This window comes from Curtobacterium oceanosedimentum (genome assembly GCF_020297365.1).
GTDB lineage: Bacteria > Actinomycetota > Actinomycetes > Actinomycetales > Microbacteriaceae > Curtobacterium.
Window position 1 is genome coordinate 55,584 of the sequence record NZ_JAIXIG010000010.1, and the last position, 45,250, is coordinate 100,833.

The 45,250-nt window shown below is 72.5% G+C and carries 44 protein-coding genes (1 of these 44 running past the window's edge); 24 read left to right on the forward strand and 20 right to left on the reverse strand.

All coding sequences use genetic code 11. From position 1 onward, the window contains the following. Positions 1-448: the 3' portion of a DUF6328 family protein gene (locus tag LEL83_RS06450; protein WP_225558185.1), read on the forward strand. The gene continues 62 nt to the left of window position 1, outside the view; the window shows 448 of its 510 coding nt (coding positions 63-510); the start codon falls outside the window, past its left edge; it ends in the stop codon at positions 446-448. 21 nt (positions 449-469) lie between these two features. On the opposite strand, the gene ku is transcribed toward LEL83_RS06450, so the two are convergent. Beyond that, a complete protein-coding gene (gene ku / locus LEL83_RS06455; RefSeq protein WP_225558186.1) occupies positions 470-1,477 on the reverse strand; it encodes a non-homologous end joining protein Ku in 1,008 nt (335 codons plus the stop codon). An 87-nt stretch (positions 1,478-1,564) separates the two neighbouring features. On the opposite strand from ku, the gene LEL83_RS06460 reads away from it, so the two are divergent. From LEL83_RS06460 to LEL83_RS06475, 4 genes are all read left to right on the forward strand, one after another. Then, on the forward strand, positions 1,565-3,043 hold the full coding sequence (locus LEL83_RS06460; RefSeq protein ID WP_225558187.1) for a hypothetical protein: 1,479 nt from the start codon (positions 1,565-1,567) through the stop codon (positions 3,041-3,043). After that, complete coding sequence (locus tag LEL83_RS06465; RefSeq protein ID WP_198657460.1) at positions 3,040-3,930, forward strand: SDR family oxidoreductase; 891 nt, start codon at positions 3,040-3,042, stop codon at positions 3,928-3,930. Before LEL83_RS06460 ends, LEL83_RS06465 begins: the two co-directional genes overlap by 4 nt. Next, positions 3,927-6,464, forward strand: a complete 2,538-nt coding sequence (locus LEL83_RS06470; protein ID WP_225558188.1) for an ATP-dependent DNA ligase — start codon at positions 3,927-3,929, stop codon at positions 6,462-6,464. The genes LEL83_RS06465 and LEL83_RS06470 overlap by 4 nt, the downstream gene beginning before the upstream one ends. A 150-nt stretch (positions 6,465-6,614) precedes the next feature. Beyond that, positions 6,615-6,824 (forward strand): hypothetical protein, encoded by a 210-nt coding sequence (locus LEL83_RS06475; RefSeq protein ID WP_198657462.1) that lies wholly within the window; start codon positions 6,615-6,617, stop codon positions 6,822-6,824. Between the two features lie 152 nt (positions 6,825-6,976). Here LEL83_RS06475 and LEL83_RS06480 read toward each other — a convergent pair whose 3' ends face one another. The 6 genes from LEL83_RS06480 to LEL83_RS06505 all read right to left on the reverse strand — a co-directional run bounded on the left by LEL83_RS06480 (position 6,977) and on the right by LEL83_RS06505 (position 14,122). Further along, a complete protein-coding gene (locus LEL83_RS06480) occupies positions 6,977-7,153 on the reverse strand; it encodes a hypothetical protein (protein ID WP_198657463.1) in 177 nt (58 codons plus the stop codon). A 10-nt stretch (positions 7,154-7,163) separates the two neighbouring features. After that, positions 7,164-8,159 (reverse strand): sugar phosphate isomerase/epimerase family protein, encoded by a 996-nt coding sequence (locus tag LEL83_RS06485; protein ID WP_225558189.1) that lies wholly within the window; start codon positions 8,157-8,159, stop codon positions 7,164-7,166. Positions 8,160-8,318: 159 nt separating this feature from the next. After that, positions 8,319-9,002 (reverse strand): fumarylacetoacetate hydrolase family protein, encoded by a 684-nt coding sequence (locus LEL83_RS06490; RefSeq protein WP_225558190.1) that lies wholly within the window; start codon positions 9,000-9,002, stop codon positions 8,319-8,321. A gap of 112 nt (positions 9,003-9,114) precedes the next feature. Further along, a complete protein-coding gene (locus tag LEL83_RS06495; RefSeq protein WP_225558191.1) occupies positions 9,115-11,571 on the reverse strand; it encodes a phosphoketolase family protein in 2,457 nt (818 codons plus the stop codon). A 90-nt stretch (positions 11,572-11,661) separates the two neighbouring features. Continuing rightward, positions 11,662-12,255: a DnaJ family domain-containing protein gene (locus LEL83_RS06500; RefSeq protein WP_225558192.1), complete on the reverse strand. Its 594-nt coding sequence runs from the start codon at positions 12,253-12,255 to the stop codon at positions 11,662-11,664. Positions 12,256-12,301: 46 nt separating this feature from the next. After that, the gene (locus tag LEL83_RS06505; protein ID WP_225558193.1) at positions 12,302-14,122 is read right to left on the reverse strand and encodes a glycoside hydrolase family 15 protein; all 1,821 of its coding nucleotides are present in this window, start codon (positions 14,120-14,122) and stop codon (positions 12,302-12,304) included. Between the two features lie 481 nt (positions 14,123-14,603). Here LEL83_RS06505 and LEL83_RS06510 point away from each other — a divergent pair, with 481 nt between their 5' ends. From LEL83_RS06510 to LEL83_RS06525, 4 genes are all read left to right on the forward strand, one after another. Next, on the forward strand, positions 14,604-15,770 hold the full coding sequence (locus tag LEL83_RS06510) for an RtcB family protein (RefSeq protein WP_198657469.1): 1,167 nt from the start codon (positions 14,604-14,606) through the stop codon (positions 15,768-15,770). A 124-nt stretch (positions 15,771-15,894) separates the two neighbouring features. Continuing rightward, positions 15,895-16,728 (forward strand): DUF1206 domain-containing protein, encoded by an 834-nt coding sequence (locus tag LEL83_RS06515; protein WP_198657470.1) that lies wholly within the window; start codon positions 15,895-15,897, stop codon positions 16,726-16,728. Positions 16,729-16,906: 178 nt separating this feature from the next. Next, the gene (locus LEL83_RS06520; RefSeq protein ID WP_225558194.1) at positions 16,907-17,782 is read left to right on the forward strand and encodes an SMP-30/gluconolactonase/LRE family protein; all 876 of its coding nucleotides are present in this window, start codon (positions 16,907-16,909) and stop codon (positions 17,780-17,782) included. A gap of 70 nt (positions 17,783-17,852) precedes the next feature. Next, positions 17,853-18,938 carry an alpha/beta fold hydrolase gene (locus LEL83_RS06525; protein WP_225558195.1) on the forward strand — a complete coding sequence of 362 codons (1,086 nt, stop codon included), beginning with the start codon at positions 17,853-17,855 and terminating at the stop codon, positions 18,936-18,938. Between the two features lie 57 nt (positions 18,939-18,995). Here LEL83_RS06525 and LEL83_RS06530 read toward each other — a convergent pair whose 3' ends face one another. The 5 genes from LEL83_RS06530 to LEL83_RS06550 all read right to left on the reverse strand — a co-directional run bounded on the left by LEL83_RS06530 (position 18,996) and on the right by LEL83_RS06550 (position 22,847). Continuing rightward, positions 18,996-20,189: an NAD(P)/FAD-dependent oxidoreductase gene (locus tag LEL83_RS06530; protein WP_225558196.1), complete on the reverse strand. Its 1,194-nt coding sequence runs from the start codon at positions 20,187-20,189 to the stop codon at positions 18,996-18,998. A 7-nt stretch (positions 20,190-20,196) separates the two neighbouring features. Continuing rightward, positions 20,197-20,997 carry an SDR family NAD(P)-dependent oxidoreductase gene (locus LEL83_RS06535; RefSeq protein ID WP_225558197.1) on the reverse strand — a complete coding sequence of 267 codons (801 nt, stop codon included), beginning with the start codon at positions 20,995-20,997 and terminating at the stop codon, positions 20,197-20,199. An 8-nt stretch (positions 20,998-21,005) separates the two neighbouring features. Next, a complete protein-coding gene (locus tag LEL83_RS06540) occupies positions 21,006-21,512 on the reverse strand; it encodes a Dps family protein (RefSeq protein ID WP_198657475.1) in 507 nt (168 codons plus the stop codon). 96 nt (positions 21,513-21,608) lie between these two features. Continuing rightward, complete coding sequence (locus LEL83_RS06545) at positions 21,609-22,121, reverse strand: MarR family winged helix-turn-helix transcriptional regulator (RefSeq protein WP_198657476.1); 513 nt, start codon at positions 22,119-22,121, stop codon at positions 21,609-21,611. 159 nt (positions 22,122-22,280) lie between these two features. Further along, on the reverse strand, positions 22,281-22,847 hold the full coding sequence (locus LEL83_RS06550; protein ID WP_198657477.1) for an NADPH-dependent FMN reductase: 567 nt from the start codon (positions 22,845-22,847) through the stop codon (positions 22,281-22,283). 99 nt (positions 22,848-22,946) lie between these two features. On the opposite strand from LEL83_RS06550, the gene LEL83_RS06555 reads away from it, so the two are divergent. From LEL83_RS06555 to LEL83_RS06580, 6 genes are all read left to right on the forward strand, one after another. Then, positions 22,947-24,593, forward strand: coding sequence for a glycoside hydrolase family 13 protein (locus tag LEL83_RS06555; protein ID WP_225558198.1), 1,647 nt, complete (start codon positions 22,947-22,949; stop codon positions 24,591-24,593). A 137-nt stretch (positions 24,594-24,730) separates the two neighbouring features. Further along, positions 24,731-26,656 (forward strand): lectin-like domain-containing protein, encoded by a 1,926-nt coding sequence (locus tag LEL83_RS06560; protein ID WP_225558199.1) that lies wholly within the window; start codon positions 24,731-24,733, stop codon positions 26,654-26,656. Between the two features lie 144 nt (positions 26,657-26,800). Further along, complete coding sequence (locus tag LEL83_RS06565; RefSeq protein WP_225558200.1) at positions 26,801-27,454, forward strand: DUF308 domain-containing protein; 654 nt, start codon at positions 26,801-26,803, stop codon at positions 27,452-27,454. Next, on the forward strand, positions 27,451-27,714 hold the full coding sequence (locus tag LEL83_RS06570; protein ID WP_225558201.1) for a hypothetical protein: 264 nt from the start codon (positions 27,451-27,453) through the stop codon (positions 27,712-27,714). The genes LEL83_RS06565 and LEL83_RS06570 overlap by 4 nt, the downstream gene beginning before the upstream one ends. 141 nt (positions 27,715-27,855) lie before the next feature. After that, on the forward strand, positions 27,856-28,395 hold the full coding sequence (locus tag LEL83_RS06575) for an RNA polymerase sigma factor (RefSeq protein ID WP_225558202.1): 540 nt from the start codon (positions 27,856-27,858) through the stop codon (positions 28,393-28,395). Then, positions 28,385-29,149: a hypothetical protein gene (locus LEL83_RS06580; protein WP_225558203.1), complete on the forward strand. Its 765-nt coding sequence runs from the start codon at positions 28,385-28,387 to the stop codon at positions 29,147-29,149. Before LEL83_RS06575 ends, LEL83_RS06580 begins: the two co-directional genes overlap by 11 nt. Before the next feature lie 63 nt (positions 29,150-29,212). On the opposite strand, the gene LEL83_RS06585 is transcribed toward LEL83_RS06580, so the two are convergent. After that, positions 29,213-30,091 (reverse strand): LysR family transcriptional regulator, encoded by an 879-nt coding sequence (locus LEL83_RS06585; protein WP_225558204.1) that lies wholly within the window; start codon positions 30,089-30,091, stop codon positions 29,213-29,215. An 81-nt stretch (positions 30,092-30,172) separates the two neighbouring features. Here LEL83_RS06585 and LEL83_RS06590 point away from each other — a divergent pair, with 81 nt between their 5' ends. Continuing rightward, positions 30,173-31,462, forward strand: coding sequence for an MFS transporter (locus LEL83_RS06590; protein WP_225558205.1), 1,290 nt, complete (start codon positions 30,173-30,175; stop codon positions 31,460-31,462). A 71-nt stretch (positions 31,463-31,533) separates the two neighbouring features. After that, positions 31,534-32,139, forward strand: coding sequence for a hypothetical protein (locus tag LEL83_RS06595; RefSeq protein ID WP_225558206.1), 606 nt, complete (start codon positions 31,534-31,536; stop codon positions 32,137-32,139). A gap of 185 nt (positions 32,140-32,324) precedes the next feature. On the opposite strand, the gene LEL83_RS06600 is transcribed toward LEL83_RS06595, so the two are convergent. Then, positions 32,325-33,239 (reverse strand): cation diffusion facilitator family transporter, encoded by a 915-nt coding sequence (locus tag LEL83_RS06600; RefSeq protein WP_198657487.1) that lies wholly within the window; start codon positions 33,237-33,239, stop codon positions 32,325-32,327. A gap of 48 nt (positions 33,240-33,287) precedes the next feature. On the opposite strand from LEL83_RS06600, the gene LEL83_RS06605 reads away from it, so the two are divergent. Next, positions 33,288-33,965, forward strand: coding sequence for a DUF4166 domain-containing protein (locus tag LEL83_RS06605; protein ID WP_225558207.1), 678 nt, complete (start codon positions 33,288-33,290; stop codon positions 33,963-33,965). After that, positions 33,965-34,942, forward strand: coding sequence for an epimerase (locus LEL83_RS06610; RefSeq protein ID WP_225558208.1), 978 nt, complete (start codon positions 33,965-33,967; stop codon positions 34,940-34,942). The genes LEL83_RS06605 and LEL83_RS06610 overlap by 1 nt, the downstream gene beginning before the upstream one ends. On the opposite strand, the gene LEL83_RS06615 is transcribed toward LEL83_RS06610, so the two are convergent. Beyond that, positions 34,911-35,870 carry an EamA family transporter gene (locus LEL83_RS06615; RefSeq protein ID WP_225558209.1) on the reverse strand — a complete coding sequence of 320 codons (960 nt, stop codon included), beginning with the start codon at positions 35,868-35,870 and terminating at the stop codon, positions 34,911-34,913. The two genes, LEL83_RS06610 and LEL83_RS06615, sit on opposite strands and share 32 nt — an antisense overlap. A gap of 71 nt (positions 35,871-35,941) precedes the next feature. Here LEL83_RS06615 and LEL83_RS06620 point away from each other — a divergent pair, with 71 nt between their 5' ends. Further along, on the forward strand, positions 35,942-36,856 hold the full coding sequence (locus LEL83_RS06620) for a LysR family transcriptional regulator (protein ID WP_225558210.1): 915 nt from the start codon (positions 35,942-35,944) through the stop codon (positions 36,854-36,856). A gap of 99 nt (positions 36,857-36,955) precedes the next feature. On the opposite strand, the gene LEL83_RS06625 is transcribed toward LEL83_RS06620, so the two are convergent. From LEL83_RS06625 to LEL83_RS06645, 5 genes are all read right to left on the reverse strand, one after another. Then, the gene (locus LEL83_RS06625; protein ID WP_225558211.1) at positions 36,956-37,759 is read right to left on the reverse strand and encodes a L,D-transpeptidase family protein; all 804 of its coding nucleotides are present in this window, start codon (positions 37,757-37,759) and stop codon (positions 36,956-36,958) included. A gap of 2 nt (positions 37,760-37,761) precedes the next feature. Further along, a complete protein-coding gene (locus LEL83_RS06630; protein WP_225558212.1) occupies positions 37,762-38,988 on the reverse strand; it encodes a hypothetical protein in 1,227 nt (408 codons plus the stop codon). A 183-nt stretch (positions 38,989-39,171) separates the two neighbouring features. Continuing rightward, positions 39,172-40,557: an adenylosuccinate lyase gene (gene purB / locus LEL83_RS06635; protein WP_225558213.1), complete on the reverse strand. Its 1,386-nt coding sequence runs from the start codon at positions 40,555-40,557 to the stop codon at positions 39,172-39,174. Further along, positions 40,554-41,066 carry a low molecular weight protein-tyrosine-phosphatase gene (locus LEL83_RS06640; protein ID WP_111110721.1) on the reverse strand — a complete coding sequence of 171 codons (513 nt, stop codon included), beginning with the start codon at positions 41,064-41,066 and terminating at the stop codon, positions 40,554-40,556. The genes purB and LEL83_RS06640 overlap by 4 nt, the downstream gene beginning before the upstream one ends. Positions 41,067-41,113: 47 nt before the next feature. Further along, a complete protein-coding gene (locus LEL83_RS06645) occupies positions 41,114-41,512 on the reverse strand; it encodes a phage holin family protein (RefSeq protein ID WP_198657494.1) in 399 nt (132 codons plus the stop codon). Between the two features lie 49 nt (positions 41,513-41,561). On the opposite strand from LEL83_RS06645, the gene LEL83_RS06650 reads away from it, so the two are divergent. From LEL83_RS06650 to LEL83_RS06665, 4 genes are all read left to right on the forward strand, one after another. Then, entirely contained in the window at positions 41,562-42,641 is a 1,080-nt protein-coding gene (locus LEL83_RS06650; RefSeq protein WP_198657495.1) for a histidinol-phosphate transaminase, read from the forward strand. Between the two features lie 23 nt (positions 42,642-42,664). Continuing rightward, complete coding sequence (locus LEL83_RS06655; protein WP_225558214.1) at positions 42,665-43,801, forward strand: thiamine pyrophosphate-dependent enzyme; 1,137 nt, start codon at positions 42,665-42,667, stop codon at positions 43,799-43,801. A gap of 86 nt (positions 43,802-43,887) precedes the next feature. Further along, the gene (locus LEL83_RS06660; RefSeq protein WP_225558219.1) at positions 43,888-44,847 is read left to right on the forward strand and encodes an alpha-ketoacid dehydrogenase subunit beta; all 960 of its coding nucleotides are present in this window, start codon (positions 43,888-43,890) and stop codon (positions 44,845-44,847) included. A gap of 31 nt (positions 44,848-44,878) precedes the next feature. Then, the coding region (locus LEL83_RS06665) for a biotin/lipoyl-containing protein (protein WP_308009880.1) at positions 44,879-45,250 on the forward strand (372 nt) is incomplete at its 3' end.

Here is a 45,250-nt window from a genome sequence, read left to right on the forward strand (position 1 = left end):
CGACATCCAGCAGCAGCTCCGGATCGTGCAGACCGGGACGCAGATCCTTGCCGGGTTCCTGCTGACCCTGCCGTTCCAGCAGCGCTTCACCGACCTGTCCGACCGGCAGGAGACGGTGTACCTCGTGCTCGTCGTCCTGGCGGTCGTGGTGACCGTGGTGGCGCTGTCGGCAGTCGCGACGCACCGGCTGGTGTTCCGGCAACGCCAGAAGCACGACCTGGTCCGTGCGGGCAACGGCATCCTGCTCGCCTCGCTCATCGCGAGCGCGCTGCTCTTCGCGGGGACGGTCTCGTTCGTCTTCGACGTGGTGCTCGGCGGCACGGGAGGCGTGATCAGTGGGGTGGCGGTCTTCGTGGGGACGGCGGCGCTGTGGACCGCCGTGCCCTTCGGCCTGCGCCGGACCGAGCGCGACGTCGACCCGGAGCGCGAGAGTTCGTCGGACGGCTGAACGCTCGCCGCGGCGGTGGGGTCAGCTCGCCTGCTTCTTCGCCGCGGGCTTCTTCGCGGGAGCCTTCTTGGCGGCGGGCTTCTTCGCGGAAGCCTTCTTGGCGGGCGTCTCCTTCGGCGCGGCATCGTCCGCCGCCTTCTTCGCCGGGGCCTTCCGGCCGGACCCGGACGAGCCGGACCCGGACGAGCCGGAACCGGACGACGATCGTGAGCTCGACGACGAACGCGACCCCGTGCCTCCCGACCGCTTCTTGTCGACGGACGCGCGCAGCGCGGCCATCAGGTCGAGCACGTCACCGCCCGCGTCGTCGTCCTCGTCGTCCTGCTCGCCGAACGTCTTCTCGGTGTCGATGTCGTCGCCCGCCTCGAGCTTGGCGTCGATGAGCTGCTGCAGTTCCTCCTGGTAGGAGTCGGTGTAGCGGTCGGGGTCGAAGTCGGTCGACATGCTCTCGACGAGCGACGACGACATCTTCAGCTCGTTGGCGCTGACCTTGACCGAGGTGTCGAGGGCCGGGAACTCCGCCGCGCGGACCTCGTCGCCCCAGAGCAGCCCCTGCAGCAGGATGACCTCGTCGTGCACGCGGAGCACCCCGAGCCGGGTCTTCTGCCGCAGCGTGAACTGCACGATCGCCAGTCGGTCGGTCTTCGCCAGCGTCTCGCGCAGCAGCACGTAGGCCTTCGGCGAGCGCGAGTCGGGCTCGAGGTAGTACGTCTTCTCGAACATCATCGGGTCGACCTGCTCGACGGGCACGAACTCCAGGACCTCGACCTCGTGCGACTGCTCTTCGGGGAGCTGCTTGAAGTCGTCGGCGGTGAGCACGACCGTCTTCTCGCCGTCGTCGTAGGCGCGCTGGATGTCGGCGTACTCGACCTCGTGGCCGAACTCGCACACGCGCTTGTAGCGGATGCGGCCCTTGTCCTCGTCGTGGACCTGGTGCAGGGACACGTCGTGGGTCTCGGTGGCCGCGTACACCTTGATGGGCACGTTGACGAGCCCGAACGCGATGGAGCCCTTCCAGATCGACCTCATGGGCACATGATGCCCGCCTCCACGTGAGAGTGCCCGACGTTCCTCGGCTTCCGGCAGCGTGTCCGTGGTCGCTGGTACCCATGGCACATGTTCGAGGGGATCATGCGGACGGTGCAGTCGCTGGCCGGAGCCGGGGTCGTGGTGGCGGTCGGGATGCTGTTCGCGATCGTGCGCGGGGCGCTCAGACCAGCCGATCTGCAGCAACGGGTCGACGATGTGACCGCCCGGTGGCTGAAGCCCTTCCTGCGCTCGGGCGGTGCGGTCTCGCAGGTGCAACAACAGCAGATCGCCGCGCTCCTGCCGGTTCGTGACGAGCGGACGCTGACCGGGACTGCTGCCCTCGTCGTCCTCGGACCGTGGCTCCGCGAACCGGCCAGGACCGGTGCAGAACTCGTCGTACGGTCCAGGGCTCACGCCGTGCGACGGCTCGAGGCGCACGACGATGCCCTGCAGGGTGCACAGACGCTGCGGGCGGCGCTCTGGAGAGCACGACTCGCGGCGTCCGCCGACGAGCTCCGGGTGCTCGTCGACACCGCGGTGTGGTCGGTCCGTGCCGCCACCGATCGACGACAGCTCCGTCTGTCCGGGCGTCTGGCTGCGTGGGTCGGTGGCGGCGGTGCGTTGCTGAGCGCCGTCGTGGTTGCTGGCGGAACGTCGGCGAGTACGGCGGACGCCGCCGGAGAGATCGGCACGTTCGCAGCGGTCCTCGCGCTCCTCGCCGCGCTCGTCGGTCCGGCGCGACACCGGCTCCGCGCCGCCGTGGAGGACCTGCGTGGCCTCCCGCCGCGGTTCCGCTTCCTGATGGCCCTCTGCGCGATCGTGATCCTCCTGCTCGCGGTGCTCTGGCAGACCGGGACGATCCGTGTCCTGTGGACCTGGACGGCGCAGATCGCCGACGACGTGCCGACGTCCTGGTCGGTACCGCTCGGCGGAGCGGTCTGCGGGCTCATGTCCCTGGCGGTCATCGTCCGCGGGGTGCGGTCCGCAGTCTCGCGCGGCGTGCCACTGCACGAGCGTCTGATGACCACCGGGGCAGTCGTCCTCGTCGGCGGCGCTGCCGTCCTCGGTGCCGTCGCGCTCATCCCCGCCTCGGCGCCGTTCCTCAGTGTCGCGACGGTTACGTGGTGCACCGCGGTCGTCGGAATCAGCGCGGCCGCTGGCGTCGTTCGGATCGCCGACGACCACCGCCTGGCGAGACAGCTCGCAGCTGCTGGGCGTCCCGTCCCGGTCGGGAGCTGGCCGTACGCGACCGCGTCGGTCGTGGTGGCGTCCACTGCGGCCACGCTCCTGACGAGCGTGGCCGGCACGACGATGACAGCGGTGACAGCGCAGCTCGGCGGGCTGGTCATCGGGCTCGCCATCGTGCCGCTGTCCGTCTGGGTTGCCGTTGCGCTCTGGGCCGTCGACCGCCGGATCCGTCGGGCGGACGAAGGGTGGCGACTCGACGGTGCGCCCGGTCACACCCCTCCCAGTGCGGACGGTGGCATCGCTGCCCGCGACGAATCGCGCCCGGGTGCGGACCAGCTGGAACGTCGCGAGGCCGGCACGAGCACGATGGGCCCATGAGCCAGCTCGACAAGCAGGACCCCCGCGATCAGTTCCCCCGTCCGCCGTTCCCCGCGCAGACGCAGCAGGGGTCGGGACTCGCGAGTGCGATGGACCCGGCACCCGACCACGGCGAGACGAGCTACGTCGGGACCGGACGGATGCGCGGACACCGGGTCCTGGTGACCGGGGCCGACTCGGGCATCGGGCGAGCGGCGGCGATCGCGATGGCGAAGGAGGGCGCCGATGTCGCCCTGAACGCCCTGCCCGAAGAGCGCGAGGACCTCGAGCAGGTCCGTGACGTCATCGGTGACCTCGGTCGCAAGGCGGTGCTGCTGCCCGGTGACCTGACGGACGAAGCCTTCTGCGACGTGCTCGTGCAGGACGCCGTCAGCGAGCTCGGCGGACTCGACGCCCTGGTGCTCGTCGCCGGCCACCAGCAGGTGCACGAGGACGTCACCCAGCAGTCCACCGACGACTTCGACCGCACGATGAAGGTCAACCTGTACTCGCTGTTCTGGCTCGTCCGCGCTGCCGTCCCGCACATGGCGCCGGGCAGCTCGATCGTCACGACGAGCTCGGTGTCGGCGTACCAGCCGCAGGACCGCATGATCGACTACGCCGCGACGAAGGCCGGCATCATCACGTACACGAACGGCCTCGCCCGTCAGCTCGCCGCGAAGGGCATCCGGGCGAACACGGTGGTCCCCGGTCCGGTGTGGACGCCCCTGCAGCCGATCAGCTACCCGGGCGACGAGATCGCCGCCTACGGCCAGGACACCCCCTTCGGCCGTCCCGCGCAGCCCGTCGAGCTCGGCAGCGCCTACGTCTACCTGGCCGGACCCGAGTCGTCGTACACGTCCGGCACGACCCTGACCGTGGCGGGAGCGACCGGGGTCGCGCTGTGAGCCCCGCCTCGCGCAGGACCGTCGTCCTGGTCGGGGACCGTCGGCTCGCCCTGACGAACACCGACAAGGTGCTCTACCCCGCGACGGGCACGACCAAGGGGCGGGTGATCGAGTACTACGAGCGGGTCGCGCCGTGGATGATCCCGCACGTCAAGGACCGGCCGGTCACCCGCAAGCGCTGGGCGAACGGTGTCGAGGGGAAGGTCTTCTTCGAGAAGAACCTGCCCGACTCCGCGCCCGACTGGGTCCGGCACCACACGATCCACCACTCGGAACACGACAACGAGTACCCGATCGTCGACGACCTGCCGACGCTGGTGTGGATGGCGCAGCAGGCCGCACTCGAACTCCACGTGCCGCAGTGGCGCTTCGGGCCCCGTGGGGCGCAGCAGAACCCGGACCGGCTCGTGCTCGACCTGGACCCCGGCGAGGGCGTCGGCCTGCCCGAGTGCGTCGAGGTGGCGGTCGCCGCGCGCGAGGTCCTGCACGGCATGGGCCTCGATCCGCACCCGGTGACGTCCGGGTCGAAGGGCATCCACCTGTACGCCGCCCTGGACGGGAAGGCGACGACGGCGCAGGTCTCCGACGTGGCGCACGAGCTCGCCAAGGCGCTGGAGGCCGACATGCCCGACCTCGTGCTGTCGTCGATGAGCCGTGCGGAGCGGACGGGCAAGGTGTTCGTCGACTGGTCGCAGAACAACGGCAACAAGACCACCATCGCGCCGTACTCCCTGCGTGGGCGGGACCACCCGACGGTGGCGGCGCCCCGGACGTGGCAGGAACTCGAGGAGCGCGGCCTCGCGCAGCTCACCCTGGACGAGGTCCTCGAACGCCTGGAGGCTCGTGGGGACTTCCTGCACCCGGTCGCGTCCGCCTCGCTGGCGGTCGGCAGGGCCGACCACGGGCACTGGGACAGCGACCGCACCGAGCAGGCGAACGCCGCCGAACCGCCGGCGCGCGACCGACTGGCCGAGTACCGCGCGAAGCGGGACGCGTCGAAGACCCCGGAGCCCGTGCCCGAGGGAGCGCCGACGGTGCGGAAGGACGGCACGCCCACCTTCGTCATCCAGGAACACCACGCCACGCGTGACCACTACGACTTCCGGCTCGAGCACGACGGCGTGCTGGTGAGCTGGGCCCTGCCGAAGGGTGAACCGAACGACCCGGGGAAGAACCACCTGGCGGTGCAGACCGAGGACCACCCGCTCGAGTACGGCTCGTTCGAGGGCACGATCCCGAAGGACGAGTACGGCGGGGGGACCGTCACGATCTGGGACGACGGCACCTACGAGCTCGAGAAGTGGCGGGAGGGCAAGGAGGTCATCGTCACGCTGCACGGGCGGGCGGGTGGCGCTCGCCGCCTCGCGCTCCTGCACACCCGCGGACGCGGTGGCGGCGACGAGAAGAACTGGCTCATCCACCGCACCAAGGAGCAACCCGAGCGGCTCGCCGACGGCGCGGGCGGGTCCGGGACGGGCCGCGTCTCCCGGTCGGCGGACGCGCACCGGGACGGACACCAGGACGGGCAGGGCGACGGGCGGCGGCGCATCACCGGAGCGCAGCCCGCCGACACCCCGCCGTCGGAGCGCCGCACGATGCAGGCGACCCTGGCCGAGGGCGAGCCCCGGCTCGACCCGGCCGACTGGGCGTTCGAGATGAAGTGGGACGGCGTGCGGGCACTGGCGACCGTCCGGGACGGCGCGGTGACGCTGCGGAGCCGGAACGACAACGACCTGACCCCGCAGTACCCCGAGTTGCAGGAACTCGCCGACAGCGCCGGGGTCGACGGCGTGTTCGACGGTGAGATCGTGGCGCTCGACGACCGCGGCCGTCCGAGCTTCCAGCTGCTGCAGAACCGGATGGGCGTGACGAGACCGCGCGAGGTCCGGGCCGCGCAGCAGGCGACACCGGTGCGGTTCCTGGTGTTCGACGTGCTCGAAGCGGACGGACACGAACTCACGCGCCTGGGGTACGACGCGCGCCGCCAGGCGCTCGAGACCGTCGTCGAACCCGGTGGTGCGATCGACGTCCCGCCGGCGGCGCAGGGCGACCTCGAGGCGGTGCTGGCCGAGTCCCGGCACCAGGGGTTGGAGGGCGTCGTCGCGAAGAAGCGGTCGTCCCGCTACGCCGAGGGGCGCCGGTCCGAGGCCTGGTTGAAGCTCAAGCACCACGCGACGCAGGAGGTCGTGGTCGGCGGGTGGAAGCCGGGCACCGGTCGGCGCGCCGGTGGGATCGGCTCCCTGCTGCTCGGCGTGCCCGGGCCGGACGGGTTGGAGTACGTCGGCAAGGTCGGCACGGGGTTCCGCGACCGGGACCTCGACGAGATCGCCGCCGCGCTCCGACCGCTCGAACGGAAGACGTCGCCGTTCGTCGACGTCCCGCGGGTCGACGCTCGCGATGCGCACTGGGTGACGCCGAAGCGCGTCGGCGAGGTCGAGTTCGCCGAGTGGACGGGCGATCGTCGTCTGCGGCACCCGTCGTGGCGCGGGTGGCGCAGCGACAAGGACCCGACGGACGTCGTGCGCGAGGACTGAGCCCGCGGCGGGCTGCCGATGCGTCCGCATGGGGTCCGCCCGTGGCGAACTTCCGTCCCCCGTGGGCGGTCCCCGCGGGGGACGTTCCGGCCGCGACGACCACCGGGCCGCGCACGACTGTTACGGTCGCCGGGACGAAGGGGGCCGCAGATGAGCTCGAGCAAGTACCTGCCGCCGCTGACCCCGGCGGAGCGCGGGGCCGCCGCGGCGGCGGACGGAACGCTGCAGACCGGCCTGCTCGGCACGACGGGCGACGAGCCGGACGGGACCGCGGACGAGGTCCGGTACGCCGACTTCCTCGTGGACGAGGACGACGAGGACGACGAGGACGACGACCCCGCGGTCGATCGGATCGGCTGACCGTACCGGGGCACGGACGGCCCGCACGCCGGATCAGGGGACGCACGGGCCGCCGCCACTCATGAGACGTGGCCACGACCCGGATCGTCACACCCGATCGAAGAATCTTCTGCGGCAGCCCCGGCCCTGCGGTCGGATCCACCCCACCGAGGTCAGGCCGCGGGCGCCGGCCCGTCCGTCGGCTCGGTGCGTCCGGCCACCGGAGCGTCCTCGTCGATGAGGGTCTCCTCCTCGGGCTCGGACACCTCGGCCGCCGCGGCCTTGGCCTCGTCGATGGACTCCTGGGAACGGCGGAGCAGGTCGTCGTCGTGTGCTGCCTGATCGGTCATGCCGAGCAGGTTACGCGGGCGTCCCTGTGTCGGCGTCGCGTCGGCGGTGGCCGTCCGTCCGACTGCCGTCCGCACGGCCGCCGTCGGCACGGCCGCGGTGGAACGGCTCGTAGTCGACGGCCGACGTCGGCGCCGGCGTGGAGGGCATGGCCGGTGCCGCGGGAGCACCGAAGGCGTCGGCCGCGTCGAGCACCGCCCGCGTCGCGGCAGCCGCCGTGCGCAGGGCGTCACCGATCGGCATCGCGCGGTGCGCGGGCGTCCGCACCTCGACGCCCCAGGGCTCGTCGAACCCGAGCTCGCGGACGGTCCGGACGAAGCCGGGCAGGTCCCACGCCCCGGCGCCGGGCAGGTGTCGTGCCACCCGCGACTCCTCGGCGAGCGTCATGCCGCTCGGCGTGTGCAGCAGCCCGTCGCTCAGCTCCACCGCCGCCAGGGTCCCCGGCGCGACCCCCTGGCGGATCGACGCCAGGGTCGAGCCGCCGCGCAACGCGTGCATCGCGTCGACCAGGAGTCCGCCGTTCGGGTGGCCGGCGGCTGCGACGAACCGGCTCGCGCGTTCCACGGTCGGCAGGTTCGACCACGGTTCGGGTTCGAGCACGAGCTGGGCACCCACCGCCTCCGCCTGGTCGGCGAGGACGGTCCAGTCGTCCGCCGTCGCTCCGGGCGAGGCCCCGGGCAGCGTCGTGTCGGCCCGCGCGACCACCTGCCACGCCCGCAGGGTCGCGGCGGCCTCGAGCACCACGCCGCGGTCGGCGTCGTCGTCCGGCGCCCGGTCGGCACACGTCCACCACCGGTCGAGCGGGCCGAGCTGGACCCAGACGATGCCGGCGCCGTCGAGCATCCGACGCAGCTCGGCCAGGCCGATGGTCGCGCGGACCTCGTGCAGGTCGTCCAGCGAGAGCGACAGGCCGGCGAACCCGGCGGCCCCGACGGCGTGCACGCGCTCTCGGACGTCCTCGTCGCCCGCCCACGTCCACGACGTGGCGAGCAGATCGTGTTCCAGCACGGCCCTACCTCCGTTGTCCCGAGGTGTCCGCCGTCGCCCCGTCGCGATTCGCTGCCCCGTGTCCGCCGCGGCCCCACCCGTGGCGTGGACTCAGGGGTACGCCGTCAGTCTGCGAGCGCTCCCAGTTCCGCCGTGCACGGGCGCACGGACGACACGCCCTCAGACGATCCGCGTGCGGACCGACCCGACCCCGGCGATCGTGCCGACGACCTCGGCACCGCGGGCGAGCACGCCGACGCCGTCGGGTGTGCCGGTCATGAGCAGGTCGCCGGGCGCGAGGGCGACGGACCGGGAGAGCGCCGCGATCGTCTCGGCGACGGACCAGATCTGGTCGGCCAGGTCACCCGACTGCCGGAGCTCGCCGTCGACGGTCAGGGTGATCGCGCCCGTCGCCGGATCGGCACCCGCAGCCGGCCGGATCGCCCCGATCGGAGCGGACGCGTCGAAGCCCTTCGCGGTGTCCCACGGTCGCCCCAGTCGCTTCGCCTCGGCCTGCAGGTCGCGACGTGTGAGGTCGATGCCGACGGCGTAGCCCCACACGTGGGCGAGGGCGTCCTCGACGGTGATGTCCGTGCCGCCGGTCCCGATCGCGACGACGAGCTCGACCTCGTGCTCGAGCTGCTGCGTCAGCGGCGGGTACGGGGTGTCGGCGTCGTCCGCCACGACGGCGTCGGCCGGCTTGGTGAAGAAGAACGGCGGTTCACGGTCGGGGTCGTGGCCCATCTCGCGGGCGTGCGCCGCGTAGTTGCGGCCGACGCAGAACACGCGGCGGACGGGGAAGCGCCCGCCGGTCGTGGTCGGGACGGTCGGGAGGCTCGGGGCCGGGACGACGAGGTCGATCACGTCCCCAGCGTGGCAGGCCCGCAGGGCCCCGGTCCACAGGACCCGGCACGTCGGTGCCGTGCCGGGTCCTGTGGAGGGTGATCCGGGCCTCCCTGCCGGTGAGGCGCGAGTTTCAGTTGCCCGGTGCGGCAGCCTCGGTCTCGCCGGCGCCCGGGTCGCCACCGGTGCCGCCGGTGGCGGGCTCGTCCTGCGGCCAGCCCGCGAACTCCCAGCCCGCGAGCGACGGGTGGTCCTCGCCCTTCGTGTACGCGTGGGTCCGGGCGGCGTCACGCGCCTCCGTCAGCTTCGCGAGCAGGTCGGCGTGGGCCTCGGCGTCGACGCGTGTCAGGGCGTCGTGGGCGAGCGCGAAGCGGTCCATCTCGTTCCGCATGAGCATGTCGAACGGCGAGGTCGTCGTGCCCTGTTCGAGGAACCCGTGCACGTGCAGGTCGTCGTGCCCGTTCCGACGGTAGGTGAGCTGGTGCACGAGCGTCGGGTAGCCGTGGAACGCGAACACCGTGGGCGTGCCGGGCAGGAACAGCTCGTCGTACTGCTCGTCCGGGATCGGGTGCTCGTGCTTGCGCGGGTCGCCGAGCGCGAGCAGGTCGACGACGTTGAGGACGCGCACGCCGACGCCCGGCGCGTGCCGCCGGATGATGTCCGCTGCGGCGATCGCCTCGACGGTCGGGACGTCACCGGCACAGGCCAGGACGACGTCCGCGCGGCCGACCGACTGCTCGGTGCCGGCCCAGTCCCAGACGCCGAGTCCGGCCGCGGCGTGCGCGACCGCGTCGTCGAGGGACAGGAACACCGGCTCCGGGTGCTTGCCGGCGACGATCACCTCGATGCGGTCCGTGGTCTCCATGGCGTGCGCCGCGACCGCGAGCAGGGTGTTCGCGTCGGCGGGCAGCTTGATGCGGACCAGGTCCTGCTGCTTCGACGCGACGACGTCGAGGAACCCGGGGTCCTGGTGCGAGAACCCGTTGTGGTCCTGTCGCCACACGTGCGACGAGAGCAGGATCGACAGGTTCGACACCGGGACGCGCCAGTCGATGTCGGTCGACGACTCGAGCCACTTCGCGTACTGACCGACCATCGAGTCGATGATGTGGGCGAACGCCTCGTAGGTGTTGAGGATGCCGTGCCGGCCGGTGAGCACGTAGCCCTCGAGCATGCCCTCGAGCAGGTGCTCCGACAGCACCTCGGTGACGCGGCCACGTGCGGAGAGGTGCTCGTCGCCGGCTGCGCGACGAGCTCGCCAGACGCGGGAGGTGACGTCGAACACCGCGTCGAGCTTGTTCGAGATCGTCTCGTCGGGGCCGAACAGCCGGAAGGTCGAGGCGTTGCGTTCGATGAGCGCCGCGAGCCACGGCCCGAGGGTCCCGGTGGCGGACGCCGTGGAGCCGGCCTCGACGCCGTACGGCTCGAGCGGCGGCCGGTCGAGCGCGGTCCGCAGCCGACCGCCGTTGCCGTGCGGGGTGGCGCTCATCCGCGCGTCGCCGCTCGGCCGGATCCCGGTCATGATGCCGACGGGGTGCCCGTCCTCGTCGAAGAGCTCCTCCGGGCGGTAGGAGCGCATCCACTCCTCGAGCTGCGCGCGGTGTCCCTCGTCCTCGCGCACCGCGGGGAGCGGCACCTGGTGGGCTCGGAAGGTCCCCTCGACCTGCTCGCCGTCGACCTCCTTCGGGCCGGTCCAGCCCTTCGGGGTGCGCAGGACGATCATCGGCCAGCGCGGTCGCAGTGCTGCGGCACCCGCGGGCTGCCCGGCGGCGGCGCGTTCGGCCTGTGCTCGAGCGGCGGCCTGGATGTCGTCGATCGCCGCGAGGGCCCTGCGGAGCGCACCGTCGAACAGGGCGTGCACCGCGTACGGGTCGTCGTCGACGCGACGGGAGTCGACCACGATCGGGTCGTACCCGAGACCGCGGAAGTAGGCGGTGAGGTCCTCGTCGGGGATGCGGGCCAGCACGGTGGGGTTCGCGATCTTCCACCCGTTCAGGTTGAGGATCGGCAGCACGGCCCCGTCGGACACCGGGTCGAGGAAGGTGTGCGCTTGCCACGAACCGGACAGCGGACCGGTCTCGGCCTCGCCGTCGCCGACCACGCACGCGACCACCAGGTCGGGGTTGTCCAGGGCGGCGCCGTACGCGTGCGACAGCGAGTACCCGAGCTCGCCGCCCTCGTTGATCGAGCCGGGGGTCTCCGGGGCCGCGTGCGAGGGGATGCCGCCGGGGAACGAGAACTGCCGGAAGAACTGCTGCAGGTCGACGTCCTGGTACAGCTCGTTCCACGTGCCCTCGAGCCAGGCGTTCGCGTTCATCGCCGGGCCGCCGTGCCCCGGGCCGCACACGTACAGGAACTCGCGGCCGGTCTCCGCGATCAGGGCGTTGCAGTGCGCGTAGACCAGGTTGAGCGCGGGCGACGTGCCCCAGTGTCCGAGGAGCCGGGGCTTGACGTCGTCAGGCTCGATGGGCCGCGTGAGCAGGGGGTTGTCCAGCAGGTAGATCTGCCCGACCGTCAGGTAGTTGGCGGCGCGCCACCAGGCGTCGACCGCCCGGAGCCGGTCGGTGGTGGGGAGGTGTCCAGGGGCCATGGGACCACGGTACGAAACGGAAGGCCGTCGGACCTCAGGAAACTCCGCGCGTCCGGGCGCGCCCGGCCCACTCGCGTCGGTCCGTCGCGGTCAGCGCCGCCGCCACCACCGTCGCGGGCGTGCTTCCAGCTGCGCCTGCTCGGCGGCCCGGGCGGCGGACGCCATCCGGGCTTCCCGCCGCTCCCGCCACGCCTCGACCTCGGCGTCGACCTCGCGCAGCGGCGTCACCACGGGCGGTCCGCCGAGCAGCTGCCGACGGGCCTCCTTGACGCGGGCGTTGAAGTCGACCAGCACGTCGCGCACGTCGGACTCCACCGACAGGGCGTCGAGGGCGTCGTCGAGCTCGGCGTCCTCGGTGCGCAGCGCCAGCGCGGGCGGCGCGATGCCGCGGATGTCCTCGCGCTCGATCTTCGACTTGATCCACCAGTCGGGGTCGTGCTGCCCGTCGTTCCCGGGCAGGGGCTTGCCGTGGTACGGGTTGCCCTCGAAGACCCCGCGGCGCTCGGCCTCCTCAATCCGGGCACGGGCGTTCGCAGCGACGTCGGCGGCCCGGAGCTGGCGGCGTTCCTCGCGCACCTCGTCGGGGTCCAGCGAGCCGCGCTCGATCTCACTGTCGACGAGCTGCTGGTAGCGGTAGCGAGCGGCCCTCCGGAGCCGGTCCATCCGTGCATCGACGTCGTTCATCGTGCGACCATGATGCCCCCGACCCCCGACGGCGTGTCCAGCCCGCTCAGGAGTCCTTCGAGACCTCTTCGATGGTCAGTGCCGCCTGGATGAGCGCCAGGTGCGACAGGCCCTGGGGGATGTTCCCCATGAAGTCCCCGTCCACGGCGCTGAGCATCTCGCTGAACAGGCCGACGTCGTTCGCCTGGTCGACCATCGCGTCCATCAGCTGCTGTGCGTCGTCGATCCGCCCGACGCACGCCAGTGCTGCGGCGAGCCAGAACGAGCACGCGACGAACGGCGACTCCTCGTCCTCCATGCCGGAGTACCGGTAGACCAGCGGCCCGTGCTGCAGCTGCTCCTCGATGGCCCGGATCGTCGACTCCATGCGCGGCCCGCGGTCGAACGCAGACATCGCGTGCAGCAGGATCGAGCAGTCGAGGGCATCGGTGCCCGGGTACATGACGTAGTGGCCGAGCTCCTCGTTCCACCCGTGCTCGGCGACCCAGTCCTCGATGAGCTCGCGGTTCTCGATCCACTTCTCACGCGGGCCGTCGATCATCCCGGCGTCGTGCAGCTCCACCGCGGCGTCGAGCGCCTGCCAGCAGCCGATCTTGCTCGTCGTGTAGTGCTGCGTGTCCTGCAGCTCCCACATGCCGGAGTCGGGCTCCTCCCAGCGGTGGCAGGCGTCGTCGGCCAGCTCCTGCAGCACGGCCGCGGTGCTGCGGTCGAGCACGTTGCCGGCCCGCACGTACTGGCGCATGATCTCGAAGACGTCGCCCCAGACGCCGAGCTGCAGCTGGTCACCGGCGCGGTTGCCCACCGTGACCGGCCCGATCCCGTTCCAGCCGGGCACGTCGCGCTCCTCGACGTCGTCGGTCTTCGATCCGTCCAGTCCGTAGAAGATCGGCATGGTCTCGTCGTGCTCGGCGATGGTGCGCATCATCCAGGACACGGCGGCGTGGGTCTCCTCGCGCAGGCCGAAGCGGGTGAGCGCGTGCACCGTGTACGCGAGGTCGCGCACCCAGGCGAAGCGGTAGTCCCAGTTCTTGCCGCCGGTGCGGTCCTCGGGCAGGCTCGTGGTCGGCGCCGCGGCGATCGCGCCGGTCGGCGAGAAGATGAGGAGCTTGAGCGCCAGGGCGCTCCGCTGCACCGCCTCGGACCACGGCCCGTCGTAGTTGAACTCCTTCGACCAGGTCGCCCAGTTGTCGATGGTGCGGTCGACTCCTTCGAGGGAGCGTTCCGGGTCGGGCAGGAAGATCGGCTCGTCGTGGGTGCCGACGATGGTCAGGATCGACTTCGACCCCTCCGTCGTCGTGAACCGGCCGGAGAACCGCGGGCCGTCGTCGTGCACCGGCTCGAAGCCGCGCTCGACGATCGCGATGGTCACCCCGTCGATGCCGATCACGGTGCCGTTCGCGGTGTCGAGGCGGCGGGGCTCCGCGGTGTTGAGGATGGTCCCGGGGACGACCGCCCACTCCATCTCGACGGATCCCTCGACGCCCTGCGCACAGCGACCGATCTCCGCCCAGGGCAGGCGTCCCGCGACGCCGGTGACCATGGCGTCGGTCACGGTGGCCCGGCCGGTGGGGGTCGTCCACGTCGTCACCAGGACGTTGGTGCCGGGCAGGTACTCGCGCGAGACCTGTGCGTCGCCGTCGGCGGGCCGCAGTGCGACGTGGCCGCCGTGCTCGGCGTCGAGGATGCTCGCGAAGACCGGCGGCGAGTCCATCGACGGGATCGGCAGCCAGTCGATCCGACCGTCGAGGGCGATGAGCGCGACGGTCCGACCGTCGCCGATCGCACCGTACGAGCGCAGCGGGACGTACCCGTCGGTGCGCTCCTCGTTGTCGGTCGCGTCGGGGGTGTCTCGCGTGCGCTCGGTCATGCGTCCAGCCTGCCCCGGCGGTGGCCGCGACCATCAGGCGGACGTACCCCTCGTGGAGGACGGACGCCGGGCCTCCAGGCTGTGGAGGACCGCGCGCGGACCGCTCGCGGATGCCGGGGGCACGGCCGACACGCCAGCGCGACTTGCGCACCCCGGGCGTGTCGCACTAGCGTCGTGCTCCTGCCGATCGGCAGACCGCCCGTCCCGGGCACACCGGAAGGACCGCGCATGCGCGCCGTGCAGCACAACCAGGAACGCGTCGAGCTCCAGCTCGACGCGACCGCCGTGCTGTCCGAGCAGCAGTGGTCCCTCAGCTATCCCGCGTAGGCACGCGACGTCCCACGACGCCCCGTGCCCACCCGGCCCGGGGCGTTCGTCATCTCCGCCTCCTCCCGTCCGCCACGACCGGCGACGACCAGGAGGCCCGGCGTACGACCGTCTCGGACCGTCACCTCGACCGTCACGAAAGCGAGACGACTCCATGAAGAAGATCAACGACCGATTGCTCAGCTGGGCCTCGATGCTCGAGGACACCACCGAGCAGCAGGCCCGCACGACCGCGCGCATGCCGTTCGTGTTCCCGCACCTGGCCCTCATGCCCGACGCGCACCTCGGCCTCGGGGCCACCGTCGGGTCCGTCATCCCCACCCTCGGCGCGATCATGCCGGCGGCCGTCGGCGTGGACATCGGCTGCGGCATGATCGCGGTCCGGACGCAGTTCACCGCGAGCGACCTGCCCGCCGACCTGCAGGGGCTGCGCGAGCAGATCGAGCGCGCGATCCCGCTGTCGGCAGGAGCGTCGAACCGGAAGATCGTCGCGACCGCCGCACCGCGCATCGCGGAGCTCGAGGCGATGGCCGAGACCGCCGGCTTCGACCCGGACGGCGTGCACGGCGGCTGGCGCAACCAGCTCGGCACGCTCGGGTCCGGCAACCACTTCATTGAGGTCTCCCTCGACGAGCAGGACCGGGTCTGGCTCTTCCTGCACTCCGGGTCGCGGGGCGTCGGCAACAAGATCGCGCAGCGCCACATCGCCGTCGCCAAGAAGGCCGTGCAGCGGTGGTGGATCGAGCTGGCGGACCCCGACCTGGCCTACCTGGTCGAGGGCACCCCGGAATTCGACCGGTACATCGCCGAGCTGCGGTGGGCCCAGCACTTCGCGCTGCTCAACCGCGAGGAGATGATGGACCGCGTCGTCCGGCAGCTGTCCGAGGCCGTCGGGACGCCCGTCGACGAGCGCGAGCGCATCAACTGCCACCACAACTTCACGCAGCGCGAGACGCACTGGGGCAAGTCCGTGTGGGTCTCGCGGAAGGGCGCGATCCAGGCGAAGGCCGGGCAGCCCGGGCTGATCCCGGGGTCGATGGGCACGGCGTCGTACGTGGTCGAGGGCCTCGGCAACAAGCCGTCGCTCGAGTCCTCGCCGCACGGGGCCGGACGGCTGTTCTCGCGGAGCGCGGCCCGGCGGACCTTCACCCACGAGCAGCTGCGCGAGGCGATGGCCGGCATCGAGTACCGCGACACCGACGCGTTCCTCGACGAGATCCCGGCGGCGTACAAGCCGATCGACCAGGTGATGGCCGACGCGTCGGACCTGGTGTCCATCCGGCACACGCTGCGGCAGGTCGTCAACGTGAAGGGCGACTGAGCCGCTTCCACCGACCGACGGGAGGCCCGTGGCCGCGCGCCACAGGCCTCCCGTCCGGTGCGGGGCGGCACCACAGCCGGGTGTGGTCCGGACAGGACGGCTCGCGTCGGGCACGCTTGACGGGATGAGCGACACGGCGGAGCACGCAGCACGGGAGACCGGACGACAGGTCCGGCGAGCGGCCGACAGCCGGTGGTTCGAGGTCACGGCACGCGCCGGGTTCGTCGGCAGCGGCATCGTCCACCTGCTGATCGGGTACCTGGCGATCCTGCTCGGCATCGGCAACGCGTCCTCCGGTGGTGAGACGGACCAGTCCGGCGCGCTGCAGCAGATCGCAGCGGTGCCCGGTGGGGTGTTCCTGCTGTGGCTGATCGCCGTCGGTACCGCGGCGCTCACGGTGCGCCTGGTCGTCGAGGCGATCGTCGGCGGCCGCTCCGACACCACCCGGGGCTGGCTCGCCCGGCTCAAGGACGTCGCGAAGGCCGTGGTCTACGGCGTGATCGCGTACTCGGCGGCCTCGTACGCGCTCGGTGCCGGGTCGAGCTCCAGCAGCTCGTCGCAGAGTGCCGCGGCGAAGACCCTGGCGACGCCGGGCGGGGTGTTCGTGCTGCTGCTCGCCGGGGCGATCGCGGTGGCGGTCGGCATCGGACTCGTCGTCATCGGCTGCCGCCGGTCCTTCCGCAAGCACATCACCCGGGCCCCGGGCCAGCTCGACCGTGCGGTCACCGTGCTCGGTGTCGTCGGCTACGTCGGCAAGGGCATCGCCGTGGTCGTCGTGGGCGTGCTCATCGCCGTCGCCGGGCTGCAGAGCGACCCCGACCAGGCCACCGGCCTCGACGCCGCGTTCGAGGCCGTCCGGAGGATGCCGGGCGGGGTGGTCCTCCTCGTGGCGATCGGCATCGGGTTCGTGGCCTTCGGCGTCTACAGCTTCTTCCGCGCGCGGTACGCCCGCCTCTGACCCGCGGACGCCGCCACGGCCGTGCCGGGGCGGACGTTCGCGCTGTGCGACACCTCACGGGCGCCAGCGGGCGTGAGGTGTCGCTGAGCCCGTGGACTCGCCGCCGCCGCCCTCGCCGCCGCCGCGCGCGCACCCACGCCTGAGCGAGCACGGACCGGCGGCGTTGTAGACGGGGTCGATGAGCACCGACGCCGCCACCGGACCCGCGACCGTCTTCTCCGACGCCCGGGCGGTGTTGGCCGAGAGCATCGTCTGGGACCCCGCAGCGCAGCTGCTGCGGTGGACCGACATCACCCTCGGCACCCTGAACACCGCACGGGCCGACGGCACGGTGATGTCGAGCGTGCCGCTGCCGCCCCCGCTCGCCAGCTTCCAACCCCGGGCGTCGGGCGGGTTCGTCGCGGCCCTCGGGGACACCGTCGTCCTGACCGACGAGCACGGCACGATCGAGCGGGAGATCGCGCGCGTCTCGCACGGCACCTCGGGCAACCGGTTCAACGAGGGCAAGTGCGACCCGTTCGGCCGGTTCCTGGTCGGCAGCATGAACGTCACGACGGGGGAGCCCGACGGAGCGCTGTACTCCGTCGAGCCGGACGGCACGACGCGGGTGCTCCGCGGCGGCTTCGGCGTGACGAACGGCATGGAGTGGTCGGACGACGGCAGCACCATGTACGTCACGGACACGAGCGCGTCGACGATCTACCGCGGGTCCTACGGCCCGGACGGCGAGCTCGGCGAGCTCGAACCCTTCGTGGTCGGCCAGGCACACGACGGCCTGGTCCGCGACGACGAGGGGTGCTGGTGGACCGCGATCTACGGCGGCGGCCGGGTCGAGCGGTACGGCCCCGACGGGTCGCACCTGGAGACCGTCACGCTGCCGGTGGCGAACCCGACGTCGGTGGCGTTCGGCGGACCGGACACGTCGACACTGTTCGTCGCCACGGCCCGCGAGAACCTGACCGAGGAGGACCTCGAGCAGGCGCCGCGCTCGGGCGCCGTGTTCGCGGTGCCGACGCGCGTGCACGGGTTCCCCGCGAACACCTTCGCCGGCTGACCGCACGGCCACGCTCCCCGCACCCGGCGGACGGGTATCCTGGGCGACCGCCCGACCCGAGGAGACCCACGTGGACGACGAACGCCCGGCAGCCGCGCCGGACCCGGCGGGCGAACTCGCACAGGCCGAGGACGCCGACGTCACGGTACGGATCGACCGGGTCGCCGTCGACGGGACCTACGTCCGGGTGAGCTCGATCGGCCACCCCGGCTCCCGAGCGTTCGTGCTGGTCGCGGGGCTCGGTATCGCCTCGACGTACTACGAACGGCTCGCCCCGCACCTCAACGAGAACGGCCCCGTGCACGCGCTCGACCTGCCGGGCTTCGCCGGGGTCCCGCCGTTCCGCGGGCGGGTGTCGATCGAGCGCTACGCCGACGCGGTCGAACGCGTCATCGACGACCTGCGCCTCGAGGACCCGGTGCTCGTCGGCCACTCGATGGGCACGCAGGTCGTGACCGAGGTGGCCGCCCGCCGCCCCGACGTCTCGGACCTCGTGCTGATCAGCCCGGTCGTCGACTCGCACGCGCGGACCGTCCGGCAGTCGGCGTTCCGGTTCCTGCGGTCGGCGCTGCACGAACCCGCTGCCGTGCGCTGGCACGCGGTCACCGCGTACGCGCTGTGCGGCTGGCACTGGTTCCACAAGGTGCTGCCGCGGATGATCGCGTTCCCGATCGAGGAGCGCGCGGCGCACGTGCGGGCGCGCACCCTGATCGTGCGCGGTGAGCACGACGCGATGGTCCCGCGTGACTGGGTGCGTCGGCTGGCGCGGGTGTTCCCGTACGCGGTGCTCCGCGAGGTCGTCGACGGCGCCCACTCCGTCATGCACGCGCAGGCCGACGCGGTCGCCCGGCTCGCGGTGGCGCACGTCGACCGCCGGTTGCCCGACCGCGGGGTGTCCTCGCTGCAGCGGGTGCGCGACGACTCCACCTCGTCCGACCTGGCCCGGCTCGGACCCGGCGACGCCTGGCTGCTCGTCAAGTCCCGGTTCATCGAGCTGTTCGGCATGGCGCGCAACGACGACGAAACGCTCGAGGCGGCAAAGTCCGCGCACGCCGTGGCGATGGCGGACGGCGACGACGTCCCCGTCGACCCGGCGGACCGCCGCGCGGTGGTCGACGCGGTCGCGCCGGAGACGGACCGGCGGCAGGAGCCGTGACGCGCCGGAGGCCCGGTGCCGGTCCGTCGGACCGGCACCGGGCCTCCAGGCGGCCGGTCAGGGCGTGATGCGCCCCCGCAGCATGTCGGGCGTCAGGGAGTTCGCCTCGGCGAGGACCTGCCGGGCCGCGTCGGTCTGGTCCGGCACGTTCCAGAGCAGGACACCCCGGACCGTCCCGTCGTCGTCGAGGTAGTAGACGACGCCGGTGGTCAGCGGATCCTGCCAGTCCTCGAGGGTGTCCAGCTCCGTGGAGACCCGTCCGACGGCCTCGTAGCCCATGTCGAAGACGTTCGAGTAGAACATCGGCGTGTGGTCGTAGGTCTCGTCGGCGTCGGCCAGGTTGCGACCGGCCTGCCGACCCTGCTGCTTCGCGTTGTCGACGTGCTCGACCCGGCGGGTCCCGAGGATCCGGTCCGGGTACTCGGCGACGTCACCGGCGGCGAACACCGAGTCGTCGTCGGTCAGCAGGGTGGACGACACCACGATGCCGTCGCGCACGGTCAGGCCGGCGTCGGCGGCGAGCCCGGTCTGCGCTTCGATGCCGAGCCCGGCGACGACCGCGTCGGCCTCGATCACGGAGCCGTCGTCCAGCGTCAGCACGACGCCGCCGTCGGTCTCCTCGCCCTGTTCGACCCGGCGCCCGGTGCGGAGCTCGACGCCGTGGTCGACGAAGCGCTGCTGGAACGCGCGCGCCAGGTCGTCGGGGAACATGTGGCCGCCGAGCACCTCGTCCGGGGTGACGAGCGTGACGCGGGCGCCGTTCTGCACGATGCCGGCGGCGATCTCGGTGCCGATGTAGCTGCCCCCGACCACCGCGACGTGCGCCCCGGCGTCGGCGAGCTCGCGGAGCCGGCGGTAGTCGGCCGCGCTGCGGTAGTCGAGCACCCGGTCGGACGGAGCGAGCCCCGGCAGGCTGCGCGGCTTCCCGCCGGTCGCGATGAGCAGCCGCTCGTACCCGTGCGTCGACCCGTCGGCGGTCGTGACGGTCTTCGCGGCACGGTCGATCGCGGTCACCGCGGTGCCGAGCACGAACTGCGCGCCCGTCTCCTCGGTGTGCAGGTCGACCTTCTCGTCCCAGCTGAAGTCCGGGTCGGTCCACAGCTTCTTCGAGAGCGCCGGCCGGGCGTAGGGCCGGTCGACGTCCTCGCTCACGATGCCGATCGAGCCGTCGGCGTCGAGTTCGCGGACGCCGCGGGCAGCGGCGTCCGCGACCATCCCGCCGCCGACGATGAGGTAGCGGAAGTCGGTCATGGCACTCCTAGATCGTGGCGACCGAGCCGGAGTCGACCCGGTAGTTCGAACCGTTGACGAAGCTCGCCAGGTCGGAGCACAGGAACGCCACGACGTTCGCGACCTCCTCGGGCTCCCCACGACGGTCGAGCTCCATGTACGGACGCTCCTCGTCGAGGAACGACGTGATCGCGTCGTCGAAGCTCTGGCCCGTCTGCTCGGCCCGCTTCTTCATCATCGCGTCGGTCATCGGCGTGTGGATGAACGCCGGCGAGACGGTGTTCACGAGCAGGCCCTCGCTCGCGTAGGACCGCGACAGGCCCTTCGCGAACGACAGCACCCCGGCCTTGGCGGCGCAGTAGGGCAGCTCGTCGTCGTACGGCTGGGTGGCGTCCTCGGACACCAGGTACACGATCCGACCCCAGCCGCCCTGGCGCAGGTCGCCGATGAACTCGCGCGTGATCCGCACGGGGCCCATCAGGTCGATGTCGATCGTCTCGGCCCAGCCGACCTCGTCGATCTCGTGGAACATGCCCTGCGCGCCGGTGACGCCCGAGGACTGCACGAGGATGTCGATCTCGCCGACCGCCTCGCGCACCTCGTCGTGCAGCACGGCGAGGCTCTCGGCGCTCCGAACGTCGGCCGCGAAGGCGTGCAGCTTGCCGAGCGGCGCCTCGAGCTGGTCCGCGCTCGTGTCCAGCCGGCTCTGGTCGATGTCGGACACGACCACGGTCGCACCCTCCGCCAGGAGGATGCGAGCCGTGTTCCAGCCGATGCCGGAGTCGCCGCCGAAGACGAGGGCGGTCTTGCCCTGGATGCCGAGGTCCACCCGACCCCCTACGCGTGCGCCGACGCGTCGGCGACGGCGGGCGTGGTGGCCGAGGCCAGCGGGGTGCTCGGAGCGCGGTTCTCGGCGGAGACCATCCACGCGAGCTGCTCGAGGCGCTCGATGAAGCCGTGGAGCAGGTCCGCGGTCGTCGGGTCCTCGTCGTCGACCTCGTCGTGCACGTCGCGCATGGTGCCGGTGGCCTGGTACAGGCGCAGCGTGATCTGGTCGATAGCGTCGTGCGTGGCGATCTCGCCGTCCGGGAAGGCGTCGAGGTGGCTGCCCGCGGAGACGGTCGCCGAGCGGCCGTCCGGCACGAGGTAGAGCGCACGCATGCGCTCGGCGGTGTCGTCGGCGAACTCACGGGCCGCGTCGACGATCTCGTCGAGCTGCAGGTGCAGGTCGCGGAAGTTGGTGCCGAGGATGTTCCAGTGCGCCTGCTTGCCCTGGAGGTGCAGGTCGATGAGGTCCACGAGGACCGCTTGGAGGTTCTTGCCCATCTTGTCCGAAGCGTGCATGGTTGCGACTCCTTTTGCGTCAGTGACCGTTCCGGTCTACGCGGTGTCGCAGTGACCGCTCCCAGTGCGCTCGGAGGCGGCGTCCCCCGGGGGTGCTCAGTGCGCGGGTGCGGGGTCGACCTGGTCGACGGCCTCGCGCATCTGCTCGAGGAACCCGGCCACGATCCGTGCCTCGGACGCGGGGAGGCCCTCGGCGATCGACATCATCCGTCGGTGCATCACGCCGAGCGTGGCGCGGACCTCGTCGTCGGTGTCGGTCGTCGGCGTGATCACGAGCGCCCGACGGTCGGTGGGGTGCGGGTCGCGTCGCACGTGGTTCGACTTCACCAGGCGGTCGATGAGGATCGTGGTCGACGCCGACGAGATCTTCAGGTAGGCGGCGAGGTCCTTCGGGCTGACCATCCGGCCGGCGCGTTGCGCCTGCAGCAGGAAGCGCACCGCGAGCAGGTCGGTCTCACCCATCCCCATCGAGTCGCGGGTGCGTCGCCGCATCGCGGTCTCCGCGGCCCGGTAGCGCCGGAGTGCGTTGAGGACCGCGACCCCGCGCTGGGTCGCGTCGTCGTCCGGGAACCAGTACCCGGACGCCTCGGTGATCTCCTGCGTCGACATGGGCTTCAGGGTAACCCGTCTCCTTACTAGGCGTCCTAACGAACCTCGGCGCCCTGGCGAACGTCCCCGTCCACCGTCCCGCCCGTGCGGACGCACCGGACGGACGGGAGGCCCGTGGCGGGGTCGCCACGGGCCGCCCGTCCGTCTCCTGGTCGCGCGTTACGCGGCGGCCGGTTCGTCCGTGGCGGCCGCGGCCTCGGCGAGCGCGGTGAGCGCGCCCTGCACGAGCGTCGTGACCTCGGCGTCCTCACGCGGGTGGGTCTCCGCGAAGCGGACGACCGACTGCGGGATGGCGACCTTGACGTCCTCGAGCACCTTCGCGCCGGCGATGCCGGCGGCCTTGCGGGCGTCGTCGTGCGCCCAGACGCCGCCGTACTGACCGAAGGCGGAGCCGATCACGGCGAGGGGCTTGCCGGACAGCGGCGATGCGCCGAACGGCCGCGAACCCCAGTCCAGGGCGTTCTTCAGGACGGCGGGGATCGTGCCGTTGTACTCGGGGGTGATCAGCAGCACGCCGTCCGCGGCGGCGACGGCGTCACGGAAGGCGACGGCCGGTGCCGGCGGGGTGTCGCCGTCGATGTCCTCGTTGTAGAAGGGCAGGTCGACGATGCCGTCGAAGGTCTGCAGCTCGATGCCCTCCGGCGCGTGGTGCGCGGCGGCCTCGGCGAGCTTGCGGTTGATGGAGTCGGCGCGCAGGCTGCCGACGAGGACGAGGACGTTCGTCATGGGGATCCCTCTGGTTCTGTTCTGGGTCGGAAAGGTGTCTGCGACAACCAATCCGATCGTACGGGTCCGCATTCCCGGACGCCTGGGTACGGTGGCGGCGTGAGCACCCTTCGGACCCCGGCCAGCACGCCCCGCACGCCCGACCCGGACTGGTGGCGGGACGCCGTCGTCTACCAGGTCTACCCGCGCAGCTTCGCCGACACGGACGGCGACGGACTCGGCGACGTCGCGGGCATCACGAGCCGCGTGCCGTACCTGGCGTCGCTCGGGGTCGATGCGCTCTGGCTCTCCCCGTTCTTCCCGTCGCCGCTCGCCGACGGCGGCTACGACGTCGCCGACTACCGGGCGGTGGACCCGCGGCTCGGGTCCCTCGCGGACCTCGACGCCCTGGTCCGGGCGGCGCACGAGCACGACCTCAAGGTCATCGTCGACGTCGTGCCGAACCACACCTCGGACCAGCACGAGTGGTTCCGCGCGGCGCTGGCGTCCCCGTCCGGGTCGGTGGAGCGAGCGCGCTACGTGTTCCGCGAGGGCACCGGTGCGTCCGGCGAGCTCCCGCCGAGCGACTGGGTCTCGAACTTCGGCGGCAGTGCCTGGACCCGGGTGCCCGACGGGCAGTGGTACCTGCACCTGTTCGCCCCCGAGCAGCCCGACCTGGACTGGTCGAACCCCGAGGTCCGCGCCGACTTCGAGGACACCCTGCGCTTCTGGTCCGACCGCGGCGTCGACGGGTTCCGGGTCGACGTGGCGCACGGGCTGGCGAAGGACCTGTCGACGCCGTACCGGCCCTCGAACGAGCACGCGCTGCCGCTCGACGGCTCGGACCCGCTGTACGACCGGGACGAGGTGCACGAGATCTTCGCGGGGTGGCGTCGCGTGCTCGACGAGTACGACCCGCCCCGTGCCGCGGTGGCCGAGGCCTGGGCGCCGGCACCCCGCCGGGTCCTCTACGCGCGTCCGACCGAGCTCGGGCAGGCGTTCAACTTCGACCTGCTCGAGTCGCCCTTCGCCCCCGACGCCTTCCGGGAGATCATCGAGCGCAACCTGGCCGCGTCCGAGCAGTCCGGCGCGTCGAGCACGTGGGTGCTGTCGAACCACGACGTCGTCCGCCACGCGACCCGCTACGGCCTGCCGGAGGATACCGACACCGACGCCTGGCTGCTGACCGACGGCACGGCACCGGCGCTCGACCGGGCACGGGGGCTCCGCCGGGCACGGGCGGCGACGCTGCTCATGCTCGCGCTGCCCGGGTCGTCGTACGTGTACCAGGGCGAGGAGCTCGGCCTGCACGAGGCCGCCGCCATCCCCCGCGACCAGCTGCAGGACCCGAAGTGGCTGCGCTCCGGCCACACCGTGAAGGGCCGGGACGGCTGCCGCGTGCCGATCCCGTGGACCACGACCGGACCGTCCTTCGGCTTCGGCGAGGTCGCACCGCTCCTGCCGCAGCCGGCCGACTTCGGGGCGTCCTCGGTGGAGGCGCTCGACGGCGACCCGACATCGACGCTGTCGCTCTACCGGGACGCCCTGGCTGCCCGGCGCCGACTGCAACGGGGCGAGGAACTCGCCTGGCTGGACGCCGGCCCCGACGTCGTCGCGTTCGCGCGGCACGAGGGATGGCGGTCGGTCACGAACTTCGGGACCACCCCGGTGCCGTTGCCGGACGGCACGGTCGTCGTCGCGTCGGCGCCGCTCGACGGGGTCGCCCCCGGCGTCCTGCCCGGTGAGACGACGGTGTGGTTGGCCTGATCGGTCGCGTTCTCCCTGCACAGCCGGGAGGCGCGTGACGGCGTTCCACAGATCGTCTCGCCACCGCGTGTGGTCGGTGTCGCGATCGCGAGCATCGGGACATGACAGATCCCACTGCTCCAACAATGGCCCCACGCGTGCTCCGGTCACGGGTCGCGCGTCGTCTCGCCGCGGCGTGCACCGCGCTGACGGCACTCGTCGTGCTCGCGGCGCCCGCCGTCCACCCGAGCGGGTCGAGCGCCGCGGCGCTCGACTTCCCCTACGTCAACCAGTTCTCCAGCGCGTCCGGCGGTGCCCTGCACGGTGACGCGTCGGTCTCGGGCGGTCGGCTCCGGCTGACCGACGACGTCCGGAACCAGGCCGGGGCGTGGTCGACGAACGACACGTTCCCGTCCGACACCGGGCTCGAGATCGAGTTCACGTACGCGATGTACACCGCCAAGGACGACCCCGGCGCCGACGGGCTGCTGCTCTACCTGGCCGACGGTGCGGCGGCGCAGGGCGTCGGGTCCTTCGGCGCCGGCCTCGGGTACGCCTGCCGGAAGGAAGCGACCGAGGGCGGTGGGCGCGCGTGCGACCTCCCGGGCGTGCCCGGGGGCTTCGCCGCCGTGGCGATCGACCACTACGGCAACTTCTCGTCACGCATCAACGGGTCCGGCCCCGGAGCGGAGCCCGACCACGTCGTGGTCCGTGGTTCGGGCAACGGGACCGAGGGGTACCGCTACGTCGCCGGCGTGCAGGCGCCCGGCGGCACCGTGACCGCGGGGTCCACGCCCCGGAAGGTGCGGGTCACGCTGGTGCCGGACGACGACGGCGGGCTCGCCGTCACGGTGCGGCTGCAGGCGGGCTCGACCATGCGGACCGTGCTCGACCGGGTCCCGCTGCACGGTGACGGCCAGGCGCCGCTGCCGAGCACGCTCCGGCTCGGCTTCGCGGGTGCCACCGGCAGTCACGTGGACAAGCACGAGGTCGACGCGCTGCGGGTGTGGAAGCCGGCCGACCTGTCCGTCGAGCACGACCTGCCCGCGACCGCGACGGCCGGCGAGCCGCTCCGGTACACCGTGACGGCGCGGAACCCCGGCCCGAACCCCACCGACCCGAGCCCGCTCGTGGTCGACGTGCCGGACGGCGTCGAGGACGTCACCTGGACGTGCGCGGCCACGGACGGCTCCGCCTGTGCGACGGCGTCCGGGTCGGGTGACGTGTCGACCGACCTGTCCCTGCCCCGTGGGGGCTCCGCCGTCGTCACGGTCGAGGGGCGGATCGCCGACGGTGCCGAGGGCGCGCTCGAGAGCGTCGCGACCATCGCACCACCGCCGTCGCTGTCCGACACGAACGAGGCGGACAACGCATCGCGGGCGAGCACGACCGTCTCCGCCGCACCCGTCGACGCCCACGTCGAGACGGGCAAGTCGGTGTCGCCGTCGACCGTCCGGCCCGGGGACGAGGTCGAGTACCTGGTGACCGCCCGGAACCGTGGGCCGGCGGTGGCGCAGCAGGTCGGCGCCGTCGACGAGCTGCCCGCCGCGATGCGCTTCGCCGGGTCCGACGACGGCTGCACGGCCGAGGGGCAGCGGGTGACCTGCCGCTCCGAGGTCGCGCTCGAGGCGGGGGAGACCCTGGACTTCCGGATCCGCGCCGTGCTCGACCCGGGCTACCAGGGTGACGGTTCCGACGTCGAGAACGTGGCGACCGCGACGTCGCCGAGCGACCCGGACGGCGGCGACCCGTCGACCGGTGTCGTGGTGGTCGTGGTGCCGGACGACCAGGACCCGCAGCCGAGCCCGACGCCGACGGGGCCTGCGCCCGCGGACCGGCCGGACGCCGACGACGGTGGCGCCGCCGTCGACGCCCCGGACGGCGACGAGCACCAGCCGGGCGCACCGGCGGCCGACCGTGGCCCGAGCGAGCCGGCGGGGGCGCTCGCCTACACCGGCGCCGAGGGGCTGGGGCTGCTCGCCGCGCTCGCCGCCGCGCTCGCAGCGGTCGGTGCCACGAGCTGGTGGGCCGTCCGGCGACGCGCCCGCCGAGCGGCCTCGCCAGGGGACTCGCAGCAGCCGTGAACCGGCCCGGGCGGTGCCGGGGAACCGGTGCCGCCCGGGGCTGGCGGCCGTGGTCCCGCCGGCTCCGAGCCCCGGCGCCGGTCGGGTGCCCACCACACCGGCGGTAGGATCGACTCCACGATCCGCATGCCCGAAAGAGGTCTCGTGTCCGACACCGTGGACGACGCCACCACCGTGAACGATGCGACCCAGCGCGCGCGGTACTGGCCGATCCCGATCCTCCGGGCCGTGCCCGCAGCGGTCGTCGCGCTCGTGATCACGTTCTCGACGAACCACGCGGCCGGCTACGGGTTGCTGCTCTTCGGTGCCTTCGCCCTGGTCGAGGGGCTCGTGCTGCTGTTCGGCGGGATCGCCCGCCTGCCGCTCGACGGACGCTCGCGCCGCACCACCCTGCTGCAGGCGGTCATCACCCTGCTGGCCGCGGTCGCCGGCATCGCCCTGAACGGCTTCGGCCTCCCGGCCTTCATCACGGTCGTCGTCGCCTTCGCGGTGCTGACCGGAGCGCTCGAGCTGTCCCAGGGCCTCCGAGCACGGCGCCGATCGCCCTTCGCGCGTGACTGGACGACCATGGGGGCGATCACCTTGCTGCTCGCGGTCGCCTTCCTCGTCACCCCGCCGGACTACTCCCGGCAGCTCGGCGGCGTGGAACAGGTCACCGGGACCCTCGACGCCTCCATCGTGCTCGTCGGCCTGCTCGGCGCGTACCTCGCCATCACGGCGGTCTTCCACGTGATCGCCGGCCTCTCGCACAAGTGGGGCACGGCCACACCGGCCCCGGACGGAGCACCACTCGCATGACCACCCCCAGCCGTCGTGACCGCCTGCGCCCGGTCGAGCTCCTCGGGATCTCCGGGATCATCGCGGTCTTCACGGGCCTCGTCGTGCTGTTCTCGACGCGGGAGCTGCAGCTGTCCGTGATCTTCCTCGGCGTCGCGTTCATCGTGGTGGTCGTCGTGCTCGCGATGCTGCAGCTGGCGTCGTCGAGCGAGCAGGACGACAACGACATGCTCGGCGGGCACAAGACCCCGGGCGAGAGCGACGGCGACGACTTCCACTGACGCCTGACAGCTGACGCCTGACAGCTGACGCCTGACCTCGTCGGTCCCCTGCCGACACGCCCGAGATCACGGATCCGCCACGTTCCTGTCAGGATCGCGCGTCCTGCCGACACCTCTGGGTGAAGGAGGTGGGATGTGGACGTGAGGACCGGCACCGACACGGACGGAGCGCTCGTCCGCGCGATGGCGCAGGGCGACACCGCTGCCCTGTCGCGGGCGTTCGACCGGTACGCCGCCACGCTCACCCGGTACGCCTGGGCGCTGGTGGACGACCGGTCCGACGTCGAGGAGATCGTGCAGGACTCCTTCCTGACGCTCTGGCAGCGCGCGGCGACCCTCGAGCTGCCCGCCGACACCGTGTTGCCGTGGCTGCTCGTGGTGTGCCGCAACCACGCCTTCAACACCGGGCGCAAGCAGGCCCGGCGACGCGCGGACGAACTCCCCGAGCACCTCGCCTCGCCCGCCGACCACGACGAGGCCCGCGAGACCCTCCGCTGGGTCCGGGCCGAGATCGCCGCACTGCCCGACCTCGACCGTCGCATCTGCGAGCTGTGCCTGCTCGCGGGCCACTCGTACGCCGAGGCCGCCGAGCTCCTCGGGCTGACGGTCGGCGCGGTCACCCAGCGGGTGTCCCGCAACCGTCGACGACTCAAGAAGGTGGTGATGCACGATGAACACTGAGCCTCCCGAGGGAGACGACCTGCAGCGCATGCTCGTCTCGATGAAGCAGAACGTCCTCGAACGTGCCACCCCGCGTCCGAAGCGTCGTCGTGTCCGACCCGGCATCGCGCTCGGCATCGTCGGACTGCTGGCCGTCGGCACCGCGACGGGCGCGGTCGCCCTGACGCTCTCGCAGCAGCAGGAGCAGCCCGTGGCCGCACCCACGCAGACGCAGCAGCCGGAGCCCGCCCCGACCGCGACGACCCCGTCCTCGGCGCCGATCACCGGTGCGCCGACCCCGAAGCCCACACCGACCCCGACCCCGCCCGCCGCCGTGGCGCAGATCCCGGCGTCCTGCCGCGACATGGTCCCGGTGGAGGACTACGACCGGCTCTTCGGCCAGACTCCGCTGACCGAGATCTCCAAGGCGAAGGACGACTCGGCCGGGAGTGACGGCGAGGACGTCACCTGGGCGGACGGTGAGTCCGAGATCATCTGCCGATGGGCCGACCCGCGCGCGGACGTCAGCGGGCTCACCATGACCATCGGGACAGCCGGCCCCGGGGCAGCGGACGTGCTCGCCGACAGTCCGCTCCCGTGCGAGGACCGCAACGGCGGGCGAGCGTGCCAGTCGTCCGTCCCGGCGAAGACGGGCCCGGTCGACCAGGTGACCACCTTCTTCCTGCGCGACGACACGTTCATCGTGATCCGGCAGGCGAACTTCCCGACGAACGGCCTGCTCGACGCCGTCGTCGGGGAGATCTGGGGGGACTGACGGCCGGGAGGCATGTGGCGGACCCGCGCCGCGCCTCCCGTCCGCCGGTGGGCGACCCCCGCGTCACCCCACCCGCGCCGCGACGATGTCCCGCGCCAGCGTCCGGACCGCGCGGCTCGGCTCCGGGGACGAGCGCACCGCCAGCCCGATGCGGAGCGGGTCGACCGGGTCCTGCAGGTCGAGCACCGCGCCGTCGTGCCGCACCCCCGAGTCCGGCACGACCCCGACGCCGAGTCCGGCCGAGGCGAAGCGGACCACCGCCGGCATGTCGTTCATCTCCGCGACGATCCGCCGCCGGATGCCGAGCCGCTCGAGCGCGCCGTCCAGGATGATCCGGTTGCCGAACCCGTGCGCCGTGTCGACGAACGGTTCCTCGGCGAGTTCGGCGAGCGACACCGAGGTGCGGCCGGCCAGCGGGTGGTCCGACGCGGTGAACACCCGGAACGGCATCTCCCGCAGCGGCTCGACGACCACCCCGGCGGGCACGGTGGGCAACCCCGTGTAGGCGATGTCGAGCCGCCCGGCGACCAGGTCCTGCACGAGCCCGGTGGTGCCCGACGGCGAGGTCATCAGCTCCACGGCGACCAGCGGGTGCCGCCGTCGGAACCGCCCCAGCACGCCGGTCAGGTCGACGATGTCCATGCTCGTGAAGATCCCGAGCCGCACCCGGCCCCGCAGGTCGGCGTCGTCCGCGGTCGCCAGGTCGCGCATGCGGTCCAGCGACTCGAGCACGGCGCGGGCGTGCGGGAGCAGGTCCTCGCCGGCGGGGGTCAGGACGAGCTGTCGGCCGGTGCGGTCGAAGAGCCGGACCCCGAAGCTCCGTTCGAGCGAGGCGATCCCCGCCGACACCGTCGACTGCGCCGCCCAGAGGCGTTCGGCCGCCCGCGTGACACTGCCCTCGGCGGCGACGGCGGCGAACTGTTCGAGCAGACGGGTCTCCATCGTCCGAGTATCGACCCGCTCGATGGTGCACATCAACCACGTCCGTTGGACTCGATGCTCGGCGATCGTGATCATCGGAGCATGACCACCGTGACCGAACCCCCGACGGGCACCGTCCCCGCCACCTCCGTCGCTCCCGCGTCCTCGGGCGAGCGGGTCGCCGCACCCCGCGGACGTCGAGCCCACACCCGCCGACGCCACGGCCTCGGCTTCTGGGCGGTCGCCTTCGCGTTCCTCGCGGTGATGGCGTTCGCCACCGTCCCCGCGCCGCTCTACGTGATCTACCAGGCGCGTGACGGGTTCCCGACCTTCACGACGACGGTGATCTTCGCGGCGTACGGGGTCGGGGTCGTCGGGTCGCTCTACCTGGCCGGGCACCTCAGCGACGTGCACGGAAGGCGCCCGCTCATCCTGGTGTCCGTCGCCCTCGAGCTCGTCGCCGCCGTGCTGTTCCTGCTCTGGAACGACGTCACCGGGCTCATCGTCGCCCGGCTCGTGACCGGCCTCGGCGTCGGGACGCTCACCGCGACCGCGACGGCACACCTCGGCGAGCTCCGGGTGCGGGCGACCGGTTCGTCCGACTCGGCGAAGGGCGCGAGTGTCGCCGCCGGCGCCGTGAACCTGGGCGGCCTGTCGCTCGGTGCACTCGTCGGCGGAGCGCTCGCCGAGTTCGTCGGGCAGCCGCTCATGGTCCCCTACGTCGTGTTCGCCGTCGCGCTGGCGATCGCGTTCGTGCTGGTGCTCGCGGCTCCGGAGACGGTCGACCGCCCGCAGGCTCCCGTCACCTACCGCCCGCAGCGCATGCAGGCGCCCGAGGGGCAGGGCGCCGCGTTCTGGGCCGCCGGCGCCGCGGCGTTCGCAGCGCTCGCCGTCCAGGGGCTCTTCACCTCGGTCGCTCCGAGCTTCCTCGGCACCACGTTCCACGTCACCGACCGCCTGGCCGCCGGGGCCACGACGTTCGGGGTCTTCGCCGCGAGCGCGCTGTCGCAGATCGTGTTCGCCCGGCTGTCGCAGCGGGCGCAGATCCGGCTCGGCATGGTGCTGCTGGTCGTCGGGCTGGTCGTGCTGGCGGTCGCGGCGGTCGTGCTGCAGGTCGCGGGGTTCATCGGCGGCGGGGTCGTCGCGGGAGCCGGGGTCGGCCTGCTGTTCCGCGCCGCGATCGGCAGCGCCGGTGCCCTGGTCGGCCCGGAGCGTCGGGGCGGCGTGCTCGCGGCCGTCTTCCTCATCGCCTACGCCGGGCTCACGGTGCCGGTCGTGGCCGTCGGGGCGGCCCTGCTGGTGGTGCCGACCCTGCCCGTCCTGATCGGGTACGTCGTGGTCGTCGCCGTCCTGGCCGTCGTCGCCGGGACCCGACTGGCCGCGCGCGCCTGACGCGCACCGGGCCTCCCGTCCGACGCGCGCACCGGACGGGAGGCCCGCCCCACCTCCGCCATACTGGGCACGTGGCCCAGCAGAAGCGTTCCGTCATCACCGGCGTCGCAGCCGTGGTGGCGGCGGGGCTCCTGGCCGGCGGTCTGTTCCTCACCGCCGAGCGGGGCGCCGAGGACCCGACGATCGGCAGCGGGAACCAGCCGGCCGGGTCGACGCAGTCGTCGTCCGGCACCGATGGTGACGGCACCGTCACGATCACCCGGACCGGACCGGACATGCCCGGCAGCAGCGCGCTCGGCCGGTGCGACACGACGACCCAGGCGGCCGTCGCCCAGTACGAGACCGAGGCCCTCGGCCGTGTCACCCTGCAATGCGGCACCGCCGCCCAGGGCTACGAGCACATCCGGGTCCGGCACACGGCGGACTGGCGGGACGTCGTCACGGGCCACGGCTCGCGGGACTGGGACGACGCGATGCTCACGGCGGTGCAGACCGCGCTGGAGGACCCGCGCCCCGGGTTCCCGGTCGACGCCGGCGACGGCAAGGTCTGCTACGCCGCGCCCGTCCGGTTCGACGACGGTTCCCGCCCCGACGACGAGCCGTTCGTCAAGGTGATCGTCTCGGCCACCACCGACCGCGTGATCACGGCGTACCCCACCCGCACCGACGACTGCTGACGCGCGGGCGCTGCGCCGGGTACGTGCGCATCTTCCGACAGAACACCTGTCGATCGCCGCGTGGTCCGTCGGAACATGTGCGAGCAACAGATGCGTGTGCATCTGGCGACAGGACGTGCGTCGATCAACTCGTGGAACGTCGCGAACCCGGACGCGCACCTCGCGCACCCACACGCACACCCGCCCTACGCGTGCACCTCGTGCTCGTGCCGCCGGTGCGACACCGGCTCCAACTGGAACGTCGAGTGCGCCACCGGCACGTCGAAGTGCTCCGCCACGCACTGCTGCAGCTCGTCGAGGATCGCCGGGGCGTGCGCCGTCGAGAAGCAGTGGTCGTCCACCACGACGTGCGCCGTCAGGTTCGGCACCCCGGTCGCCACGAGCGTCGCGTGCAGGTCGTGCACCGCGATCACGTGGTCGAGCTCGAGGATGTGCCCCCGCACCGCGTCGAGGTCGAGCCCCGGTGGCGTCGACTCGAGCAGCACGTTCGCGGTCTCGCGCAGCAGCCGGACCGCCCGCGGCAGGATGAGCAGCCCGATCAGGATCGCGGCGATCGAGTCGGCGCGTTCCCATCCGGTCAGCATCAGGACGATCGCGGCGACGATGACGGCGACCGAGCCGAGCGTGTCGTTGAGCACCTCGAGCCGCGCGGCCCGCGACGTGAACCCCTCGCCCGAGGCCCGCAGCAGCACGGCGTACGCCACCACGTTGCCGACCAGTCCGACGATGCCGAACACCAGCAGCGGTCCGGAGTGCACCTCGGCCGGCACGAACAGTCGCTGCACCGCCGAGATGATCACGTAGACCCCGACCGCGAGCAGGATCGCGGCCTGGGCGGTGGCGCCGAGGACCTCCGCGCGCTGGAACCCCCAGGTGCGCTGGGACGTGGGGACCCGACGGGCGAGTCGCGTCGCCACGAGCCCGATCCCCAGGCCGCCGGTGTCGACCACCATGTGCCCGGCGTCGACGAGCAGGGCGAGCGAGCCGGTGAGCACGGCACCCACGACCTCGGCGAGCAGGATCCCCGCCGAGATGCAGAACGCGATGAGCAGCGCGCGCTCCGAGGCGTGCCCGACGCCGTGCCCGTGGTCGTGTCCCATGTGCGACATCGTAGGGAACCGCGCCGACGGCGTGCCAGGATCGGGACCGTGACCCGGTCGCCCTACGAGCTGACGACACCGCCCGAGGTGCTGGCCCGTCTGCACCCGCGGCTCCGGACGTACTTCGGTGCGGTCCCGCCCGGTCACGTGGGCCGCGGCGAAGGGGTCTTCGCCGTCGTCGGCACGCCCCGCCGGTGGCTCTGGCCGCTGCTCGCGCTGTTCGCCCGCGACGCGGTGATGTTCCCGGTGTGGGAGCGGCAGGTCCCCTTCACGGTCGAGAACCACGCGGCTCGCGTCCGCCGCGGGTCCGACACCGGCCGGGAGGCCCACCCCGCGGTCCGCGCGCACCGCACCTTCCACTTCCGCTCCGGCACCCGCACGATGGTGGACGCCATCACCGCCGGACCGGACGGGCTGGTCGACCACCTCGGTCGCCGTGGGCGCGTCAGCGCCCTGCTCCGGGCCGAGGTCGACGGGGCGGGTCCGGACGCCGGTGCCCTGCGCCTGGTCTCCACGCGCGTGACGTTCCGTGCGCTGGGACGCGATCTGCGCCTCCCGGCCGTCGTCTCGCCGCGCGTGACGCTCGTGGAACGATTCGATGACGAAGCCGACCGGCAGCGCGTGTCCCTGGTGCTCTCGGCGCCGGTGCTCGGCACGCTGTACCGGTACGAGGGGGCGTTCCGGTACGAGATCGTGCCCGATGCCGGTCCGAGGAGGGGACGTTGATGGTCGAGCAGCAGCCGAAGGTCGTGATCGCGGGAGCGAGCGGGTTCGTGGGGCGGTACCTGCAGCGGGCGTTCGCCGACGAGGGCTACCGGGTCGTGACGATCGGGCGCACCGGCGACGCCGTGTGGGGCAACACGATGCGGATCCGCGACCTCGTCGACGGTGCCGCGATGGTCGTGAACATGGCGGGCAAGAGCGTCAACTGCCGCTACGGCCGCCGGAACCGTGCGGAGATCATGCGCTCCCGGGTGGACACCACGCTCGAGCTCGCCGAGGCCATCCGGACCTCGGAGCACCCGACCCCGCTGTGGGTGAACGCCTCGACGGCGACGATCTACCGGCACGCCGACGACCGCCCGCAGGACGAAGCGACGGGTGAGCTCGGCGAGGGCTTCTCGGTGTCCGTGGCACGGGCATGGGAGGGCGCGTTCTTCGGCGCCGACCTGCCCGCGACCCGGCGTGTGGCGCTGCGGATGGCCATCGTGTTCGGCGACGGCAGCGCGCTGGTCCCGCTGCTCCGGCTGGCGCAGGCGGGCCTCGGCGGACCGCAGTACGACGGGCCGTGGGTGCCGACGCGCTCCCGGCTGCGCCACGGCACCTACCACCACCACCGGCCCACCCACGGCCGGCAGCGCTTCAGCTGGGTGCACATCGAGGACGTGCTCGGCTCGGTCCGGTTCGTCCGCGACCACCCCGAGATCGACGGGCCGATCAACGTCTCGAGCCCGAACCCGTCGGACAACCGCACCGTGATGGCGACCCTGCGCGACGCCGTCGGGCGGCGGTTCGGCCTGCCGACGTGGCGGTGGATGCTCGAGCTCGGGTCGTTCGCGATCCGCACCGAGACCGAACTCGTGCTGAAGAGCCGGTGGGTGGTGCCGACGCGCCTGGTCGACGCCGGCTACGAGTTCCGGTACCCGCACCTGCGCGGGGCGCTCGCCGGGATCATCGCCGAGCGTCGCCAGCACCGGGGCTGAGCGCCGGCTCCGGAACCGGCTCCGGCGTCGGTCTCGGGGCCGAGCCCCGCCGCGGCCCGCGGTCCCGCGCCGGTCGCGACGACCACAGCACGGCGGCGACGACGACCGCCCCGGCGAGCACCTCGACCAGGTCGGGCACCTCGCCGAAGGCCGCCCACGACGCGAGCACCCCGACGACGGGGACGAGCATCGAGAACGGTGCGACGGTGCTCGACGGGTAGGTCGCCAGCAGTCGCGACCAGATGCCGTAGCCCAGCAGCGTCGCGACGACCACGATGTAGAGCAGGCCGAGGTCCGCGGGGAGCGCCCGTGCCGTGAACGCGGTGCCGAGCGCTGCGCCGATGCGTTCCGGCCCCTCGACCACGAGCGACAGCACGGCCATCGGGACCGGCGGCACGACCGACCACCACAGGGTCAGGTGCAGCGGGTTCGCGGCCCCCGCCCGCCGCGTCGCGACGTTGCCGATCGCCCACCCGAGCGCCCCGCACAGCGCGAGCACGACGGGCAGCAGCGCGGCGGTCTGCGAACGGTGCAGGGCGATGAGCCCGAGGGCGGCGACGGCGACCGTCACGCCGAGGACCTGCCGCCCGGTCAGCCGCTCGCGCAGGAACACCCCGGCGAGCACGACCGTGAACGGCGCGGAGGCCTGCAGCACGAGCGAGGCCAGCCCCGACGGCATCCCGGACGCCATGCTGAGGTACAGGAACGAGAACTGCAGCACGCCGAGCCCGGTGCCGACGAGCAGCAGCCGCCCGAACGGGATCCGCGGCCGTGGCACGAACAGCAGCGTCGGGACCGCCAGGATCGTGAACCGCAGCGCCGCGAGCAGGAACGGCGGGAAGTGCTCGAGCGCCAGTGCCGTCGCCGGGAAGTTCAGCCCCCAGACCACGGCCACGACGACGGCGAGCAGGCGGTCACGAGCGGTCATGGTCCGATCGTCGCCGCTCGGACGTCGTAGGTCCATCGACTGGTTCCTCAGCGACGATGTAGGGTCCCTGCATGGTCGACTTCGACGTGCAGCTGTTGGCGGCCCTGCGGGAGCTCGCCGAGCGCGGCAGCGTCACCGCGGTCGCCGAGGCCACCCACCGCACGCCGAGCGCCGTCTCCCAGCAGCTGCAGACCCTGCAACGGCAGGTCGGGGTGCCGCTGGTCGAACGTGTCGGTCGCGGGGTCCGGCTGACCCCGGACGGCCGGGCACTGGCAGGTCTGGCGTCCGGGGTCGCGACCGCCATCGCCCGGGTGGACGCCGCCTGGCAGGAGCACCTGGGCGGCACGACCGGACCGGTGTCCCTGGCGATCTTCCCGTCGGCGGCGGAACTGCTGCTGCCCGGCGTGCTCACCCGGATGCAGGCGCACCCCGGCATCGCGCTGACCCTGGTCGACGTGGACGTGAGCGAGGGGGAGTTCGCCCCGCTCGCCGCGGACCACGACGTGGTCGTCGGGCACCGTTCGGACGGTGTCAGCCCGGCCGACCAGGGTGCCGTGGAGACCGTGCCGCTGCTCCGGGAGCCGCTCGACGTGGCCGTGCCGCGCGGGCACACCCTGGCCGACCGAGCACGCGTGGGCATCGACGAGGTCGTCGGCGAGCGGTGGATCGGCGTGCCCGAGGGGTACCCCATCGACCGGGTCCTCACCGCGATGGCCGCGGCGACGGACACCCCGCCGAACGTCGCGTTCCGCACGATCCACCTGCCGGTGATCGAGAACCTGGTGGCGGCCGGACACGGCATCGCGCTCGTCCCGCGGTACACGTCGGGCACGCGGGCCGCCGGTCGCTTCCACCTGGCGGAGCTCGCCGACGTCCGCGCAGGCCGCCGCATCGAGGCACTCGTCCGGCCGGACCGTGCCGTCCGCCCCGTGGTGCGCACCGTCCTGGAGGCGCTGGTCGCCGTGGCCCTGGACGTCACCACCTGAGACGGTGGCGCCCACTGCCGGGCGCACGCCGCGCCTCCAGGCCGCGTGTCAGCGCACCCGGAACGTCAGCGCCCCTGGAACGTCAGCGCCCCTGGAACGTCAGCGCACCTGGAACGGGGTGCCGAGCGGCAGACGCTCGGCCAGGGCCGTGATGTCGTCGTTGTGCATGCGGATGCAGCCGTGCGAGGCCGCGGTCCCGATGCTGGACGTGTCGTCGGTGCCGTGCAGGCCGATCTGGCCCGGACCGCCACCGAACGAGTTGAGGACGTCCGAGAACGCCGTCGTGCCGTACGCGTAGGGGCCGTAGCCGCTGTTCGTCGGCGCGAGCAGCTCGGTCAGGGCGTACCGGCCCGTCGGCGTCGGCGTGCCACCCGTGCCGGTCGCGACGGGGTAGGTCTCGACGACCTTGCCGTCCCGGTACAGGTCGAGGGTGTTCGTCGAGCGGGTGACGACGATCGCGTACGGGTCCTCGGACAGGGTGACGGCGCTCGTCCGCACCCAGCCGGTGCTGCCGTTCGGACGCTGCGCGAGCTGGACCTCGACCCAGCCCGCACGCTCGTCGACCACCCGGAGCACCAGGGGAGCACCGGATGCCTGCGGGTTGGACAGGGTCTGAGTGGTCGCGCCGCCGGGCTCCGCGCTGACGGGCACCTCGGGGCCGGTCGCCGCGGCGACGGTCGTGCTCGCCGGGGCGTCCACGGCGTCGACGGGTGCGGCGGTCCGCGTCGCCTGCGGCGTGGGGCTCGGGGTCGGGGTGGCGGCGACGGACCGGGTCGGTGTCGGGGTCGGGGCTGCGGAGAGGGGGCCGAACGCGACGAACGCGACGGCCCCCGCGCAGACGAGGGCCACGGCGGCCGCGATCAGTGTCGCGCGCCGCCGTGGCTCGGTCGGGAGGATCGGCAAGATCAGCCCGTGAAGGTCGCCGTTCCGGGCACCGGCACGGCGACCGGCGCGGTGCCACCGGCGGCGTCGGCCGTCACGACGAGCGTCACCGTGGCGGTCTGTGCCGAGGACAGACCGACGAGGCCCAGCACGTAGGTGCCGGCCGAGTCGACGAGGTCGGCGGGCAGCACGATCGTGCCGGAGACGTTGCCGTCGGCGTCGGCGCGGAACTGCACGCCGGGGATGGCGACGGCGTCGGCGGCGTCACCGATGGCAGCGGTGACGACCTCGTTGGGGGCGAAGCCCGAGCCCTGCACGCGGACACCGGTGGTGGTGGCCTCGGTCAGGGTCGCGGTCTCGGTGACCAGACGCGCTGCGGCGGTCGGCTGCGGCGTGAAGTACGTCGTGGTGTCGTCGATGCGCAGGGCCGAGATCGAACCACTGGCGTCGGCGGCGAGGGGCTTCGCGCTGGAACCGAGCGGCGAGGACAGGCTCTTCAGCTCGCCACCGGGGACGGTGTCGACCGGCTCGCTCGGCGTGGGCGTGCCCTCGGTCGGGGCCGTGGTCGGCTCGTCGGTCGGGGCGGGGGTCTCGGTCGGAGCGGGGGTCTCGGTCGGCTCCTCCGTGGCGGGCGGCGGCGTGGTGATCTCGCCGGCGATGTCGATGCCGACGTAGACGACGTACCCGACGACCGTGGCGTCGGCGTCCTGCAGGTCGGCGGCCAGCTCCGAGGTGGACTCGACCTCGCCGGTGGACGGGTCGATCCAGTTGTTGCGGCCTTCGTGGACACCCTCGCCGTTCGGAGCGTCCGTCGCGAAGACCACGGTCTCGGCGCTGGAGTCGCCGCCCTCGCGGATCGCGAGGCCGAAGGTGGTGGCCCCGGTGGTCGTGGCGCTGATCCCGGCGGCGAGCGCACCGAGGTTGCTCGGAGCGACCGGCTTGCTCAGACCGCGGACCAGGCCGACGGCCTCGCCCTCGGAGACGGACAGGCCGTCCTCGTCGAGCGTGGCGTGGTCGGTGATCTTCCCGCTGTTGCTCGGGTCGGACAACGACGCCCAGTACCACTCGTCGGTCAGCGGCACGGTGCCCTCGGGGGCTGCCGTGAAGTCGGACGCCGAGTCGGTCCAGGTGACGATGCGCGACGCGGCGGTGGCCTGCACGTCTGCGTTCGAGACGGCGGGGACGAGGGCGGCGGTGAGGCCGAGCACGCTGGCGCCGACGGCGGCCGCGGTGATGCGAGAACGAAGCACGGTGTGGAGATCCATCCGGTCGGTGGACAGGGTGCATCCACTGCGACGCCCCCCGTACTGAGATGTACTCAGTACGTCGAACCTACTCAGTTCCTCAGCATTCCGCGACCCCCCGTTCCCCGCGGCGGCCCGGACCAGGCGGCGGCGGACCGGGCGGGCTCGGCGCCGCCCGGTCCGCGCTGCTCAGACGTCCAGGTGGTCGACCAGCTCGTCCGCCAGACCGGTGTACGTCGCGGGCGTGAGGTTCGTCAGCCGGGCCTTCGCGCCGTCGGAGATGTCCAGGCGGTTCACGAACGCGACGAGGTCCTGCTGGCTCACCCGCTTGCCCCGGGTGAGCTCCTTGAGCATTGCGTAGGGGTCCTCGATGTTCGACTGCCCGGCGGTGACCTCGGCGCGGATGACGGTCTGGATGGCCTCGGCGAGCACCTCCCAGTTGTGGTCGAGGTCGTCGGCGAGCTTGGCCTCGTTCACGGCGATCTCACCGAGCCCGCGGCGCAGGTTGTCGAGCGCGAGCAGCGAGTGCCCGAACGCGACGCCGATGTTCCGCTGCGTGGTGGAGTCGGTCAGGTCGCGCTGCAGGCGGCTCGTCACGAGGGTCTCGGACAGCGTCGAGAACAGTGCCGACGAGATCTCGAGGTTCGCCTCGGCGTTCTCGAACTTGATCGGGTTGATCTTGTGCGGCATCGTCGACGACCCGGTGGCGCCGGCGACCGGGATCTGCGTGAAGTACCCCATCGAGATGTAGGTCCACACGTCGGTCGCCAGGTTGTGCAGGATCCGGTTGGCGTGCCGCACCCGGTCGTACAGCTCGGCCTGCCAGTCGTGCGACTCGATCTGCGTGGTGAGCGGGTTCCACGTCAGGCCGAGGCCCTCGACGAACTCGCGGGACAGCGCGGGCCAATCGGCCTCGGGGTCCGCGGCGAGGTGCGCCGAGAACGTGCCGGTCGCGCCGGAGAACTTGCCGAGGTACTCGCCGCCCTCGATCTGCGCCAGGACCCGCTCGAGCCGGTAGACGACGACCGCGAGCTCCTTGCCGAGCGTGGTCGGCGTCGCCGGCTGGCCGTGCGTGTGGGACAGCATCGGGACGCTCTTCAGCTCGACGGCGAGCGTCCGCAGCTTCTCGAGCACGGCTCGGAAGGCGGGCAGCCAGACCTGCTCCACGGTGTCCCGCACGGTGAGCGCGTAGGACAGGTTGTTGACGTCCTCGCTGGTGGCGGCGAAGTGGGTGAGCTCCGCGATCGCGTCGAGCCCGAGCTCGGACAGACGACGGCGCACGAAGTACTCGACGGCCTTCACGTCGTGCCGCGTCGTCGCCTCGATCTCGGCGAGCTCCGCGATCTGGTCCTGGCCGAAGGTCTCGGCGATGCGGCGCAGCGCGGCCTTGTCGTCGACGCTGAGCGGCGAGGTGGTGAACAACGCGTGGTCGGTCAGGAAGACGAGCCACTCGACCTCGACCACGATGCGAGCACGGTTGAGTCCGGCCTCGGACAGGTGCTCGCCCACCGTGTGCACGATCGGGTAGTACCGCCCGTCAAGCGGGCTGATCGGCTGCGGGGGAAGGGGGGTCATGGGGCTCCCTGACGGACTGCCGGCTCGAGCTGGTGGAAGAGCGCCCGGCAGGCCCGTTCGACGGTCGAGAGCACTCGGTCGAACTCGTGTCGGTCCGCGTAGTACGGGTCCGGCACGTCGGTCTGCTGGGGCCAGGCGGCGTCGTACCGCAACAGGAGCGTCACCTTGGCGGAGTCGTCCATGGTCGGGGCCCACGAACGCAGGATGCGCTCGTGGGAGCGGTCGAGTGCGACCACCAGGTCGAGGTCCGGGAACCGGTCCGGGTCGAACTGACGGGCGCGATGCCTGCTGCCATCGTATCCGCGCGCTGCCAGGGCGGCGATCGTCCGCTCGTCGGCCGGTTCACCGACGTGCCAGTCCCCGGTGCCGGCCGACTCCACCTGGAACCGGTCGGCGAGACCCGCGTCGGCGGCGATCTGTGCGAACACGACGCCGGCCATCGGGGAGCGGCAGATGTTGCCGCTGCAGACGAACGAGACGCGGAACGGGGCGTCGACGTCCTGGGTCATGAGCACATCATGACGCAGGGCGGTGTCCTCCGCGAGGTCCGCCCGGGTCACGCCCGCTGGCGGTTGAGCACCGGGCGCGCGACGAGCCCGATCAGCCACGCGAAGACCGCGAGCACGAAGGCGCCGACGATGCCCCACCCGAACGAGTCGACCTCGAGCCCGAAGCCGAACGCCTCGGAGATGCCCGCGACGATGAGCAGCAGCACGGCGTTCACCACGAACGAGATGAGGCCGAGGGTCAGGATGTAGATCGGGAACGCGACGATGCGGATGATCGTGCCGATGACCGCGTTCACGAGCCCGAACACGAACGCCACGAGCAGGAAGGTGAGGACGGTCGCGGTGGTGTCACCGTCGCCGAACGGGGTGACGGAGACCCCGCTGACGATGAGCGTGGTGAGCCAGAGCGCGACGGCGTTGACGACGAGGCGGACGAGGAATCGCATGCACTCATGATGCCCTCGTTCCCCGCACGCGTGCCGGTAGCCTGGGCCGGTGAGCGAGCAGCGTGTGCACATCCGCCCGGAGGTCGCGGTCCTCCCCGCCTACAAGCAGGGACGACAGGCGGCCGCGTCCGCGTTCAAGCTGTCGAGCAACGAGAACCCGTTCCCGCCGCTCCCCGGCGTGGTCGAGGCCGTGCAGGCGCAGACCGCCTACAACCGCTACCCCGACGCCACCGCCCTGGCCGTGCGCGCCGTCCTCGCCGAGCGCTTCGGCGTCACGGCGGACCAGGTGCACGTCGCCCCGGGCAGCGTGGCGATCCTGCACGAGCTCGCCCGCGCGACCTCCGGCCCGGGTGACGAGGTCGTGTACGCCTGGCGCTCGTTCGAGGCGTACCCCGGTGTCGTCACGGTCGCGGGGGCGACGAGCGTGCCGGTGCCGAACCGTGCCGACGGCGGCCACGACCTCGACGCCATGGCCGCCGCGGTGACCGACCGCACGCGCATGGTGATCGTCTGCTCGCCGAACAACCCGACCGGGCCGGTCGTGACCGCCGACGAGTTCGACGCGTTCATGGCCGCGGTGCCGCGATCGGTGCTGGTCGTGCTCGACGAGGCATACGCCGAGTTCGTGACCGACGAGTCCGCCGTGCACGGGCACCCGTTGCTCGCCGCGCACCCGAACCTCGTGGTCCTCCGCACCTTCTCGAAGGCGTACGGCCTCGCCGGCCTGCGCGTCGGGTACGCACTCGGCCCGCAGTACGTGCTCGACGCCGTCCGCGCCTGCGCCATCCCGCTCTCGGTGACCGCCCAGGGCCAGGCCGCCGCACTCGCCAGCCTGGAACGCGAGGACGAACTGCTCGCCCGCGTCGCCGAGCTGGCGACCCTGCGGGACCGCCTGGTCGGCGAGCTCCGCGCCCAGGGCTGGGCCGTGCCCGACGCCCAGGGCAACTTCCTGTGGCTGCCGACGGGGGAGCGGACCGCCGCAGCGGCCGCCGCGTTCGAGGAGGCCGGCATCATCGTCCGGGCCTTCCCACCGGAGGGCGTCCGCATCTCCATCGGGGAGCACGAGGCTGTGGAAACGCTCCTCGAAACCGCACGCTCGCTTGTGGGGGACCTCCAGGTGGCCGACTGATGGCTGGCGCTACGCTGGCCCGCATGTCATTCCGCGCCGCGGCTCCCGCGACGACCACCGTCCGGCTCCTCGATCCCGAGGGTCGGTTCGTGGAGACCGACGAGAACGCCGAGTTCGCCGCCGCAGCGCGTGCGATCCCGGACGAGACCCTGCTGGCGATGCACCGCCGCATGGTCCTCACCCGTCGGTTCGACCACGCCGGCCACAACCTGCAGCGCACCGGCCAGCTCGGCCTGTGGGTGCCCAGCCACGGGCAGGAGGCCGCCCAGACCGGTTCCGCCTTCGCCCTGCGCGCCCAGGACCACGTGTTCCCGTCGTACCGCGAGCACGCCGTCACGATGCACCGCGGCGTCGAGCCGATGGAGATCATCGCGATGTACCGCGGTCAGACCCACGGCGGGTGGGACCCGGACCAGCGCGGCAACACCCACATCTCCACCCTGGTGATCGGCTCGCAGACGCTGCACGCCACCGGGTACGCGCTCGGCCAGAAGCTCGACGGCGACGTCGGCACGGGCGACCCCGACCGCGACGCCTGCTCGATCGTCTACTTCGGTGACGGCGCGACCAGCCAGGGCGACGTGAACGAGGCCTTCGTGTTCTCGGCGTCGACGCAGGCCCCCGTCGTCTTCTTCCTGCAGAACAACCACTGGGCCATCTCGGTGCCGGTGTCGGTGCAGTCGCCGACGCCGCTCGTCGATCGCCCGCGCGGCTTCGGGATCCCGAGCGTCCTCATCGACGGCAACGACATCCTGGCGTCGTACACGGCCTCGGTCGTCGCGACCGACCACGCCCGCAGCGGTCAGGGCCCGGCCTTCATCGAGGCCGACACCTACCGGATCGGTGCGCACACCAGCTCCGACGACCCGAGCCGGTACCGCGGCGAGGACGAGCTGAACGCCTGGGTCGAGCGCGACCCGATCGTCCGCTCGGCCGCGTACCTGCGCAGCAAGGGCGTCACGGACGAGCAGTTCGCCGCGTTTGACGAGGAGGGCGAGGACATCGCCGCCGACGTCCGCCGCCGGACCGTCGCCCTCACCGCCCCCTCCACGGACGTCATGTTCGACAGCGTCTACCGCGAGCCGCACCCGCTGATCGCCGAGCAGAAGGCCTGGCTCGAACAGTACGAGGCCGGCTTCGAAGGAGGCGCCCACGCATGAGCACCACCGAGCAGCTCTTCGACTACACCCTGCGCTCGCACCCGGGCGCCGGCGAGGTCCCGAGCGACCCCACCCCGACCCTGCCGATGGCCAAGGCGCTCAACGCCGGGCTCGCCGCAGCCATGGAAGCGGACGACAAGGTCCTGCTCATGGGCGAGGACATCGGCGCACTCGGCGGTGTCTTCCGCATCACCGAGGGCCTGCAGGACCGCTTCGGCCCCGAGCGCGTGCGGGACACCCCGCTCGCCGAGGCCGGGATCATCGGCACCGCGATCGGTCTCGCCCTGCGCGGGTACCGTCCCGTCGTCGAGATCCAGTTCGACGGCTTCGTCTGGCCGGGCTTCGACCAGATCACGTCGCAGCTCGCGAAGATGCAGAACCGTCTGCCGGCGCACATGTCGTTGCCGGTCGTCATCCGCATCCCCTACGGCGGCCACATCGGCGCCGTCGAGCACCACCAGGAGTCCCCGGAGGCGTACTTCGCGCACACCCCCGGTCTCCGCGTGGTCAGCCCGAGCACCCCGAACGACGCCTACTGGATGATCCAGGAGGCGATCGCGTCGAAGGACCCGGTGGTCTTCCTCGAGCCGAAGTCGCGCTACTGGCCGAAGGGCCAGGTCGACCTGGTCGACGGCCACGTCCCGATGCACACCACCCGCGTCGCCCGCACCGGCACCGAGGTCACCCTCGTCGGTCACGGCGCGATGGTCGCCACGCTGATGCAGGCGGCGGAGCTCGCCGAGGCCGAGGGCACGAGCTGCGAGGTCATCGACCTGCGCTCGATCTCGCCGATCGACTGGGAGCCGCTGCTCGCCTCGGTGCGCAAGACCGGTCGCCTGGTCATCGCGCAGGAGGCCTCCGGCTTCGTCAGCGTCGGCAGCGAGATCGCCGCCACCGTCGCCGAGAAGGCGTTCTACACGATGCAGGCACCGCCGCTGCGGGTGTCCGGCTTCGACGTGCCGTTCCCGGTGTCGAAGCTCGAACACCTGCACCTGCCGGACGCCGACCGTGTCCTCGAGGCCGTCGACCGCGCCCTCGCCTACTGACCAACCCGACCGAGATCGCGAAGGAGCCGTAGTGGCCGCCGCCGAATTCCCCCTGCCCGACGTGGGCGAAGGACTCACCGAGGCCGAGATCGTGCAGTGGCGCGTCGCGATCGGGGACGAGATCGCCGTCGACCAGGTGCTCGTCGAGATCGAGACCGCGAAGTCGCTCGTCGAGCTGCCCTCGCCGTTCGCCGGGACCGTCACGGGGCTGCTCGTGTCCGAGGGGGACACGGTCGAGGTCGGCAAGCCGATCATCCGCGTCGACTCCGACGCGTCGGTCGCGTCCGGCGCGGCCGTCACGCCCCCCGCTGAGCAGTCGGGAGGCCCGGCACCCGTCGCCCAGGCAGCCCCGGCCGCACCCGTGGCCGCGTCCACCCCGCCTGCTCCCGCCGCGACGCCGGCC

Coding starts and splice junctions, on each gene's coding strand:
- LEL83_RS06495 (WP_225558191.1), bottom strand. CDS start 11,571: ATGGCCCCTGGACACCTCCCCACCACCGACCGGCTCCGGGCGGTCGAC.
- LEL83_RS06585 (WP_225558204.1), bottom strand. CDS start 30,091: ATGGAGACCCGTCTGCTCGAACAGTTCGCCGCCGTCGCCGCCGAGGGC.
- LEL83_RS06520 (WP_225558194.1), top strand. CDS start 16,907: ATGAGCACCGACGCCGCCACCGGACCCGCGACCGTCTTCTCCGACGCC.
- LEL83_RS06645 (WP_198657494.1), bottom strand. CDS start 41,512: ATGCGATTCCTCGTCCGCCTCGTCGTCAACGCCGTCGCGCTCTGGCTC.
- LEL83_RS06640 (WP_111110721.1), bottom strand. CDS start 41,066: ATGACCCAGGACGTCGACGCCCCGTTCCGCGTCTCGTTCGTCTGCAGC.
- LEL83_RS06590 (WP_225558205.1), top strand. CDS start 30,173: ATGACCACCGTGACCGAACCCCCGACGGGCACCGTCCCCGCCACCTCC.
- LEL83_RS06515 (WP_198657470.1), top strand. CDS start 15,895: ATGAGCGACACGGCGGAGCACGCAGCACGGGAGACCGGACGACAGGTC.
- LEL83_RS06475 (WP_198657462.1), top strand. CDS start 6,615: ATGAGCTCGAGCAAGTACCTGCCGCCGCTGACCCCGGCGGAGCGCGGG.
- LEL83_RS06550 (WP_198657477.1), bottom strand. CDS start 22,847: ATGACGAACGTCCTCGTCCTCGTCGGCAGCCTGCGCGCCGACTCCATC.
- LEL83_RS06500 (WP_225558192.1), bottom strand. CDS start 12,255: ATGAACGACGTCGATGCACGGATGGACCGGCTCCGGAGGGCCGCTCGC.
- LEL83_RS06530 (WP_225558196.1), bottom strand. CDS start 20,189: ATGACCGACTTCCGCTACCTCATCGTCGGCGGCGGGATGGTCGCGGAC.
- LEL83_RS06465 (WP_198657460.1), top strand. CDS start 3,040: ATGAGCCAGCTCGACAAGCAGGACCCCCGCGATCAGTTCCCCCGTCCG.
- LEL83_RS06580 (WP_225558203.1), top strand. CDS start 28,385: ATGAACACTGAGCCTCCCGAGGGAGACGACCTGCAGCGCATGCTCGTC.
- LEL83_RS06545 (WP_198657476.1), bottom strand. CDS start 22,121: ATGTCGACGCAGGAGATCACCGAGGCGTCCGGGTACTGGTTCCCGGAC.
- LEL83_RS06570 (WP_225558201.1), top strand. CDS start 27,451: ATGACCACCCCCAGCCGTCGTGACCGCCTGCGCCCGGTCGAGCTCCTC.
- LEL83_RS06505 (WP_225558193.1), bottom strand. CDS start 14,122: ATGACCGAGCGCACGCGAGACACCCCCGACGCGACCGACAACGAGGAG.
- LEL83_RS06510 (WP_198657469.1), top strand. CDS start 14,604: ATGAAGAAGATCAACGACCGATTGCTCAGCTGGGCCTCGATGCTCGAG.
- LEL83_RS06660 (WP_225558219.1), top strand. CDS start 43,888: ATGGCCAAGGCGCTCAACGCCGGGCTCGCCGCAGCCATGGAAGCGGAC.
- LEL83_RS06620 (WP_225558210.1), top strand. CDS start 35,942: ATGGTCGACTTCGACGTGCAGCTGTTGGCGGCCCTGCGGGAGCTCGCC.
- LEL83_RS06600 (WP_198657487.1), bottom strand. CDS start 33,239: ATGGGACACGACCACGGGCACGGCGTCGGGCACGCCTCGGAGCGCGCG.
- LEL83_RS06460 (WP_225558187.1), top strand. CDS start 1,565: ATGTTCGAGGGGATCATGCGGACGGTGCAGTCGCTGGCCGGAGCCGGG.
- ku (WP_225558186.1), bottom strand. CDS start 1,477: ATGAGGTCGATCTGGAAGGGCTCCATCGCGTTCGGGCTCGTCAACGTG.
- LEL83_RS06610 (WP_225558208.1), top strand. CDS start 33,965: ATGGTCGAGCAGCAGCCGAAGGTCGTGATCGCGGGAGCGAGCGGGTTC.
- LEL83_RS06540 (WP_198657475.1), bottom strand. CDS start 21,512: ATGCACGCTTCGGACAAGATGGGCAAGAACCTCCAAGCGGTCCTCGTG.
- LEL83_RS06655 (WP_225558214.1), top strand. CDS start 42,665: ATGTCATTCCGCGCCGCGGCTCCCGCGACGACCACCGTCCGGCTCCTC.
- LEL83_RS06480 (WP_198657463.1), bottom strand. CDS start 7,153: ATGACCGATCAGGCAGCACACGACGACGACCTGCTCCGCCGTTCCCAG.
- LEL83_RS06615 (WP_225558209.1), bottom strand. CDS start 35,870: ATGACCGCTCGTGACCGCCTGCTCGCCGTCGTCGTGGCCGTGGTCTGG.
- purB (WP_225558213.1), bottom strand. CDS start 40,557: ATGACCCCCCTTCCCCCGCAGCCGATCAGCCCGCTTGACGGGCGGTAC.